Source organism: Billgrantia aerodenitrificans, from assembly GCF_021404405.1.
GTDB lineage: Bacteria > Pseudomonadota > Gammaproteobacteria > Pseudomonadales > Halomonadaceae > Halomonas > Halomonas aerodenitrificans.
In genome coordinates, this window is record NZ_JABFTV010000015.1 from 1 (window position 1) to 57,671 (window position 57,671).

Annotated in this window: 49 protein-coding genes (1 of these 49 running past the window's edge); 25 read left to right on the top strand and 24 right to left on the bottom strand. The window is 65.2% G+C overall.

Annotated features, from left to right (window positions below):
* Positions 1-398 precede the first annotated feature (398 nt).
* Genes HOP59_RS21640 through HOP59_RS21655 form a run of 4 tightly spaced genes read right to left on the bottom strand, consistent with a single transcriptional unit; the run spans position 399 to position 6,161 of the window.
* The gene (locus HOP59_RS21640) at positions 399-3,278 is read right to left on the bottom strand and encodes an FAD-binding and (Fe-S)-binding domain-containing protein (RefSeq protein ID WP_010626451.1); all 2,880 of its coding nucleotides are present in this window, start codon (positions 3,276-3,278) and stop codon (positions 399-401) included.
* On the bottom strand, positions 3,275-3,943 hold the full coding sequence (locus HOP59_RS21645) for a LutC/YkgG family protein (protein ID WP_010626450.1): 669 nt from the start codon (positions 3,941-3,943) through the stop codon (positions 3,275-3,277). Before HOP59_RS21645 ends, HOP59_RS21640 begins: the two co-directional genes overlap by 4 nt.
* Positions 3,940-5,409, bottom strand: coding sequence for a LutB/LldF family L-lactate oxidation iron-sulfur protein (locus HOP59_RS21650; protein WP_234255560.1), 1,470 nt, complete (start codon positions 5,407-5,409; stop codon positions 3,940-3,942). The genes HOP59_RS21645 and HOP59_RS21650 overlap by 4 nt, the downstream gene beginning before the upstream one ends.
* Positions 5,406-6,161, bottom strand: a complete 756-nt coding sequence (locus HOP59_RS21655) for a (Fe-S)-binding protein (protein ID WP_234255561.1) — start codon at positions 6,159-6,161, stop codon at positions 5,406-5,408. Before HOP59_RS21655 ends, HOP59_RS21650 begins: the two co-directional genes overlap by 4 nt.
* 310 nt (positions 6,162-6,471) lie before the next feature.
* On the opposite strand from HOP59_RS21655, the gene HOP59_RS21660 reads away from it, so the two are divergent.
* From HOP59_RS21660 to HOP59_RS21670, 3 genes are read left to right on the top strand one after another with little or no spacing between them, the layout of a single operon-like run.
* Complete coding sequence (locus HOP59_RS21660; RefSeq protein WP_234255562.1) at positions 6,472-7,239, top strand: GntR family transcriptional regulator; 768 nt, start codon at positions 6,472-6,474, stop codon at positions 7,237-7,239.
* 17 nt (positions 7,240-7,256) lie between these two features.
* Positions 7,257-9,173 carry a sensor histidine kinase gene (locus HOP59_RS21665; RefSeq protein ID WP_234255563.1) on the top strand — a complete coding sequence of 639 codons (1,917 nt, stop codon included), beginning with the start codon at positions 7,257-7,259 and terminating at the stop codon, positions 9,171-9,173.
* Positions 9,166-10,548, top strand: a complete 1,383-nt coding sequence (locus HOP59_RS21670; RefSeq protein ID WP_103970248.1) for a sigma-54-dependent transcriptional regulator — start codon at positions 9,166-9,168, stop codon at positions 10,546-10,548. The genes HOP59_RS21665 and HOP59_RS21670 overlap by 8 nt, the downstream gene beginning before the upstream one ends.
* Here HOP59_RS21670 and HOP59_RS21675 read toward each other — a convergent pair.
* From HOP59_RS21675 to HOP59_RS21690, 4 genes are all read right to left on the bottom strand, one after another.
* Positions 10,524-11,195 (bottom strand): metal-dependent hydrolase, encoded by a 672-nt coding sequence (locus HOP59_RS21675; protein WP_234251798.1) that lies wholly within the window; start codon positions 11,193-11,195, stop codon positions 10,524-10,526. The genes HOP59_RS21670 and HOP59_RS21675 overlap by 25 nt on opposite strands.
* Before the next feature lie 88 nt (positions 11,196-11,283).
* Entirely contained in the window at positions 11,284-11,874 is a 591-nt protein-coding gene (locus HOP59_RS21680; protein WP_234255564.1) for a LysE family translocator, read from the bottom strand.
* Positions 11,871-12,431, bottom strand: a complete 561-nt coding sequence (locus HOP59_RS21685) for a gamma carbonic anhydrase family protein (protein ID WP_234255565.1) — start codon at positions 12,429-12,431, stop codon at positions 11,871-11,873. The genes HOP59_RS21680 and HOP59_RS21685 overlap by 4 nt, the downstream gene beginning before the upstream one ends.
* Before the next feature lie 42 nt (positions 12,432-12,473).
* On the bottom strand, positions 12,474-13,814 hold the full coding sequence (locus tag HOP59_RS21690) for a sodium-dependent transporter (protein WP_010626441.1): 1,341 nt from the start codon (positions 13,812-13,814) through the stop codon (positions 12,474-12,476).
* A gap of 157 nt (positions 13,815-13,971) precedes the next feature.
* On the opposite strand from HOP59_RS21690, the gene prlC reads away from it, so the two are divergent.
* The 6 genes from prlC (at position 13,972) to HOP59_RS21720 (ending at position 22,652) form a co-directional block, all read left to right on the top strand.
* Positions 13,972-16,023, top strand: a complete 2,052-nt coding sequence (prlC, locus tag HOP59_RS21695) for an oligopeptidase A (protein ID WP_010626440.1) — start codon at positions 13,972-13,974, stop codon at positions 16,021-16,023.
* Between the two features lie 75 nt (positions 16,024-16,098).
* Positions 16,099-16,344: a YheV family putative zinc ribbon protein gene (locus tag HOP59_RS21700; protein ID WP_010626439.1), complete on the top strand. Its 246-nt coding sequence runs from the start codon at positions 16,099-16,101 to the stop codon at positions 16,342-16,344.
* Positions 16,345-16,346: 2 nt separating this feature from the next.
* A complete protein-coding gene (locus HOP59_RS21705) occupies positions 16,347-18,098 on the top strand; it encodes a Na/Pi cotransporter family protein (protein ID WP_234255566.1) in 1,752 nt (583 codons plus the stop codon).
* A 198-nt stretch (positions 18,099-18,296) separates the two neighbouring features.
* On the top strand, positions 18,297-19,280 hold the full coding sequence (locus HOP59_RS21710) for a TAXI family TRAP transporter solute-binding subunit (protein WP_010626437.1): 984 nt from the start codon (positions 18,297-18,299) through the stop codon (positions 19,278-19,280).
* Positions 19,281-19,366: 86 nt separating this feature from the next.
* Entirely contained in the window at positions 19,367-21,529 is a 2,163-nt protein-coding gene (locus HOP59_RS21715) for a TRAP transporter permease (RefSeq protein WP_010626436.1), read from the top strand.
* Positions 21,530-21,605: 76 nt separating this feature from the next.
* Complete coding sequence (locus HOP59_RS21720) at positions 21,606-22,652, top strand: TAXI family TRAP transporter solute-binding subunit (RefSeq protein WP_234255567.1); 1,047 nt, start codon at positions 21,606-21,608, stop codon at positions 22,650-22,652.
* Between the two features lie 151 nt (positions 22,653-22,803).
* On the opposite strand, the gene sodC is transcribed toward HOP59_RS21720, so the two are convergent.
* Positions 22,804-23,346 (bottom strand): superoxide dismutase family protein, encoded by a 543-nt coding sequence (gene sodC / locus HOP59_RS21725; protein WP_010626434.1) that lies wholly within the window; start codon positions 23,344-23,346, stop codon positions 22,804-22,806.
* 82 nt (positions 23,347-23,428) lie between these two features.
* Positions 23,429-24,265, bottom strand: coding sequence for a methylenetetrahydrofolate reductase [NAD(P)H] (gene metF, locus HOP59_RS21730; protein ID WP_010626433.1), 837 nt, complete (start codon positions 24,263-24,265; stop codon positions 23,429-23,431).
* 307 nt (positions 24,266-24,572) lie between these two features.
* On the opposite strand from metF, the gene HOP59_RS21735 reads away from it, so the two are divergent.
* The 5 genes from HOP59_RS21735 (at position 24,573) to HOP59_RS21755 (ending at position 27,225) form a co-directional block, all read left to right on the top strand.
* Positions 24,573-24,884 (top strand): hypothetical protein, encoded by a 312-nt coding sequence (locus HOP59_RS21735; protein WP_010626432.1) that lies wholly within the window; start codon positions 24,573-24,575, stop codon positions 24,882-24,884.
* Between the two features lie 56 nt (positions 24,885-24,940).
* On the top strand, positions 24,941-25,309 hold the full coding sequence (locus tag HOP59_RS21740; RefSeq protein WP_010626431.1) for a hypothetical protein: 369 nt from the start codon (positions 24,941-24,943) through the stop codon (positions 25,307-25,309).
* A 92-nt stretch (positions 25,310-25,401) separates the two neighbouring features.
* Positions 25,402-26,331 carry an AEC family transporter gene (locus HOP59_RS21745; protein ID WP_234255568.1) on the top strand — a complete coding sequence of 310 codons (930 nt, stop codon included), beginning with the start codon at positions 25,402-25,404 and terminating at the stop codon, positions 26,329-26,331.
* 69 nt (positions 26,332-26,400) lie between these two features.
* Entirely contained in the window at positions 26,401-26,751 is a 351-nt protein-coding gene (locus HOP59_RS21750; protein ID WP_010626429.1) for a DUF6152 family protein, read from the top strand.
* Positions 26,752-26,760: 9 nt separating this feature from the next.
* Positions 26,761-27,225, top strand: a complete 465-nt coding sequence (locus tag HOP59_RS21755) for a hypothetical protein (protein ID WP_234255569.1) — start codon at positions 26,761-26,763, stop codon at positions 27,223-27,225.
* A gap of 88 nt (positions 27,226-27,313) precedes the next feature.
* On the opposite strand, the gene ahcY is transcribed toward HOP59_RS21755, so the two are convergent.
* From ahcY to metK, 7 genes are all read right to left on the bottom strand, one after another.
* Positions 27,314-28,723, bottom strand: a complete 1,410-nt coding sequence (gene ahcY / locus HOP59_RS21760; RefSeq protein ID WP_234255570.1) for an adenosylhomocysteinase — start codon at positions 28,721-28,723, stop codon at positions 27,314-27,316.
* A gap of 203 nt (positions 28,724-28,926) precedes the next feature.
* Positions 28,927-30,525, bottom strand: coding sequence for an SLC13 family permease (locus HOP59_RS21765; protein ID WP_234255571.1), 1,599 nt, complete (start codon positions 30,523-30,525; stop codon positions 28,927-28,929).
* 103 nt (positions 30,526-30,628) lie between these two features.
* Entirely contained in the window at positions 30,629-32,737 is a 2,109-nt protein-coding gene (gene lpdA / locus HOP59_RS21770) for a dihydrolipoyl dehydrogenase (protein WP_422676970.1), read from the bottom strand.
* 12 nt (positions 32,738-32,749) lie between these two features.
* Positions 32,750-34,066 (bottom strand): dihydrolipoyllysine-residue acetyltransferase, encoded by a 1,317-nt coding sequence (gene aceF, locus HOP59_RS21780; RefSeq protein WP_234255572.1) that lies wholly within the window; start codon positions 34,064-34,066, stop codon positions 32,750-32,752.
* Between the two features lie 17 nt (positions 34,067-34,083).
* The gene (aceE, locus tag HOP59_RS21785; RefSeq protein ID WP_234255573.1) at positions 34,084-36,753 is read right to left on the bottom strand and encodes a pyruvate dehydrogenase (acetyl-transferring), homodimeric type; all 2,670 of its coding nucleotides are present in this window, start codon (positions 36,751-36,753) and stop codon (positions 34,084-34,086) included.
* A gap of 52 nt (positions 36,754-36,805) precedes the next feature.
* Positions 36,806-39,076 (bottom strand): phosphate acyltransferase, encoded by a 2,271-nt coding sequence (locus tag HOP59_RS23635; protein WP_010626422.1) that lies wholly within the window; start codon positions 39,074-39,076, stop codon positions 36,806-36,808.
* Positions 39,077-39,623: 547 nt separating this feature from the next.
* Positions 39,624-40,844 carry a methionine adenosyltransferase gene (gene metK, locus HOP59_RS21795; RefSeq protein WP_010626421.1) on the bottom strand — a complete coding sequence of 407 codons (1,221 nt, stop codon included), beginning with the start codon at positions 40,842-40,844 and terminating at the stop codon, positions 39,624-39,626.
* Between the two features lie 352 nt (positions 40,845-41,196).
* On the opposite strand from metK, the gene tkt reads away from it, so the two are divergent.
* Positions 41,197-43,188 carry a transketolase gene (tkt, locus tag HOP59_RS21800; RefSeq protein WP_010626420.1) on the top strand — a complete coding sequence of 664 codons (1,992 nt, stop codon included), beginning with the start codon at positions 41,197-41,199 and terminating at the stop codon, positions 43,186-43,188.
* A gap of 117 nt (positions 43,189-43,305) precedes the next feature.
* Here tkt and HOP59_RS21805 read toward each other — a convergent pair whose 3' ends face one another.
* The 3 genes from HOP59_RS21805 to HOP59_RS21815 form a co-directional block, all read right to left on the bottom strand.
* Positions 43,306-44,358 (bottom strand): class I fructose-bisphosphate aldolase, encoded by a 1,053-nt coding sequence (locus tag HOP59_RS21805; RefSeq protein WP_010626419.1) that lies wholly within the window; start codon positions 44,356-44,358, stop codon positions 43,306-43,308.
* A 114-nt stretch (positions 44,359-44,472) separates the two neighbouring features.
* On the bottom strand, positions 44,473-44,862 hold the full coding sequence (locus tag HOP59_RS21810) for an Hsp20/alpha crystallin family protein (RefSeq protein ID WP_010626418.1): 390 nt from the start codon (positions 44,860-44,862) through the stop codon (positions 44,473-44,475).
* 51 nt (positions 44,863-44,913) lie between these two features.
* On the bottom strand, positions 44,914-45,372 hold the full coding sequence (locus HOP59_RS21815; RefSeq protein ID WP_010626417.1) for an Hsp20/alpha crystallin family protein: 459 nt from the start codon (positions 45,370-45,372) through the stop codon (positions 44,914-44,916).
* A gap of 242 nt (positions 45,373-45,614) precedes the next feature.
* Between HOP59_RS21815 and HOP59_RS21820 the strand changes: the two genes are divergently transcribed.
* The 6 genes from HOP59_RS21820 (at position 45,615) to HOP59_RS21845 (ending at position 51,645) form a co-directional block, all read left to right on the top strand.
* Entirely contained in the window at positions 45,615-46,655 is a 1,041-nt protein-coding gene (locus HOP59_RS21820) for a type I glyceraldehyde-3-phosphate dehydrogenase (RefSeq protein WP_010626416.1), read from the top strand.
* 42 nt (positions 46,656-46,697) lie between these two features.
* A complete protein-coding gene (locus HOP59_RS21825; protein WP_010626415.1) occupies positions 46,698-47,861 on the top strand; it encodes a phosphoglycerate kinase in 1,164 nt (387 codons plus the stop codon).
* 76 nt (positions 47,862-47,937) lie between these two features.
* A complete protein-coding gene (gene fba, locus HOP59_RS21830) occupies positions 47,938-49,002 on the top strand; it encodes a class II fructose-bisphosphate aldolase (RefSeq protein ID WP_010626414.1) in 1,065 nt (354 codons plus the stop codon).
* 182 nt (positions 49,003-49,184) lie between these two features.
* The gene (locus tag HOP59_RS21835) at positions 49,185-49,541 is read left to right on the top strand and encodes a hypothetical protein (protein WP_234255574.1); all 357 of its coding nucleotides are present in this window, start codon (positions 49,185-49,187) and stop codon (positions 49,539-49,541) included.
* 61 nt (positions 49,542-49,602) lie between these two features.
* Positions 49,603-50,178 (top strand): COG4315 family predicted lipoprotein, encoded by a 576-nt coding sequence (locus tag HOP59_RS21840; protein ID WP_234255575.1) that lies wholly within the window; start codon positions 49,603-49,605, stop codon positions 50,176-50,178.
* Between the two features lie 81 nt (positions 50,179-50,259).
* On the top strand, positions 50,260-51,645 hold the full coding sequence (locus tag HOP59_RS21845) for an SLC13 family permease (protein ID WP_010626411.1): 1,386 nt from the start codon (positions 50,260-50,262) through the stop codon (positions 51,643-51,645).
* 76 nt (positions 51,646-51,721) lie between these two features.
* Here HOP59_RS21845 and HOP59_RS21850 read toward each other — a convergent pair whose 3' ends face one another.
* Positions 51,722-52,045, bottom strand: coding sequence for a hypothetical protein (locus tag HOP59_RS21850; protein ID WP_010626410.1), 324 nt, complete (start codon positions 52,043-52,045; stop codon positions 51,722-51,724).
* 422 nt (positions 52,046-52,467) lie between these two features.
* Entirely contained in the window at positions 52,468-52,869 is a 402-nt protein-coding gene (locus HOP59_RS21855) for a hypothetical protein (protein WP_234255576.1), read from the bottom strand.
* Between the two features lie 475 nt (positions 52,870-53,344).
* Between HOP59_RS21855 and HOP59_RS21860 the strand changes: the two genes are divergently transcribed.
* From HOP59_RS21860 to HOP59_RS21870, 3 genes are all read left to right on the top strand, one after another.
* Complete coding sequence (locus HOP59_RS21860) at positions 53,345-54,043, top strand: HAD family hydrolase (protein WP_234255577.1); 699 nt, start codon at positions 53,345-53,347, stop codon at positions 54,041-54,043.
* Positions 54,044-54,166: 123 nt separating this feature from the next.
* Positions 54,167-54,541, top strand: coding sequence for a translation initiation factor Sui1 (locus tag HOP59_RS21865; RefSeq protein WP_010626407.1), 375 nt, complete (start codon positions 54,167-54,169; stop codon positions 54,539-54,541).
* Between the two features lie 13 nt (positions 54,542-54,554).
* On the top strand, positions 54,555-54,965 hold the full coding sequence (locus HOP59_RS21870) for a YbaY family lipoprotein (RefSeq protein WP_010626406.1): 411 nt from the start codon (positions 54,555-54,557) through the stop codon (positions 54,963-54,965).
* On the opposite strand, the gene HOP59_RS21875 is transcribed toward HOP59_RS21870, so the two are convergent.
* The gene (locus HOP59_RS21875; protein ID WP_234255578.1) at positions 54,937-55,809 is read right to left on the bottom strand and encodes an NAD-dependent protein deacetylase; all 873 of its coding nucleotides are present in this window, start codon (positions 55,807-55,809) and stop codon (positions 54,937-54,939) included. The two genes, HOP59_RS21870 and HOP59_RS21875, sit on opposite strands and share 29 nt — an antisense overlap.
* Before the next feature lie 178 nt (positions 55,810-55,987).
* Here HOP59_RS21875 and HOP59_RS21880 point away from each other — a divergent pair, with 178 nt between their 5' ends.
* Positions 55,988-56,902, top strand: coding sequence for a nuclease-related domain-containing protein (locus HOP59_RS21880; RefSeq protein ID WP_010626404.1), 915 nt, complete (start codon positions 55,988-55,990; stop codon positions 56,900-56,902).
* Between the two features lie 40 nt (positions 56,903-56,942).
* On the opposite strand, the gene HOP59_RS21885 is transcribed toward HOP59_RS21880, so the two are convergent.
* Positions 56,943-57,671: the 3' portion of a deoxyguanosinetriphosphate triphosphohydrolase gene (locus tag HOP59_RS21885; protein WP_234255579.1), read on the bottom strand. 609 nt of this gene lie beyond the right edge of the window; only the last 729 of its 1,338 coding nucleotides appear in the window; the start codon falls outside the window, past its right edge; the stop codon is at positions 56,943-56,945.

Sequence of the window (57,671 nt, forward strand, 5' to 3'; positions counted from 1 at the left end):
TATTCTACTGAAGCGCCGGAGTTTGTCAACTCTCTTCGAGGCCGTCACCGAGGTGACCCTGACATCGAAGACCGGCCTGAGCCGGCGACCGCAAGCCCGCTTCCGGACTTGCTTTCGAGTGAGGCGCATTCTACCGAATCCGCTGTGGGCGTCAAGTGCGAATTTTGCGAAGCGAATCGGAAAACTCAAACAACGACAACCACTTACCACTCTCCCCACCGCCTGCAACGTTGCTCGTCACCGGCAGCGGATGCGTACTTTACGGTTTTCCCCCGAGCCCCGCAAGAGCCGGCTGTAAAAATATTTCAGGATGATGGCGAAGCGATGACATGACGCGGGCGAGCGAACTATCCACAGCCGCTCGCGGGCGAGGGCTGTGGATGGTTCGTGTGGACGGCTCAGGCCGTCTCGACCGCTTCTCTGCGCTCGCGGCTGGCCCGGTCGAGCAAGGACAGGATCGAACGATACGGGATGCCACCATGCAGCGACAGGCCGATCTCGCAGGTGCGCGAGTTGGAGTAACCCGCATCGCACTCCCCTACCTGCTCGGCAAGGCCCTTCAGGGCCGAGGCGTTGAGCTCCGGCGTGACAAGCCCCTTGTCCCCGGCAAAACCGCAACAGGTGATCTCGGCTGGTACTACCACTTCACGAGCACAGGCTCGCGCCAAGGTCACCATGCGCTCGCCCAGGCCCATATGAGTGCTCGAACAGGTCACGTGCACAGCTACACGCTCGTCGAGCTGAGTGACGTCGAGGCGTGGCAGCAGATGATCATGGGCAAAAGCCACCGGCTCTTGTACCGTCAAGCGCTCGTCCAGCCGCCCCTGCATATGCAGCACGCAGGGGCTGGTGTCGCTGAGGATCGGGTAGCGGCCATTTTGGCTGGCCATTAGCAGCTCGCGGTTGAGCTCGCGCGCCTTGTGCGTCGCCTCCTCGAACTGGCCCTTGGACTGAAATGCCATGCCACAGCAGAGATGCCCCGGCATCTCCGGCACGATCACCTCGAAGCCGGCCTTCTCCAGCAGCGAGAGGGTGATCTCCATGATCGAACGACCGCCGTCGCCATGGCCGGCGCCGAAGACACGGGTGGCGCAGGAAGGGAAGTAGACCACCTTGTCACGCACGCTATCGGCCGCGGGTTTGCGCTTGAGCACGCGAACCGGGGCCGCCTTGGGCAGGGTGGGTATCCACTGGGGTACCTTGCCGCCGCTGGCTCGGGTGATGGTGCCACTCACCTTGGAGAGACCCTTCTCGCCCAGCACGGCGCGCCCGGCACCAGCAAGGTTCAGCATGCCCCGTGCCAGCCGCGTGGTGCCGGAGAAATGGCGCCCCACCCGGCGCGCCATATTGGCATGCGGCGCCAACCGCTCGCGGCGCATCTCGCGAATCAGCTCGCCGGTGTTGATACCCACTGGGCACTGGGTGGCGCACAGGCCGTCGACGGCGCAGGTTTCGTCACCGGCGTAGCGGTAGTCATTGCGCAACCGCTCGAGCCGCTCGGCCTCTTCGCCGTCGAGGTTTTCGCCCAGCGCTTCGAGCCTGGCCATTTCACGGGCGGCGACGATGCGCTGCCGCGGTGTGAGCGTGAGATCCCGCGAGGGGCAGACATGCTCGCAGAAGCCACATTCGATGCACTTGTCGACGATGGGGTCGGCTGCCGGCAATGGCTTGAGATTCTCCAGGTGCAGAGTCGGATTGCGACTCAGGATGACATCGGGGTTGAGCAGGTTTTCCGGGTCGAACAGCGCCTTGATCTGCCACATCAGCGCGTAGGCCTCGGGGCCCCACTCCAGCTCGACGTAGGGCGCCATGTTGCGCCCGGTACCGTGCTCGGCCTTGAGCGAACCGCCGTACTCGACGCCGACCAGCTGTGCCACCTCGTCCATCAGCGCCTGATAGCGCTCCACCTCGCCGGGCTTCTCGAAGCCTTGAGGGAAGACGAAGTGCAGGTTGCCCTCCAGGGCGTGGCCGAACAGGATCGCCTCGGGATAGCCGTGGCGCTGGAAGGCCTCGGTGAGTGCCAGCACGCCCTCGTCGAGACGCTCGATGGGGAAGGCGACGTCCTCGATGATCACAGTAGTACCGGTGTCGCGCACCGCACCTACGGCGGGAAAGAGCCCCTTGCGGATCTTCCAGTAGAGCTCGTAGAGGCTCTTCTCTTGCGTGAAGGTGACCGGCTCCAGGGTGTGGATGCCCTCGAAGATGGCCTGCACCGCCTCGAGCCGTGCCTGAAGCTCCGCTTCGTCGTTGCCGCGCACGTCGATCAGCAGCGCCGCAGCCCCTTCGGGCAGATGCTTGAGCCCCTCGGGCATGCCCGGCTTGTTCTCCACCGAGCGCAGCGCAGCGCGATCCATCAGCTCCACCGCCGAGACCGGGGCCGGCTTGAGCGCGATGGTGGCGCGGCAGGTAGTGGCCATGTCGGGCAGGAAGACCAGCGCCGCGGCCTTGTGGGGCTCGTCAATGACGGTGTCGTAGGTGATCGTGCTGATGAAGCCGAGCGTGCCCTCGGAACCGATCATCAGGTGCTTGAGGATCTCGATGCCGTCGTCGAAGTCGACCAGGCTGTTGAGCGCGTAGCCAGTTGTGTTCTTGAGCCGGTACTTGTGGCGGATCTTTTCGGCCAGCGCCGCGTTGGCCCGGGTCTCGGCGGAGAGCCGCTCGAGCCCCTCGACGAGTTCGGCATGGCTGCGCCGGAACGCCTCGCGGCTGGCCGGGTCGGCGGTGTCCAGGCGGGTGCCGTCAGCCAGGATCACGCGCATGTCACGCACCGTGCGGTAGCTGTTCTGCGCCGTGCCGCAGCACATGCCCGAGGCATTGTTGGCGGCGATCCCGCCCACCATGCAGCTGTTGATGGAGGCCGGGTCGGGGCCGATCTTGCGCCCGAAGGGAGTCAGCAGTTGGTTGGCCCGGGCGCCGATGACACCGGGCTGCAGGCGGATGGCCCGGCCATTGTCGAGTATCTCGTGGCCGCGCCAGCCCTCGCGCAGTTGGATCAGCACCGAGTCGGTGACAGCCTGGCCCGAGAGCGAGGTGCCGGCGGCGCGGAAGGTGACCGGAAGCTCGCGCTGGCGGCAACCGGCGAGCACCGCCATCAGCTCATCCTCATCGGCGGGACGCACCACCAGCTTGGGAATGAGCCGGTAGAAGCTGGCGTCGGTGCCGTAGGTCAGGGTGCGCAGCGGATCGTCGATCAGCCGCTCGGCGGGCATGATCGCGAGCAGCTCCTGCTTGAGCGCCTGCCAGGCATCAGCAGCAGGCGCCTTCGTCGCGTCGTTCATGGGCGCTCCTCGGCGTGGCGCAGCAGCACCACCAACTCCCGCGGGCCGTGGACGCCATAGGCCAGGGTCTGTTCGATGTCGGCGGTCTTGCTCGGCCCCGAGATCAGCAACGCATTGGTAGGCATGTCGCCGGCCCAACCGTGGGCTTCGACCACGTCGAAGAAGGTATCTTCGATGGTGTCGGCATCGAGCACGGCGATGTGGATCGGCGGCACCAGGCTCAGCAGACGCGGCTCGTCGGGGGTCGGCCACAGCCATAGGCTGCCGGTCTCGGCGATGGCCCCGCGAGTGGAGGTCAGGCCGGCATCGGTGTCGTGGAACTGCTCGTGCCGCCAGGACTCGATATCGCGGTCGGCGTCGATCAGGGTGACTTCGCCTTCGGCCAGGGCGGCTCGCGCCTCGGTGGCGACGGGGTGCTCACGCCCCAGGGCCAGACGGCGAATGCCCTTGGCCGCGAGCACCTCGGCCAATGCAGCGGTCCAGCCACTACGGGACGTGTGGATCACCTCGCCATGCACCGAGGTGATCCAACGCTCGAAGCGGGCCAACCGCTCCTCTCGGCTCCAGCCGCGTCCGGTGACCACGGCGAAATCGCTCTGCGGCGCCGTCAGCGGGCCGTCGGTACGCTCACGCAGGCGTTTGAGAATGTTGTCGCGGGCACTCATGAACGCTTCTCCCCATCCTCATCGGCTTTTCCTGCCTGATGGCGCTTGGCCTTGTGCTGTTTAACCAAGGCATGCAGTGACTCCTTGGCCGGCTTGGGCGCGGTGCGGTATTCCGTCCACGGCCCCAGCTTCGAGGGCATCAGTGCCTGCAGCTTACCGGCAATGGCCGTACTGCTGCGCCAGGCGCCGGGGTGAGTGGCCAGCCATTGAAAGCCCTTCCACGCCGCCACTTCTTTCTTCGTCCGCTTGACGCCGGCACCGGGCACGTTGCCGCGCCCCTCACCCACCGCCTCGCGACGCAGGCGCACCAGCAGGTCGGGAATCGGAATCTTGACCGGACACACCTCGCCACAGGCGCCGCACAGGCTCGACGCGGTGGGCAGGTCCTTGGTCGCCTCCAGGCCCATCATGTGTGGCATCAGAATGCTGCCGATGGGGCCGGGATAGGTGGTGCCGTAGGTATGCCCGCCGACCCGGGTGTATACGGGGCAGTGGTTCATGCAGGCACCGCAGCGAATGCAGCGCAGGGTGTCGAGCAGCTCGTCGTCCTGATAGATGCTGGAGCGACCGCTGTCGACAAGCACCAGATGGACTTCATTCGGCCCATCGTGCTCGCCGGGCTTGCGCGGCGAGCTGATCATGTTGAAGTAGGTGGTGACGTGCTGACCGGTGGCCGAACGGGTCAGCAGCGCATAGAGCGGCGGCACGTCGCGCAGGTGCTCGACCACCTTCTCGATACCGGTCACGGCGATGTGCACCGGCGGCACGGCGGTGGTCATGCGGCCGTTGCCCTCGTTCTCCACCAGGCACAGGGTGCCGGTCTCGGCCACGGCAAAGTTGACCCCCGAGACGCCCACGTCAGCAGCCATGAAGCGCTCGCGCAGTTGAGCCCGCGCGGCGGCGGTCATGTAGTCGACGTCACGGGTGCGCTCGGTGCCGGTCTTGGCATGCATGATGTCGGAGATCTCATCGGTATTGAGATGGATCGCCGGCATGATGATGTGTGAAGGCGTCTGCTCGTTGAGCTGCACCAGGTATTCGCCGAGATCGGACTCCAGCGCCTCGATGCCCGCCTCCTCCAGGTGGGCATTGAGGTGCATCTCCTCGGAGACCATCGACTTGCCCTTGATCACCGCCTTCGCCCCGTGGCGCTGGCAGATCTCGCGGATGATGCGACACGCCTCGTCGCCGTTCTCGGCCCAGTGCACCTGAATGCCGTTGGCCTGACAGTTGGCCTCGAGCCGTTCGAGCAGGTCGGGCAGCTTGGCCAATGCACGCAGGCGGATGTTGGCGCCGAGTTCGCGCAGGGTCTCGAGATCCCAGTCGCTGAAGACGTCGCGGCGCTTGGACATCAGGCCATCCATCGCCTTGCGAAAGTTGGCGCGTATCTGAGGATTGCCCAGGGCATCGTGGGCCTGGCGATGGAACTCGCGGGGAGTGAACGTCTGTACTTCGGAAGCGCTCATGAGGTCCTCCGCCACAGGTAGCTGGCGATGTGCTCACCGGAAACCGCCTTGCCCTGATGCTCGAAGCGCCCGGCAATATTCATCAGGCAACCGCAGTCCGAGGTAATGAAGCGCTTCGCCCCGGTCGCCTCGATGGCCTGGGTCTTGTCTTCCACCATGGCCGCGGAGACCTCCGGGTGGCGCACGGCGAAGGTACCGCCAAAACCGCAGCACTCGGTGGCACGAGCCTGCTCCACCAGTTCGACCTGCCCCATGCGGGCGAGCAGCGCGGGCCCGGTTTCCCCCAGCCCCATCTCGCGCCGGGCGCTACACGAGGTATGCATGGCCACTTTTTCCGGCTGCCCGCGATCCTCGAGCCTGAGCTGACACACATGCAGCAGGAACTCGGTGAGCTCATAGATGCGCCCAGCCACCTCGTTGGCCCGAGCCTCGTGCTCGGTGCCAGCGAAGAGCTGCGGATAGTGGGTGCGCATCATGCCTCCACAGGAGCCCGAGGGAATGACGATCGGCCAGGGCTCGGGAAAGAGATCGAGCTGTGCCGTCGCCACCGCACGCGCCTCTTCGTGATAACCGGAAGTGTAGGCCGGCTGGCCGCAGCAGGTCTGCGCCTGGGGGTAAACCACCTCGACCCCTTCACGCTCGAGCAGACGGATACCGTCCATTCCTGCTTCGGGGTAAAAGAGGTCGATCAAGCAGGTGCCGAAGAAGTAGACCTTCTCCGGCTTGGGTGGGTACAGCTTGACTGGCGTCATGAGGCTCCCTCACTGTCGGCCTGTGGGCAGTGGCGGTCTTGCGGATTGTTGGAATCACGCCAAGAAAAATTGGTAAAACCAATTTACCTGACTGAGGTCGTTGAACCTTAGGGGGCACTACTGACAGTGTCAACGACGAGGCCTTCCTTAATCGCTTTACTGGCATAGACTTTGGTCTACAACACAACTAAAGAACTGTCGATGTCAGTGGACCTTTTGCGCAAAGTGCAAAAGCGGATTGCAAGACAGCGAGATTAGCGCCAATATTGGTAAGACCAATTAAAGCCGAAAGGCTCCAGGATAGCCTCGCATGACCTACCACAACGTACGCCAACCACGACTGGCAGATGTCATCACCGAACGGCTCGAAGCGATGATACTCGAAGGCAGCCTCAAGCCCGGCCAGCGCCTGCCCCCCGAGCGGGAACTGGCCGAGCGTTTTGGCGTCTCGCGTCCTTCGCTGCGCGAGGCGATTCAGAAGCTGGCCACCCGAGGATTGCTGACCAGCCGTCAGGGCGGCGGTACCTTCGTGACGCGCGAGCTCAACAGCGGTTACAGCGACCCATTGCTGGACATGCTGGCCAGGCATCAGGAGTTTCACCTCGATCTGCTCGAGTTCCGCGACGCCATGGAAGGCATTTCGGCTTACTATGCGGCGCTGCGCTCCACCCCGGCCGACCGCGCCATGCTGATCAAGCGCTTCGAGGAGCTGGAGGCATGCTTTGCCGGCCGCGACCCCGAACTCGAGGCCAAGGCAGATGCCGCCTTCCACCTGGCCATTGCCGAGGCGGCGCATAACGTGCTGCTGCTGCACACCATTCGTGGCATCTTCCACCTGCTGGAAAAGAGCATCGTAGACAATCTGGCCCACCTATTCGAGAAGCCCCAGTCGCGTCCCATGCTGATGAAGCAGCACCGCGCCCTGCTCGACGCCATTCTCGAAGGCCGTGCCGAGGACGCCCGAGCGCGCTCCCACGAACACCTCGTCTTCGTCGAGGAGGAGCTACTGGAAATGGAGCGTGCCGAAACCCGCGCCCAGCGGGCTCTGCGACGCGCCCAGGCACTACCGGAAGTCTAGCTGCAGGTAATGATCGAGTGAAAGGTCCCCATCGACCACCCCGCCTGTCGGTACCGCTACGCCGGCTGCTGCTGTTGCTGCTGCCGCTCGGACTCGTGCTGGTCACCTGGCAGGCCTCCCAGGTAGCGCGCGAACAGGCCCTGCAGACCCTGGTACGGGAAGCCGAGAACGAACTGCGCCTCTCGGCCGCCGGGCTGGAGGGGCATCTGACCCGCCATGACTACCTTCCGCAGCTGCTCTCCTCACGCGAGATGATCAAGCGCTTTCTCAGCGGACACGGCGAGCAGAACCCGATGCCGCTCAACCGGCTGCTCGACCAGTTCCGCGCCATTGCCAACGTCTCCGACGTCTACCTGCTCGATCGTCATGGCACGACGCTGGCCGCCAGCAATTGGCATATGGAGAACACCTTCATAGGCCACAACTACTCCTTTCGCAGCTATTACACCGACGCGATAGAGGGCGGTCGCGGCCGCTTCTTCGGTCTGGGCACCCAGTCACTCGAGCGCGGCTACTACTTCTCCGCTCCCGTCTGGCTGGACGAAACGACCCCGGACGCGCGTCCGGATGGCGTCATGGTCATCAAGGTCCTGCTCGATGAAGTCGAGGAGAGCTGGGCTGAGCAGGATGCCGAACTGCTGGTCACCGATCAGGACAACATCATCTTCATGGCCAGCCGTCCCGAGCTTCGCATGGCGGCGCTGCTGCCCCTCACGGAAACAGAGCGTCAGAACTTGCTGGCTGCCCGACGCTACGCCGACGAACCCCTGTCGCCCTCGGGCATCGATGTCTACGAGCAGCGTCCCGATGGCAGCCGACTGGTGAGATTCGACACCGGCCCGCTGGCGGAAGAGAGCTACCTGGGGCTGTCCCGCCACTTGGAAGCCTATGACTGGGACATGCATATCCTCAAGCCCCTGGGCAGCGTCTATCAGGCGCAGTGGCTTGCCGCCGCACTGGCTGGCGGCCTGTATGGCGTCGTGGTGCTGGCAGGCGGCATAGGCTGGCAGCGCTGGCGCCTGCGCCGTGAGCGCGAACTATTTGCCGAGCGTGAACGCCGCACCCTGGCCCAGGCGCGCGACGAGCTGGAGCGCAACGTCGAGCTGCGCACCCACGATCTGATGGAAACCAACCGGCTGCTTTCGGACGAGATCGAAGAGCGGCGTCGCGCCGAGGAGAATCTGCGCCAGACCCGCGACGAGCTGATCCAGGCCGCCAAGCTCGCCGTGCTGGGCCAGCTGGCGGCCGGTATCAATCATGAGCTCAACCAGCCGCTGGCCGCCATTCGCGCCTATGCCGAGAATGCCCGTACCTTTCTCGAACGCCAGCGGTTGGAGGCTGCCGACGCCAATCTGGCCCAGGTCGTCGAGCTGACCGAGCGCATGGCGGAAATCAGCGCCCAGCTGCGCCAGTTCTCACGCAAGAGCAGCAGCTCGCTGACAGCGGTCTCGGTTCAGGCCTGCTTCCGGTATGCCCTGCGGCTCTATCAGAATCGACTGCACGACGTCGAGGTCGTGCGGGATTGGGGTGATGAGGTTTGGGTCCATGCCGATCTGGTGCGTCTCGAACAGGTGCTGGTCAACCTGATCGGCAATGCGCTCCAGGCGATGGCGGAAACGCCCGAGCCCACTCTCATTCTCAGCGTCGAGGTCGAAGACGAGCGGGTATTCATCGGCGTCAGCGATTCGGGCCCCGGCATTCCCGAAGCACACCTGGCACGGATCTTCGAGCCCTTCTTCACTACCAAGTCGCCGGGCAGCGGGCTGGGGCTGGGACTTTCCATATCGGCGCGTATCATCAGGGATCTGGGCGGCAACATCGATGCCAGCAACGTACCTGGCGCCGGGGCACGCTTCACCATTACCCTGCCCCGAATGGAGAAACCCGACGACGCTCAGCCATCGCCAATCCAGGAGCAGCAATCCCATGCATGACCCGGCGCCCATCCCGGTACTGATCATCGATGACGAACCCCACCTGCGCATCACCGCCGGCCAGACCCTGGAACTGGCCGGCTACCAGCCACAGCCCTACGCCAGCGCCGAGAGCGCCCTGAAAACACTCACTCCCGACTTTCCCGGTGTGATCGTCAGCGACATCCGCATGCCAGGCATGGATGGCATGGCGCTGCTGCGCGAGGTACGGCTACGCGACCCGGACCTGCCGGTCATCCTGATCACCGGCCATGGCGACATCTCCACCGCCGTGGAAGCCATGCGCGAGGGCGCCTGGGACTTTCTGGAGAAGCCGTTTGCCGGCGAGCGGCTGGTCGAGATGGTACGCCGCGGCATCGACAAGCGTCGCCTGAGCCTGGAAAACCGCCAGCTCAAGGCCGAGCTGGAAGCCCAACAGGCTGCGCCTGGGCCGCGCCTGGTGGGGAGAACGCCGGCGATTCATCGACTCGCCTCCATGGTACAGCGCATTGCTCAGGTGGAGACCGACGTGCTGCTGTTCGGCGAAACGGGTACCGGCAAGGACCTGGTGGCCCGTGCCATCCACGAACGCAGTCCTCGCGGCGGACATCCCTTCGTCGCCATCAACTGCGGCGCCGTGCCCGAAAGCATCATCGAATCGGAGCTGTTCGGTCATGAGAAGGGCGCCTTCACCGGCGCCGTGGAGCGGCGCATCGGCAAGTTCGAGCATGCCAACGGCGGCACGGTCTTTCTCGACGAGATCGAGTCCATGCCGCTGGCACTGCAGGTCAAGCTGCTGCGCGTGCTGCAGGAGCGCTGCATCGAACGCCTCGGTGCCAACGAACACATCCCGCTCGACATTCGCGTCATCGCCGCCACCAAGGTCGACCTCAAGCTCGCCGCCGAGTCCGGTGAGTTCCGCGAGGACCTCTACTACCGTCTCAACGTGGTCACCCTGCCGCTCCCGCCTCTGCGCGAACGGCGCGAGGACATCCCCCTACTCTTCCAGCACTTTGCCGTGGTCGCCTCCAATCGCAGCGGTCTGGAAGCGCCGCCGCTGGGCACCAGCGGCGTCTCGACGCTGATGGCCCACGACTGGCCGGGCAACGTACGCGAACTGCGCAATCTGGCCGAGCGCTATGTGCTGCTCGGCTCGGCCTTCGACTACCGGATCGACATGCTGCTGGAGGGCGTCGAATCGGACGTCGCCGAGCTGGCCCTGCCGCAGCAGGTGGAGCTGTTCGAGAAGAGCCTGATCAGCCAGTCGCTGGTCAGCCATCGCGGCAGGATCACCGAGGTCTGCGAACATCTCGGGCTGCCGCGCAAGACGCTCTACGACAAGCTGCGCAAGTACGGTCTCAAGGCCGAGGACTATCGCCACAAGGCCACGCCCTGAGCCAGCAACTCCAGCAGCGCTGACCAGGCCGGCAGCCATGGCAGCAGCGCCATGCCGGCCATGAGCATGGCCAGCGAGTTGCCCGGAGACTGAATGTCGAGAGGCTTGAGCGCCGTGCCGAAGGAACGCTTGATGCGCGCCCCGGTGAGATCGACGCTGTAGATTTCATCCAGTGCCAGATGGATGACGAAACCGAGGCAGACGGCAACACCGTGCACCCAAGCCAACCGGGCAGGCTGAACGAACAGCTGGTAACTCACCGCTGCCGCCGCCAGCCCGCACAGAGCGGCGGCCAGCAGCGAATGCCAGATGCCCCGGTGCACGGTGAAGCGACTGAATACGCCACCGGCAACGTAGCGCACCGTGAGATAGAGCAGACCGCACACCACCAGCAAGTAGCCCGGGGCCAGATGCCCCTGCAACAGCAGCGCTCCCAGCACCACGCTGGGCACCGCCAGTAGATTGAAGATAAGGCGAATCGCCTTGGAACTGTCGGCATCGATGTCGGGCAGGATGCCCCCGAAGGTCACCAGCCCGAACACGACCCCGCCCTGCCACAGCTCCCACAGCCCTACCTGCCAACCGCCATGGGCCAGTACGGCGCCGCCGGCGGCGGCCACGCCAAGATGGGTGCGGAAATCGGCCATGCCGGGACAAGCCCTCTACTGGATAAAAAGCCAGATTATCGCTTGTCGACGCAACCGAAGACAATGCCCGACAGAGCGCCGGCTTGTCTCAGTGCAGCGTGCTCCATCCCAGAGAGAGGGAGAAACCGGCCAGTACCAGAGCGGCACCGCGCTGAATGACGAAGGGCGATAGCCACCTCAAGCGACCGCCGGCCACGGCAGTGCCGAACGCGATCCAGAGCGCGGCTATCGGTATCAGCAGCAGGCTGAAGAGCAGCGCAGGCAGCACGAATTCGACGGGCCCGCGGAAAGCGCTTTGAGGGAAGATCGCTGCGGCGAACAGCAACGCCTTGGGGTTGAGCAGCGTGGCCAGGAACAGCCCCGAGTGGCTCACCACGACCCTGGCAGCCACCTCCAAGTCAGTGGCACTGCGCCACATGCGCAACGCCAGGTAAGCGATATAGAGCGCACTGGCGATGCGCAGTGTCACCGACAGCCACTCCCACCGCTCCCCCAGGCTGCCCAGCACGCTGCCCCAGAGGGCGATCGCCAACAGGTAGCCGGCCAATTCGGCAGGAATCAGGCTCACCGATGCACGCATGCCGCGCTGACTGCCCGAGGCCGCCAGCAGGGTATTGGTGGGCCCGGGTGTGATCAGCAGGCCGATGACCGCCGCCATGAACCCCAAGGTTTCCGTCATGTGGCAGTCGTTCCTGCTTCAGCCAGGTACTGATCCTTGAGCTTGACGTAGTTGCCGGCGGTATAGGGAAAGAACTGCCGCTCGCTCTCCTTCAGCGGACGCAACGCCTTGGCCGGGTTACCGGCGTAGACATGACCGCTCTCGAGGCGCTTGCCCGGGGTCACCACGGCACCGGCGGCGATGATCACCTCGTCTTCGACCACGGCGCCGTCCATCACGATGGCCCCCATGCCCACCAGGATGCGATTGCCCAGCGTGCAGCCGTGCAGGATCGCCTTGTGACCGATGGTGACGTCGTCGCCGATGGTGAGCGGGAATCCGCCCGGGTTGAAATCGCTGGCGTGGGTGATGTGCAGCACGCTGCCATCCTGCACGCTGGTACGCGCGCCGATGCGAATACGGTGCATGTCGCCACGGATCACCGCCATGGGCCACACCGAGCAGTCGTCGCCCAGCACCACGTCACCCAGCACCACGCAGGCCGGATCCACGTAGACCCGCGCGCCCAGAGTGGGGCGCTTGCCCTGCCAGCTGCGCAGGGGATCGTTGACGCTCATGCAAACCTCCAGCCCGGCTTATGCGCCGGTCACATCGAATGGTTACAGCAGCCCGGCCGCCAGTACCACGACCGTCAGGGGAATCGAGATCCAGCGTAACACCGTTAGCCACAATACAAAGCTGGGCGCAGTCACACCAAGCGCCGCCTGTGCATCGCCTCGCGGCATCACCCAGGCGGCAAAGATGGCGATCAGCAGCCCACCCACCGGCAGGAAGATCTCGGTGGGAATGGTGGTCATCAGGTCGAAGGCGTTCATCCCGAACAGCGGCCGCCATTCGGCCAGGGCGGAGAACGACAGCACCGACAGCAGACCAAGCAGCCACACGGCGATGCCGACCGCCGCAGTGGCCTTGCCACGACCGAACCCCAGCCCCTGCAGCGTGGCCACCATCGGCTCGGCCAGATTGATCGACGAGGTCCAGGTCGCCAGCAACAGCAGCAGGAAGAACACGCTGAGCCACAGCGCCCCCCAGGGCAGCTCGGCAAAGGCAATAGGCAGGGTGACGAACATCAGGCCGGGCCCCTCGCCGGGGTCCAATCCCTGAGAGAATACCACCGAGAAGATGGCGATACCGGCCAGCAGCGCCACGCTCACGTCCAGCACCGCCACGGCAGCGGCGGCGCGCGGTAGGCTCTGGCGCTCCGGCATGTAGGCGCCATATGCCATCAGCGCGCAGGCCCCCACCGCCAGGGTGAAGAAGGCATGACCCATGGCATGCAGCACCACCAGTGGTGTGATAGCCGAGAAGTCCGGCATGAACAGCCATGCCAGCGCCGGGCCGAAACCGTCGGTGGTGGCGGCATAGAGCGCCAACAGCACCAGCAGCAGATACAGCAGCGGCATCAGCAGGTTGTTGAGCCGCTCCAGCCCCTTGGCCACGCCGGCCGCCACCACGGTCATGGTCATGAACAGGAACAGCGTGTGATTGAAGGTCATGCGCAGCGGGTCGGCGAGGAAGGCCTCGAAGCCGGCGCCGACCTCGGCCGCACTCAGCCCCACGAAACCGCCGTTCACCGCAGTGACGAAGAACTCGATGGACCAGCCCGACACCACCGAGTAGAACGACAGGATGCAAAAGACGGTAAAGGCACCGAACAACCCCAGCAGCCGCCAGTGAGGGCTGGCTCCGGCCTGCCCGGCCAGATAACCCAGCGCCTGCATCGGCGCGCGCCGGCCGGCCCGGCCGATCATGATCTCGGCCATCATCACGGGTAACCCCAGCAGCAGCACGAAGGCGATGTAGAGCACCAGGAAGGCAGCCCCACCGTTTTCGCCGGTGATGTAGGGAAAACGCCAGATGTTGCCCAGGCCCACGGCTGCGCCGGTCACCGCCAGGATGAAGGCGCGCCGCGTGCTCCAGCGCTCCAGGGTTGCATTCATGCCGTTGCCTCGACTTTCGTGGAGGCGCAAGCCTATCAGGCCGACACTCCGCGACCAATCCCCGGCGGGATTGAAACCCGTGACACCTGGCCGCATCTAATCGCTATTCTGCTCCCATATCCACTACGCTCTCATATCCACTACGCCCGAGGTGCGCATGTCCCACAACCCCCTGCTTGAATCCCACGAGCTGCCCCCTTTCGCCGAGATCAAGCCGGAGCACGTGGTACCGGCCATCGACAAGCTGCTGGCCGACAGTCGCGCCGACATCGAGGCGCTGGTCGAACGCGCCGAGCAGGAGACGCCCAGTTGGGACAGCCTGGCCGCACCGCTCGAGGCACTCAACGACCGGCTGTCGCGGGCCTGGTCGCCGGTAAAGCACCTCAACGGCACCATGAACTCGCCGGCCCTGCGCGAGGCCCATCAGGCCTGTCTGGGCAAGCTTTCGGATTACAGCACCTGGCTGGGCCAGCACGAGGGGCTGTTCCGTGCCTGGCAGGCCCTCAAGGAGGGGCCCGCCTGGGCCGAGCTGGACGAGGCGCAGCGCCGCAGCGTCGACAATGCCCTGCGCGACTTCCGCCTTGCCGGTGTCGATCTGCCGCCGGCCCAGCAGCAGCGCTACGGCAAAATCACATCGCGCCTGTCGGAGCTTTCCAACACTTTCTCCAACCAGCTGCTCGACGCCACTCAGGCCTGGCACAAGGACATCGACGATGCAGCCAGGCTGGTCGGCCTGCCCGAGAGCGGCCTGGCGACGCTTGCCGCCAACGCCGAGGCCAAGGGGGCGAAGGGCTATCGCATCACCCTCGACTTTCCAAGCTTCTATCCGGTGCTGACCTTCGCCGACGACCGCGAGCTGCGCCGTGAGGTGTACACCGCCTTCGTTACCCGCGCTTCGGACCAGGGCCCCAACGCCGGCGAGTACGACAACGCCCCGATCATCGAGGAGACGCTGCGCCTGCGCCGTGAACTGGCCGAGCTGCTGGGTTTCGCCAGCTACGCCGACTATTCGCTGGCCACCAAGATGGCCGAATCGCCACGCCAGGTGCTCGATTTCCTGGAGGATCTGGCCCGCCGAGCGGTGCCCCAGGCACGGGAGGAGTTCGCCGAACTCGAAGCCTACGCCCGCGATACCCTGGGCCTGACCGAGCTCGCTCCCTGGGACATCGGCTACGTCAGCGAGAAGCTGCGCGAAGCGCGCCATGCCATCTCCCAGGAGCAGCTGCGCCCCTACTTTCCCGCCCCCCGGGTCGTGGATGGGCTGTTCCAGGTGGTGGAACGGCTCTACGGCGTCACCGTCGAGGAAGACTTGCAAGCCCCCCGCTACCACCCCGAGGTGCACTATTTCCGCATTCTCGAGCAGGGCGAGCCGATTGCCGGCTTCTATCTCGACCTCTACGCCCGCGAGGGCAAGCGCGGCGGCGCCTGGATGGACGAGTGCCGGGTGCGCCGCTGCCGGGAAGATGGCGGACTGCAACTGCCCGTCGCCTACCTGACCTGCAACTTCACCCGCCCGGTGGGCGACCGGCCGGCCCTGCTCACCCATGACGAGGTCACCACCCTGTTCCATGAATTCGGCCATGGCCTCCACCACATGCTGACCCGGCAGACGGTGGCCGACGTTTCCGGCATCAACGGCGTGGCGTGGGATGCGGTGGAACTGCCCAGCCAGTTCATGGAGAACTACTGCTGGGAACGTGAAGGGCTCGATCTGATTGCCGGTCATGTCGACAGCGGCGAGGCACTGCCCGCCGAACTGCTGGAGCGCCTGCAGGCGGCCAAGAACTTCCAGTCGGCGATGGGTCTGGTGCGCCAGCTCGAATTCTCGCTGTTCGATCTGCGCCTCCATCATGAGCTGACCGCCCCTACGGCAGCCGAGGTGCAGGCGCTGCTCGACGAAGTGCGCAACGCCGTGTCGGTTGTGCCCAAGGCCGACTTCAACCGCTTCCAGAACGGCTTCAGCCATATCTTCGCCGGCGGCTATGCGGCGGGATACTACAGCTACAAATGGGCCGAAGTGCTCTCTGCCGACGCCTGGAGCGCCTTCGAGGAGGCCGGCATCTTCGATGCCGAGACCGGCCAGCGCTTCCGCAGCGAAATCCTCGAACAGGGTGGCGCTCGCGACGCCGCGGCGCTGTTCCGCGCCTTCCGCGGTCGCGAGCCCAGCGTCGAGCCACTGCTGCGTCACAGCGGCATTCGCGCCGCCTGACAGCGCAGGCACGGCACGCTATCGTAGCCACACCGCCGCCGGCGCTGCCGGCGGCTCTTTGCTCATGGAGGCAACATGGCCGTTCAGAAACGCTTCATCGCCGGCGCCGTCTGCCCCCGCTGTGCCGAGATGGACAAGATCCGCACCTGGGAGCAGAGCGGCGTGCGCTATCGCGACTGCGTCAACTGCGATTTCTTCGAACAGGCGCCCATCGAAGAAGAGACGGCGGCCGAGCTCGAGACCCGCGTCAATCGCGAGCGTGAGGAGCAGCGCCGCAATACCATCCAGACGGTGAGAATTCTCGACCCCGGGAGACGTTGAGCGTGGCGGAGGCGACCGACGCCGCCGGGTCGCGGTCGAGCAGTCGGCGACGCCTGGAGTTGCTCGGTCTGGCAGCCGCCGGCGCGCTGCTGCTGTCACGCCCCGACCTCGCCACGCTGGCCGCCGGTCTGGGGCTGTTCCTGTGGGGCATGAGCCTTCTGGAAGAGGCCATCAAATGGCTCTCCGGTGGCACTCTCGACCGCTGGCTGTACGCCGCCACGCGCCACCCCGGGCGTGCCATTGGCGTCGGCGCCCTGGCCACCGCCCTGGTCCAGTCCAGTTCGCTCATCACCCTGCTGGCGATGTCCTTCGTCAGCGCCGGCCTGGTCGCCCTGCCCGGCGCCATCGCTCTGCTGTTCGGCGCCAACCTCGGAACGACCACCGGGGCCTGGCTGATCGCCACGTTCGGCCTGCGCTTCGACCTGGCCCACTATGCCATGCCGCTGCTCGCCCTCGGCCTGCTCGGCCGTTACCGCCTCAGCGGCCCGCTGGCCGGTATCGCCGGGTTGCTGCTGGGCATCGGCCTGCTGTTCCTCGGTATCGACTTCATGAAGCTCGGCTTCGAGGCCTGGCAGGATGGCCTGCGGCTGGACGGCCTGGCCGGCGACCGGCTGTGGCACTGGCCGCTGTTCGTGGCAATCGGCATCGTCGCCACCGTGGTCATGCAGTCGAGCCATGCGACGCTGCTGCTCACCCTGACGGCCCTGGCCTCGGGGCAACTGCCCTACCTGCCGGCACTGGCCATCGCCATCGGCGCCAACATCGGTACCACGGTCACCGCCGTGCTGGGCGCGCTTTCCGCCGGCGTCGCGGCACGCCGTCTGGCCGGTGCGCATGTAATCTTCAATCTGGTCACCGCCGCGGTCGCCCTGGTGCTGCTGGTACCACTGGCCTGGCTGGTGGATGTCCTTGCCGAACTGGTGGGACTGGCGGAAACGGCCTGGCCGCTCAAGCTGGCCCTGTTCCACACTCTATTCAACCTGCTCGGCATCGTGCTGATGCTGCCCTGGATCCCGCAGTTGGCCAGCCTGCTCGAGCGCCGTTTTCCCGAGCCCGCCCGACTGCCGCCGTCGCAGGCACGCTACCTCGACAGCTCCGCCCTCAATCATGCGGATACCGCCGCTGCCGCCATGGAGCAGGAGTGTCGGCGCCTCGACCGGCGTGCCTACCATCTGCTGTGCAGCGCCATCCTGCTGCCCAGTGCCGAGGTGATCGGCCACCCACCGCAGCGCCAAGCGGTGGCGGCCCGCATCGACCCCGACGCCTGGCCAGGCATCGATGCCCGCTATCAGGAGCGAATCAAACCGCTGCTCACCGAGATTCTGGAATTCCAGGCACGCCTCGACGTACCGCTGACAGACGCTCAGCAGGCGAGGCTGGACGAGCTGCAGGAACGTTCGCTGCGCATGGTGGAAGCAGTACGCCTCGGCGAGGTGCTGCAGCGTAGCCTTCTGCGCCATGCCGCGCCGGCCAGCCCGCTGCGTGAAGCCCACGACGATCTGCGCCTGGCCATTGCCACCGGCCTCAACCGGCTCGCCGAGGAGAAGGAGGCCGCCACCATCGCCGCGCCCGTCGAAGAAGTGCGCCGTCACTGGCAGCATGAGCTGGCCAAGCGGTTGCGGGAACATCGCCTCGATCCATGGCTCGCCTCGTCGTTGATGAACGACCTGCACCAGGCTGGCCGACTGATCGCAACGCTCACCGAAACGTTCTGCGCCACCCAGCGTGCGGATATCCACACACATATTACGTAACTAGTGCGAAATCCCAGCCAGATCTCATTTTCTCCATCTCGACTTTCGTCGAATGCAAAAAAAGTAATGTCTTGTTTTTACAAGCACTACCCCTGCATGGCGCAGCAATTGCCTATACTCATGTGCGTTACAACGTATTTCATAAGGACCCACTTCAGGTGGGCTCCAATAACGACAAAGGCAAATCGGAGTACTCCAATGCGCTATACCGCCTCCAAACTGATCGCCACCTCCGTGCTCGGTGCGGCTCTGGTCGCCGCCGGCGCCCAGGCCGACGACCGCAGCGACTGGCCCCGTAGCCTGACCGTGGGCACCGCCAGCCAGGGTGGCACCTACTACATCTACGGCTCCGGCTGGGCCAACATGGTCGGCGACGCCCTTGGCGTTTCCTTCGGCGCCGAAGTGACCGGCGGCCCCGTACAGAACGCCACTCTGGTACAAATGGGTGAGCACGACTTCGGCATGGTGACCATGGGTCCGGCCTACGAGGCGTGGACCGGCAACAGCGAACTTGCCCCGGGCGTCGAGCACACCGACATTCGCGCCGTATTCCCGATGTACCAGACCACCCTGCAGATCGTTGCCATGTCCGGCTCGGGCATCAGCTCCGTTGCCGACCTGGACGGCAAGACCGTGGGCGTCGGCCCGGCGGGCGGTACTTCGGACATGTACTATCCGCAGCTGTTCGAGAAGCTCGGCCTCAACGTCAGCACCCGCAACGGCGGTGCTGCCGACCAGGCAGGCCAGTTGCAGGACGGCCTGATCGACGCCTTCGCCTTCGCCGCGGGCGTGCCGATCTCAGCCTTCAACCAGCTCGAAGCCCAAGCCAACGTCAACATCTTCTCCTTCTCCGAGGAAGAGATGGAGCAGTTCCTGGGCGACTTCCCTGAGCTGAGCCCGGCCAGCATCCCGGCTTCCGTCTACAACAGCCTGGACGAAGACCTGCCGGCCGTTTCGATCTGGAACTTCGCCATCACCCATAAGGACATGCCGGAATCTCTGGTCTATGAAGTGACCAAGACCGTGATGGAAAACAACGACCGCATGGTCCAGATCCATGGTGCCGCCAGCGAGACGGTGGCCGAGAACTTCGAGTTCAACACCTTCCTGCCCTGGCATCCGGGTGCCGTACGCTGGTTCGAAGAGAACGGCTACGAGATCCCGGAGGATCTGCGCGGTTGATCTATACGCGCATCGACGCCGGCCTTCGGGCCGGCGTCAACGCCTTAGCCCTCTAAGGCAACTGTAACCCCTCAAGGCATCCCGGCATGACCCACGAAACCCAACCCGAACAAGCCGCCTCGAAGATCGGCACCGAAGGTGTCTCCGACATCCCGATCGCCCATAACGAGCGCGTGCTTTCCGGCCTGCTCGGCCAGACGGTATTTGCCGCCTGTGTCCTCTTTACGGCCATGCATCTCTATGCACTCAACGTCTCACCCATCGAGACCTGGGCGTTTCGCATCATTCACGTGGCCGGTGGCCTGGCCGTAGGCTTCGCCATCACCGCCGCCTATACTCTGGACCGCAGCCCGGGCGAAAGGCACATAGCCAAGGTCGAGTGGTTAGCCATGATTCCGGCCATAGCCGCCATCGTCTATGCCGCCTTCGCCATCGGTTATGCCTGGTTCATCCGGGAAACCCAGGGCACGCCCCCTGCCGGCTGGGTGCTGGTGCACATGAGCTGGGCACTGACGATCGCCACCGGCATCGCCATGATCAGCAGCTGGATCTGGCGCAGCTCGAGCCGCTCCGTCCATTGGGCCGACGCCGTCCTGATCGTCGCTTCGATCATCGTCGCCGCCTACCTGCTGTTCGTGCTGCAGCGCTGGCGCATGGCCGCCGGCACACCGTTTGCCGGACAGACCGAGTTCCTCGTCTCGGCCGTCGGGGTGGCCCTGATCATGGAACTCACCCGCCGCGTAGCGGGGCTGGCGCTGATCCTCATCACCGCCGTGTTCCTGGTCTATGCCTTTGCCGGCCCTTACTTGCCCGGCCTGCTGGAACACCGCGGCTACTCGCCGCAGCGCTTCTTCACCTATCTGTATACCGACAACGGTATCCTCGGCGCGACCACCGCGGTCTCGTCCACCTACATCATTCTGTTCATCACCTTCGCCGCCTTCCTGCAGGCCTCCCGCGTGGGTGACTATTTCGTCAACTTCGCCTTCGCCGCCGCCGGTCGCGCGCGTGGCGGCCCGGCCAAGGTGGCAGTATTCGCTTCCGGCCTGATGGGCATGATCAACGGCACCTCTGCCGGCAACGTCGTGGCGACCGGCTCGCTGACCATTCCGCTGATGAAGAAGGTGGGCTACCACCCGCGCAGCGCTGGCGGCATCGAAGCCGCAGCTTCCACCGGTGGCCAGATCGTACCGCCGATCATGGGCGCGGGCGCCTTCATCATGGCCGAGATCACCGGTATCCCCTATACCGAAATCGCCATTGCCGCACTGATTCCGGCCGCCCTGTACTTCCTCTCCATCTACCTGATGGTGGACCTGGAAGCCCGCCGCGGCGGCATGCAGGGTCTGCCCAAGGACCAACTGCCGGTATTCCGCAAGATGGTCAAACAGGTCTACCTGTTCCTGCCCATCATCATCCTGATCGGCACCCTGTTCATGGGCTACTCGGTGATTCGTGCCGGTACCCTGGCGATGGTCAGCGCCGCCGTGGTGTCCTGGTTCACGCCCCACTGGATGGGCCCCAAGGCGCTGCTCAACGCCCTCTCGCTGGGCGCGCGCATGGCCATTCCGCTGATCGCGGTGTGTGCCTGTGCCGGTATCATCGTCGGCGTCATCGCCCTGACCGGCGTCGGTGCCCGCTTCGCCTCCATGCTGCTGGGGATCGCCGATGCCAGCCATCTGCTGGCACTGTTCTTCGCCATGTGCATCTCGATCCTGCTCGGCATGGGCATGCCCACCACGGCGGCCTACGCGGTAGCCGCTTCGGTGGTGGCGCCGGGCCTGCAGCAGATCGGCATTCCGCCGCTGGTGGCGCACTTCTTCGTGTTCTACTACGCGGTACTCTCGGCCATCACCCCGCCGGTGGCACTGGCCGGTTATGCCGCCGCCGCCATCTCGGGAACCGATCCGCTGAAGACGGCCGTGACCTCCTTCAAGTTCGGTCTGGCCGCATTCATCGTGCCCTTCATGTTCTTCTACAGCCCGGCGCTGCTGATGGACGGCACCTGGATGCAGATCCTGCGCGTGGCCCTCACCGCGGGTGTGGGGATCTACCTGCTGGCCGCCTCGGTGCAGGGCTGGTTCCTCAACGGTGGCGTCAACTTCGTGCAGCGCGTGATGCTGCTGGCCGCCGCGCTGTCGATGATCGCCGGTGGCTGGATGACCGACCTGCTCGGCGTCGGCATCGGCGGGCTGGTGTTCATGTGGCAGGCTGCCGCATTGAAGGCCAAGCCCAAGGCCCTGACCTGATCCGAGATCGGGCGCAAGCCAAGGTGGCCTCGGCCACCTTGGCTTCACCGCCCACCTCACCGACAGGAGACACACCATGAGCACTGGACGGTTCCCAACGCTGTATCCGTTAGCCGCTGCCTGCGCCCTGCTGTTCGCGAGCGCCCCCACCCTAGCCGATGAGCGGGCCGATTGGCCGGAAGAAGTCCTGTTGGGCACCGCCTCCCTCGGTGGCACCTATCAGGTTTATGGCGACGGTCTGGTGACCCGCCTCATCGACGAACTCGGCATTGACGCCGTTTCCCAAGCGACCGGCGGGCCCTATCACAACATGACGCTGGTCCATACCGGCGAGTCGGAACTGGGCTTGGTCACCTTGGGTCCGGCCCGCGAACTCTGGGACGGAGAGGCCGAATTCGCCCCCGGCGAGGAGATGCGCGATGTGCGCGCGCTCTTCCCCATGTACCAGACCCCCTTCCACGTGGTGACGCTGGCCGGCTCGGGCATCGAGAGCATCGCCGACCTGAGCGGCAAGCGGGTCGGGGTCGGCCCCATGGGCGGTACCTGCGCCGCCTACTGGCCGCAGTTTCTGGAAGCGCTGGGCGTCGAGGACGTGCATCTGCAGTATGCCGACGCCAACCATCTGGCCGACTACCTGACCTCTCGGCTGAGTGACGCCTTCGCCTTCTGCGCCGGCCTGCCGATCAGAGCCTTCGAGCGTCTCGAGCGGCGTCGTGACGTGCACATGTTCGGCCTGACGGAGCAAGAGCAGAGCACCCTGCTGGACGCCTTCCCGGTGTCGGCCTTCGAGATTCCCGCCGATACCTATGCCTCGATGGATGCCCCCCACGCTTCGGTGTCGTTCTGGAATTTCGCCATCGGCCACAAGGACCTGCCGGAAAGCTTCGTCTACGAATTGATGAAGCTGGTGCTGGACCACCCCGACGCCATGATGGAGATCCACCCCGCCGCCATCGAAACCCGGGCGGAGCACCTCGACAAGAATGGCGTGATCTGGTTCCACCCCGGGGCGGTACGCTACTACGAGGAGCAAGGCCTCGAAGTGCCGGTCGAAATGCTGCCACCCGAAATGCGCCCGGACGAGGATGCAGACGACGAAGACGCCAGCGACACGGACGACTGACGCCATACCTCCTGACACCCAATCTCACTGACACCCAATGAAGCGGCCCCGCCAGATGGCGGGGCCGAGTCGTTCAAGGGCCGAGTCGTTCAAGGGCCGAGTCGTTCAAGAGCTATGTCATTTAAGGGCTAGGAAGCGCAAGCGATAGCGCTCAGGACTCGACCACGCCACAGGCCATACGACCACCGCCGCCGCCATCCTCCGGCTCGTCGGAGTAGGTGTCGCCGCCTTCGTGGATCATCAGGCTGCGACCCTGCACGTCATCGACGGTGAGCCGCGGCGCCAGCACCGGCAGGTTCGCCTCGCCGTCTTCGTTGACGATCAGCACCGGCAGGTCGCCCAGATGACCGTCACCATAGGGCCCCTGGTGGCTATCGGTCTCCTCGGGATCGTAGTGGCCTCCCGCCTCGCCGGCGGCCGCCATGTTCCCGTCCTCGTCTTCACCCGGCTCGCAGCTGGGATTCTCGTGGACGTGGAAACCGTACACGCCGGGCGGCATCTCGCGCAGGTCGGGGGTTAGCAACAAGCCGTGGTCGGTATCTTCGAGCGTGATGGTGCCGATGGAATCCTCGACGCCATCGGCACTCACCCAATTGATCTCGACTTCGTGGCCTTCCTGGGCCTGGGCTTGTCCCATTCCCGCAGCTAGCATCAGGGAGGCGAAAGCGACTCCCGAAAGGTTGGCATGGCGCATCTAGCGACCTCCTGTTCCTGATTCCATGGACATGCAGGAAACAGGCTAGTCGCAGATGCGCCCAAGCGCCAAAGCGATGGACTCAGCCCAGGTTGTCGAGGATGCGCAGGCAGGGCTCCGCCTGGTTGAGGGTGTAGAAGTGCAGGCCGGGCGCACCGCCGTCGAGCAGGCGCTGACAAAGCCGCGACACCACCTCGGTGCCGAAGGCCGCGATGGCCTCGCTGTCGTCACCGTAGGCCTCGAGCTGCTTGCGGATCCAGCGTGGAATCTCGGCGCCGCAGGCATCGGAGAAACGGGCCAGCTTGGTGTAATTGGTGATTGGCATGATGCCGGGCACGATCGGCGCCTCGACGCCCAGCGCCTGGGCGCGCTCGACGAAGTGGAAGTAAGCCTCGGCGGTGAAGAAGTATTGGGTGATGGCGAGATTGGCCCCCGCTTTCACCTTGCGCGCGAAGTTCTCCAAGTCGCGCTCGAAGCTCGGCGCCTGCGGGTGGGATTCCGGATAGGCCGCCACGGCGATCTCGAAGTGGTCGCCGGTTTCCTCGCGGATGAACTCCACCAGCTCGTTGGCATAGCGCAGCTCACCGATGCCGCCCATGCCCGAGGGCAGATCGCCACGCAGTGCCACCAGGCTGTCGATGCCCTCTTCGCGGTACTGAGCGAGCAGGTCACGCAACTGGGCCTTCTCGCTGCCGATGCAGGAAAGGTGCGGCGCGGTGGTGATGCCGGACTCACGCACGCTTCTCACGGTGTTGAGCGTGCGTCCCTGGGTCGAACCGCCGGCGCCATAGGTGACCGAGAAGAAGCGCGGGTCCCGCTCGGCCAGAGCGTCACGCACCCCGATCAGCTTCTCGCGTCCCGCCTCGGTGTTGGGGGGAAAGAACTCGAAACTGATGCCTAACGGATATGAGCTGCTCATGAAAATCTCTCTGGTTTGCCGGGAGCGATGCGAATTCCTGCATTCTGCCGTTCGGCCGGACGCCTGACCAATGAAAAGTTCCACGCTGCCACATGAGCTTTCGTCATATAGAGCCGGACGATTATAACCGTTCGGTCTGAATTGAGGCAGGTGGCAGACGGGCCTCGGCTGCAAAAGCTCAAACTTCGCTAACAAATCTTCGCTCATGTCACGTTGACCCACGCTCGCGAGACAACGACGCTGGGATAAGAGAAAAGGCGACCGGCCCGGTACGGACACCGGGTTACTTACCAATGAGGAGAACCCCATGACACAGGAACTGATCACCGGTACCGCCGTCTTCGACGACGAGGGCAAGCAGGTCGGCAAGGTGGCGGATACCAGTGACGTGGACAAGGTCGGCATCATCACCGAGACGGGCAGCCGCTTCTGGGTACCAAGCGCACTGCTCACCCATCGCGACCAGCGCTGGATGCTGGAGCCTGGCTATACCGAGATATCGCCGGCTGAGGCGAAAACGCAGCAGGCGGAGCGCGAGCTGGACGAGGCCAACGCCGAGACCTTCCCGGCCAGCGATCCCCCCTCCTTCACCATGGGTGACGAAGGCAAGGGCGGCTGAACAGACGCCAACGGTGAAGGCCAGGGATGCACGGAGCGCAAAGCAGGAGGTTGAACATGGAGAGATCACGCCAAGAGCGCAATGGCGGGCAAAGCACGCAGATGAGCGAAAAAGAGCGTGAGTCGTTGCGCGAGGGGGCTCGGCGGCTGACTGAGCGCGACGCTCCCGCCGACCATAAGCCCGACGAACACAGCCCCAACGACAGCGCCGGTCACAAAGGCGGGCGCTCACCCGCCCAGGACGACGTTTACCGTCCTGATGCCAACGTCGACGACCAGAAGCACAGCGGCAAGAAGCCCGGTATCGATACGCGGCGCGAGACGACCCCAGTAGGCGGCACCCAGGTCGTGCGCGACAAAACCTCGCACAAGGAGAACATCGACGACCAGGCCGAGCGGGCCAGGTCGAGCCGGCGCAACGGCTGATTTCGCCACCGCTGAGCGGGTCGATCATGCATGGCTGACAGCCGTCTCGCCGACAGGCATCATATCGGCTTTCGGCGATGGAATGGCGAGCGATGATCGACCCCAGTGCCCTGCTGGGCCCCCTCTGGACCCTTCTGGCCTTCGTCGGCCTCGGCTGGCTGGCGGCACGGCGGCTGGCCATCGATCCACGCCCCATCGCCACGCTGCTGATCTACCTGATCGCGCCGGTCACCTTCTTTCGCGGCCTGCTGCTGGGCGGCCCCACGCCCCACTATCTGCTGCTGACCCTAGCGCTGTTCCTGCTGGCAAGCCTGGTCGCCGCTGCCATCAACCCGCTGGCCAAGCGCTTCCTGTCACCCCAGGAGGGCGCGGTGCTGGCATTCTCCTCCGGCACCGGCAACACCGGCTATTTCGGCCTGCCCATCGCCATGATCCTGCTCCCTCCGGAAGGCGTGACGCTGTACCTGTTCTGTCTGCTCGGCGTGACACTCTACGAGTTCACGGTGGGTTTCTACCTCAGCGCCCGCGGCCAGTTTTCGGTGCGCCAGAGCCTGATCAAGATCGTACGTCTACCACTGATCTATGCCTTTCTCGCCGCGCTGCTGGTGAGCGGGCTCGGCTTGACGCTGCCGGCCGCGCTGATCGACAGCCTGGCGGTGTTTCCCTCCACCTACACCTTGCTTGGCATGATGATCATCGGCATGACCCTGGGCCGAGTCACGATTCGCGAGATCGACCTGCGTTTCATGACCGGCTGCGTGGCGATCCGCTACCTGCTGTGGCCCTGGCTGATGCTGGCGGTGGTGGTGCTGCTGCAGACGCTGATGACGCTGCCCGACGAGCTAGCCCTGGCGCTTCTGCTGATCGGCGTGGTGCCGATGGCGGCCAACGTGGTGGTGGTCGCCATGGAGCTCGGTATCAAGCCGGAAAAGGGCGCCCTGGCGGTGCTGGCCACCACTCTGGCCGCCCCGCTGCTGATTCCGCTCTACCTGCCGCTGTTGATGCGCCTGGCCGGCCTGTAGAACGATTGGCCTTGAAGCCCGGCCCGGTAGAGCTAGCCTGAAGCAAGACATCCTCGGAAGGAGGCCATCATGCATCGTCATGCATATTGGGCGCTCGCCATCGTCATGCTGCTGTTCCTCGCCCCCGCCCAGGCCCACCACGGCTGGGTCGGCGGCGAGACCATCGAGATAGAAGGCACCATCACCCAGGTGCGGCTGGGCAATCCCCACGGCGAAGTGCAACTCGACGTGGATGGCGAAACTTGGACGGTCGAGGTCGGCCAGCCCTGGCGCAACGAACGCGCCGGGTTGGAAGAAGGCGACCTCGCCGAAGGCGTGGAGCTGCGCGTCTCGGGCGAACATGCCCGTGAACGTGTGCTCAAGGCTGAGCAGCTGTGGATCGGCGAGGAGCACTACGTGCTCTATCCCGGGCGAATCTGACTTGGCGACGTGGAAGCCCTGCTGACATCGCTCGCCGATACTGCCCTGGCCGAGTGGGTGCGGCTCTCACGCTGGGGCTATGCGGCGATCAATGCCCTGCACGTGCTGGGCATCGCCCTGCTGATCGGCGCCATCATTGCCCTTGACCTGCGCCTGCTGGGTTGGCGCAAACGCTTGCCACTGCAAGAGCTGGGCCGGCTGCTGCAGCCGGTGGCCGTCGCTGGGCTGCTGCTGGCAATGGCCACCGGGGCGCTGCTGTTTCTCGCCGACCCCAGCGGCTATGCCGCCATGCCCCTGTTTCGCCTCAAGCTGGCATTGATCGCACTGGCCATCGCCAACGCCCTGCTGCTCAACCTGGGGCCGGGGCTGGCACATGCCACGCCCCGGCGCCTGCTCGTGGCCGGCATTCTGTCTCTGCTGCTGTGGCCAGCCGTGTTGCTGACGGGCCGCATGCTTGCCTTCGTCGATGGCTGACCAATGGAAACGCCGCCCGCAGGCGGCGCTTACTTCACCATTACTTGGCTTTCCGTTACTTCGCTTTTCCGTCGTCGCGCGATACGGCTCAATAGCGATAGGCGTCCGGCTTGTACGGTCCCGCCACCGGCACCCCGGTGTACTTGGCCTGCTGCTCGGTCATCTGCGTGAGCACCCCGCCGAAGCCCTCGACCATGTAGCGGGCCACCTCCTCGTCGAGATGGCGCGGCAGCACGGTGACGGCCAGGCCGCCCTCCTTCTCGGCCGGCGGCAGGTCGGCGAAGCGCTGCTGATAGAGGTGGATCTGCGCCAGCACCTGGTTGGCGAAGGAGCCGTCCATCACCCGCGAGGGGTGCCCGGTGGCGTTGCCCAGATTGACCAGGCGCCCTTCGGAGAGCAGCAGCAGGTAGTCGCTGCTGGCGGGGTCGAAGTGGCCCGGCGTGCTGTCTCGATAGACCTTGTGCACCTGCGGCTTGACCTCCTCCCAGTGCCAGTGGCGGCGCATGTAGGCGGTATCGATCTCGTTGTCGAAGTGGCCGATGTTGCACACCACCGCGCCGGGCTTGAGCGCCTCGAGCATGCCGGCGTCGCAGGCCTCGATGTTGCCGGTGGCGGTGACCACCAGGTCGATGCGCGAGAGCAACTGGCGATCCACGCTCTGCTTGCCGCGATTGATGCCGTCGACATAGGGCGAGACCACTTCATAGCCGTCCATGCACGCCTGCATGGCACAGATCGGGTCGATCTCGGCGATCTTGACGATCATGCCCTCCTGGCGCAGTGAGGCCGCCGAGCCCTTGCCCACGTCGCCGTAGCCCACCACCAGCGCCTGCTTGCCCGCCAGCAGGTGGTCGAGGCCGCGCTTGATGGCGTCGTTGAGCGAGTGGCGACAGCCGTACTTGTTGTCGTTCTTCGACTTGGTCACGGCGTCGTTGACGTTGATCGCTGGCACCTTGAGCGTGCGGTCGCGCAGCATCTCCTGCAGGCGATGCACGCCGGTGGTGGTCTCCTCGGAGATCCCGTGGATGGCATCGAGCAGCTCGGGGCGTTTGTCGTGCAGCAGCGCGGTGAGGTCGCCGCCGTCGTCGAGCACCATGTTGGGGGTCCAGCCGTCGGGCCCTTCCACGGTCTGCTCGATGCACCACCAGAACTCCTCCTCCGTCTCACCCTTCCAGGCGAACACCGGAATGCCGGCGGCGGCGATGGCGGCGGCGGCGTGATCCTGGGTCGAGAAGATGTTGCACGACGACCAGCGCACCGACGCCCCCAGGTCGATCAGGGTTTCGATCAGTACCGCGGTCTGGATGGTCATGTGAATGCAGCCGGCGATGCGCGCCCCGGCCAGCGGCCGTTCGTTGCGATACTTGGCGCGAATCTTCATCAGCGCCGGCATCTCGGTCTCGGCGATGCGGATCTCGCGCCGTCCCCAGTCGGCCAGGCTGATATCGGCGACCTTGAAGTCCTGCGCGGTCGCGGCGGAAACGGCGGGCTGGTTCATGCGTCACCTCTCTCGAGCGGAAAACGGTGCCCCTCACTATAGGCAGGGAACGCCGGCAGCGACAATCAACGCTCGCCTTCCCCTCGCTCATCGATACACTCGAACGGCACCGGAGGCGCCGCACGAAGCGGGGTGGCGGTCCGCTGGAGCCCAACCCGGCAAGAGCCCGGCAAGAGCCCGTCACGGTGCCACCCCAACGGGGATCAGAACTGCAGGCCCAGCGCAAAGCCGCCAAGCAGATAGCAGAACAGCGTGATCAACACGATCCCGACGATGTTGAGGACGACCCCACCCCGGGCCATCTGACCGATGCTGACCGCGCCGGTGCCGAACACGATAGCATTGGGTGGCGTGCCGACCGGCAGCATGAAGGCGCAGGTCGCGGCGAAGGCCGCCGGGATCAGCAGCGTCATCGAGTCGGTGCCGATGCCCACCGCCACACCGCCGAGCACGGGGATGAAGGTCGCGGCCGTGGCCGTGTTGCTGGTCACTTCCGTGAGGAACAGCACGATGGTGGCCACGGCAGCCACCAGCAGCAGGATTGGCAGCACCCCAAGTCCGGTGATCTGCTGACCGAACCAGCTGTCCAGGCCGGTGCCTGCCACGGCGCCGGCGAGGCTCAGGCCACCACCGAACAGCAGCAGCACCCCCCAGGGCAGCCCATCCTCGGCATCCTTCCAGTTCAGCACCATCTCGTTGCGACCTCGCGCCGGCAGCACGAACAGCGCAATCCCGGCGGCAACGGCGATGGCGGTATCGTCGAGATTACCCAGCGGCCCCAGCCACTGCCCCACCCCCGGGATGTTGCCGAGAACACCGGGCACCACCCACAGGAACGCCGCCGAGCCGAACACCAGCAGTACCATCTTCTCGCCCTGGGTGAGCGAACCGAGCTTGCGGACCTCCCCTTCGATCATCTCCTGGCCGCCGGGAATCTCCTCGACCTTGAACGGGTAGAGTACTCGGGTCATCAGTACCCAGCCCACCAGGATGAAGGTGAAGGCCAGCGGCACGCCGAGCATCATCCAGTCGAGAAAACCGATGTTGCGGCCCAGCTCGTCGGCGGCGTAGCCAGCGACGATGGCGTTGGGCGGGCTGCCGAGCAGGGTGCCGAGACCGCCCATGCTGGCCGACCAGGCGATGGCCAGCAGCAGGCAGAGGCCGAAGCGCTTGATGTTCTCGTCGGCGATGAAGTCGACGTGGCCGGCCCGGTGATGATCGTGGCCGGCGGTGACCGTCTCGGTGGATTCACCGCTGCGTTCCGCCACCAGGGCCAGCACGGAGAGCCCGATCGGCAGCATCATCAGGGTCGTCGCGGTATTCGAGACCCACATCGACAGGAATCCCGTGGCCAGCATCATGCCGAGCACGATCCGATGCGGCGAGACCCCGACCCGGGCCAGGGTCAGCAGCGCGATGCGCCGGTGCAGGTTCCACTTCTCCATGGCGATGGCGATCAGGAAGCCACCGAGGAACAGAAACACGATGGAGCTGGCATAGGGCGCCGTGGCCTGGGCCACGGTACGCTCCGTCAGCATCGGGATCAGCACGATCGGCAGCAGGGCGGTGGCCGAGAGCGGGATAGCCTCGGTCATCCACCATACCGCCATCAGGGCGCCGATCGTCGCCACCCAGCGTGCATCCGGCGACAGCCCTTCGGCCTGGCCCATGGCAAGCCAGACGATCAGTGCCACCAGCAACCCGAAGGCACGCAGCCCCCATATCAGTCTGGCGGAACGCCCGCCGGCCTCTTCGCCTCCCGGCGCCTCGCCCTGTGTCTGCTCGTGGGGTTGCTTGTCCATTTGTCGGTCTCTCCATTACTTGCTTTACAGTCCTGGTCAGCGAGCGGCGGCCTGCCGGACCTCCATATGATGGCTCCGACAGCAGCCGCCCGCTGGCGTTCGTCTATCGCTTCTTCTGCGGTGGCAGATCGGTACACACCCCCTCGAACAGTTCGGCGGCCATACCGACCGACTCACCCAGGGTCGGGTGAGGATGGATGGTCTTGCCGATGTCGACCGGGTCGCAGCCCATCTCGATGGCCAGGCACAGCTCGCTGATCAGATCCCCCGCCTGGGTACCGACGATGGCGCCGCCGATGATGCGATGGGTCTCCTCGTCGAAGATCAGCTTGGTGAACCCTTCGTCACGACCGTTGGCGATGGCCCGACCGGAGGCGGCCCAGGGGAAGACCGCCTTGCCGTACTTGATGCCCTCGGCCTTGCACTCGGCCTCGGTCTTGCCGGCCCAGGCGACTTCCGGGTCGGTGTAGGCCACCGAGGGTATCTGCCGGGCATCGAAGAAGCTCTTGTGGCCGGCAGCGGCCTCCGCCGCGACATGCGCCTCGTGCACCGCCTTGTGAGCCAGCATCGGCTGACCGACGATGTCGCCGATGGCGAAGATGTGCCCGACGTTGGTCCGCATCTGTTTGTCGGTGGCGATGAAACCACGTTCGTCGACCGCCACGCCAGCGTTCTCGGCACCGATCTTGTGGCCGTTGGGGCTGCGACCGACCGCTTGCAGAATCATGTCGTACAGCTGCGGTTCGGCGGGAGCGCCCTCGCCCTCGAAGCTGACCTTGAGGCCGTTCTTCTGCGCCTTCACCGCGGTGGTTCGGGTCTTGAGCATCACCTTGTCGAAGCGCGGCTGATTGACCTTCTCCCACACCTTGACCAGGTCGCGGTCGGCGCCGGCCATCAGCCCGTCGAGCATCTCGACCACGTCGATGCGCGTGCCCAGGGTGGAGTAGACCGTAGCCATCTCCAGGCCGATGATGCCGCCGCCGATGACCAGCATGCGCTTGGGAATGGTGGTCAGCTTCAGCGCCCCGGTGGAGTCGACCACCCGGGAGTCGTCGGGGATGAAAGGCAGTTTCACCGACTGCGAACCGGCGGCGATGATGCACTTGCCGAACTTGATCACCTGCTTGGCGCCGGTCGGCTCCTGGCCGTCGCCGCCGGTCAGGGCGACTTCCAGGTGATGCGGGTCGAGGAAGGTCCCGACCCCGCGCACGACCTCGACCTTGCGCGCCTTGGCCATGCCGGCCAGTCCCCCGGTGAGCTTGCCGACGACCTTCTCCTTCCAGCCGCGCAGCTTGTCGAGATCGATCTTCGGCTTGCCGAAGGCGATACCATGATCGGCCATGGCGTTGGCCGCATCGGTGACCGCCGCCACATGCAGCAGCGCCTTGGAGGGGATACAGCCGACGTTCAGACACACCCCGCCGAGGCTGCCATAGCGTTCCACCAGCACGGTCTTCATTCCCAGATCGGCGGCCCGGAAGGCGGCCGAGTAGCCGCCCGGCCCGGCACCGAGCACCAGCATCTCGCACTCGAGATCGGCGCCGCCGGCATAGCTGGCCGCCGTGGGGGCGGGCACGGCCGCCGGCGGCTCCGCTGCCTGTGCGGCCGCAGGTGTGGCTGCGTGGGCCGCCCCTTCCGCCTCCAGCATCAGGATCGGCGTGCCTTGCGAAACCCTGTCGCCCACCGCCACCAGCACCTCGGCGACCCTGCCGGCCTTGGGCGCTGGCACGTCCATGGAGGCCTTGTCGGACTCCAGGGTGATCAGCGAATCCTCGGCGCGGATCGTATCGCCGGGGCGTACCAGCACCTCGATCACCGGGACGTCATCGAAATCGCCGATGTCCGGCACCCGCACCTCTTCCAGCCCGCCGCCGCCATAACCACCGCCGGCATCGCCGGGCGCCGGTGAACCGACCCCTTGCTCATGCACTACCGGCTGCGGTTCGCGGTCCATCACCCGGGAGCCCGTCTCGGCCGGCTCCAGCATCAGGATGAGCGAGCCCTCGGAGACCGTGTCGCCCTCCTTGACCTTGAGCGCTGCGACCGTACCCGACACCGGGGAGGGCACGTCCATGGAGGCCTTGTCGGTCTCCAGGGTGATCAGCGGGGTTTCGATGTCGATGGCATCGCCCGGCTTGACCAGCACCTCGATGATCTCGACGTCCTTGAAATCGCCGATATCGGGCACCTTGACTTCGATTGCATTGGCCATGTCGTCGACTCCTCACATGATGATGCGCCGCATGTCGGCGAGCAGGTTGGCGAAATGGACGTTGAAGCGGGCCGCGGCGGCGCCGTCGATCACCCGGTGATCCCAGGAGAGCGACAGCGGCAGCATGTAGCGCCACTCCGAGTGCTTGCCGTCCGGCGAGACCTGCTTCCAGAAGGAGCGACACACGCCCATGATGGCCACCTCGGGGGCGTTGATGATGGGCGTGAAATAGAGCCCGCCGATGCCGCCGAGGGAGGAGATGGTGAAACAGCCGCCCTGCATCTGATCGGGCTTGAGCTTGCCGTCGCGGGCCAGCTTGGCCAGCGCCCCCATTTCCTGGGCGATCTCGACCACGCCCTTCTTGTCCGCGTCACGGATCACCGGCACCACCAGGCCGTTGGGCGTATCGGCGGCGAAGCCGATATGGTAGTAGCGCTTGAGGATCAGCTGGTCGCCGTCCAGCGAGGCATTGAACTCGGGGAACTGCTTCAAGGTGGCGACCGCGGCCTTGATCATGAACGCCAGCATGCTGACCTTGGCGCCCGACTTCTCGTTGTCCTTGTTGAACTGCACCCGGAAGGCTTCAAGTTCGGTGATATCGGCCTCGTCGTGGTTGGTGACATGGGGAATCTGCACCCAGTTGCGGTGCAGGTTGGCGCCGGAGATCTTCTTGATACGCGACAGCGGCTGGGTCTCCACCGGGCCGAACTTGCTGAAGTCCACCTGGGGCCAGGGCAGCAGATCCAGCCCCCCGCCGCCGGCTGGAGCGCCGGTTGAAGTGCTAGCCGCCGCCGAGGCACCGCCCCCAGAGAAGTTGTGGACAGCGAAGTTGCGGATGTCCTCCTGAGTCACCCTCCCCTTGAGGCCGGTCGCCGGCACGCGGGTCAGGTCCACCTCCAGCTCGCGTGCCAGGCGGCGCGCAGAGGGGCTGGCGTGGACCCTGCTGAAATCCGCGATCGGACCGCTCGGCGCTGCGGTAGCGGTCGCCGTAGATGAAGCAGCCGGAGCAGCGGCCGCTGCCGCTGGCTGCCCTTCGCTGCCGCCGGGCGCCGCTGGCTTTTCATCCGCCCCGCTCGGTGCCGCCGCCCCCGCTTCGCTCTCCAGCAGCAGCACCAGGCTGCCCTCGGAGACCGTGTCGCCGAGCTTGACCTTGAGCTCCTTGACCGTGCCCGCCGCTGGTGCCGGCACGTCCATCGAAGCCTTGTCCGATTCCACGGTGATCAGCGGGTCCTCGACCTGGATCATGTCGCCGGCCTGGACGTGGATTTCGATGATCGGGACATCGGTGTAATCGCCGATGTCCGGTACCTTGATCTCTTGAATGGCCACTGTTGTTCTCCTTCGGCTCAGGCGTACAGGGGGTTGGGCTTTTCGGGGTCGATGCCGTACTTGGCGATGGCATCGCGCACCTTGGCGCTCTTGAGCTTGCCCTCGTCGACCAGGGCCTGCAGCGCGGTCAGGACGACGTAGTGCCGATCCACCTCGAAATGGCGGCGCAGCGCCTCGCGGCTGTCGGAACGACCGAAGCCGTCGGTACCCAGCACCTCGTAGCGCCGCGGCACGAAAGGCCGGATCTGTTCGGCGAACATGCGGATGTAGTCGGTCGAGGCGATCACCGGCCCTTCGGTGCCTTCCAGGCACTGCTCGACATAGCTCTTGCGCGGTGTCTCGCCTGGGTGCAGCCGGTTCCAGCGCTTGACCGCATGGCCGTCGCGGGCCAGCTCGTTGAAGCTCGGGCAGCTCCAGACGTCGGCCGCTACGCCCCAGTCGTCGCGCAGCAGCTCCACCGCGGCAATCACCTCGTTGAGGATGCTGCCGCAGCCCAGCAGCTGCACCCGCGGCGCCTTGGCCTTGCCCTCGGCCTGGCTGAACCGGTACATGCCCTTGATGATGCCCTCTTCGGCGCCTTCGGGCAGAGCCGGATGGTGGTAGTTCTCGTTCATAGTGGTGATGTAGTAGAAGACGTCCTGCTGCTCTTCGTACATGCGCTTGAGGCCATCGCGCACGATCACCGCCACTTCGTAGTGGAAGGTCGGGTCATAGGCCATGCAATTGGGGATGAACTGGGCGAACAGCTGGCTGTGGCCGTCCTGGTGCTGCAGCCCCTCGCCGTTCAGGGTGGTGCGCCCCGAGGTGCCGCCGATCAGGAACCCCCGCGCCAGCATGTCGCCGGCCGCCCAGGCCAGGTCGCCGACGCGCTGGAAGCCGAACATGGAGTAGTAGATGTAGAACGGGATCATGGTGACCCCGTGGTTGCTGTACGAGGTGGCGGCGGCGATCCACGACGACATGGCCCCGTCCTCGTTGATGCCCTCCTGCAGGATCTGCCCCTTCTGGTCCTCGCGGTAAGGCATGATCTCCTCGGCGTCCATGGGCACGTATTTCTGCCCTTCCGGCGCGTAGATGCCGATCTGCCGGAACATGCCTTCCATGCCGAAGGTGCGCGACTCGTCGGCAACGATCGGGGTCAACCGCGGCCCCAGGGTCTTGTCCCGGGCCAGGGAGACCATGATGCGCACCATGGCCATGGTGGTGGACATGGTGCGCTCGCCGGTGTCCGCCAGCACCTGCTTGAACATCTCCAGAGGCGGCGCCTCGAGCCGGTCGCCGTTGCGCTGACGCTGGGGCAGGTAGCCTCCCAGGGCCTGGCGCTGAGCGTGCAGGAACTGCATCTCGGCGCTCTCTTCCGGCGGCTTGATGAAGGCTGCCGCGGTGACCTGTTCGTCGCTGAAGGGCAGATCGAAGCGCTTCTGGAAGTAGCGCAGGTTGTCCTCACCCAGCTTCTTCTTCTGGTGGGTGATGTTCTGGCCCTCGCCGCCCTCGCCCATACCGTAGCCCTTGACGGTCTTCATCAGCAGCACCGAGGGCTTGTCCTTGGTGTTGACCGCGGCGTGATAGGCGGCGTAGACCTTCTGCGGGTCGTGGCCGCCGCGGATCAGCTTGTAGTAGATGTCGTCGTCCGACAGGTGGGCGACCATCTCCTTGAGCTCCGGGTACTTGCCGAAGAAGTGCTCGCGGATGTAGCCGCCGCCCTTGACCTTGAAGTTCTGGTACTCGCCGTCGACGCACTCCTCCATGCGCTTGCGCAGCAGGCCCTGGGTGTCCTTGGCCAGCAGCTCGTCCCAGCCCGAGCCCCACAGGCACTTGATGACGTTCCAGCCCGCCCCGCGGAAGTTGCCCTCCAGCTCCTGGACGATCTTGCCGTTGCCCCGCACTGGACCGTCCAGGCGCTGCAGGTTGCAGTTGATCACGAAGATCAGATTGTCCAGCTTCTCGCGGCTGGCCAGGGCGATGGCCCCCTGGGACTGGGGCTCGTCCATCTCGCCGTCGCCGAGGAAGGCCCACACCTTGCGCCCCTCGGTGTCGGCCAGCCCGCGGTTCTGGAGATACTTCATGAAGCGGGCCTGATAGATGGCCATGATCGGCCCCAGTCCCATGGAGACGGTGGAAACCTGCCAGAAGTCCGGCATCAGGTAAGGATGGGGGTAGGAGGAGATTCCCTTGCCGTCCACCTCCAGGCGGAAGTTCTCCAGCTGCTCCTCGGAGAGCCGCCCTTCCAGGAACGCCCGCGCATAGATGCCCGGAGCGCAATGGCCCTGCACGTAGATGATGTCACCGCCGTGGCCGTCGCTGGGGGCCTGCCAGAAATGGTTGAAACCCACCTCGTACATCACTGCCGAAGACTGGTAGCTGGCGATATGCCCGCCGGGTTCGGCGGGTTTCTTGTTGGCGCGTACGACCATGGCCATGGCGTTCCAGCGCAGATAGGCGATCAGCCGCTGCAGCAGGGCCGCGTCGCCGGGCAGCTTGGCCTCCTTGTGGGGCGGGATGGTGTTCACATAGGGCGTGCGGGTGGTGTCCGGCGCCTCGGCCCCGGTGCGGTAGGCCTCCTCCACCGCCTTGTGCAGCAGGTAGGTGGCCCGCTCGGGGCCCACCCGTTCCACCACCACGTCGACGGCTTCCTGCCACTCCCGGGTTTCCTGGGGATCGAAGTCGTTGTAATCATCGAAAGCCATGGGGCGTCTCCCTTGATCGTTGGCTCGGGCTTGTTGTTGTTGGTGTTCGCTGTCAGCGATGGGTCTGCGCCTCGACCACGGCGAAAGCGCTCATGTTGGCGATGCCCCTTGCGGTCACCGTGCGGTTGAGCACATGCACCGGCTTGGCGGCCCCCAGCAGGATGGGCCCCACCGGCACGCCGTTGCCCAGCACCTTCAGCGCGGTGAAGGCGATGTTTGCCGCGTCCAGGTTGGGCATGATCAGCAGGTTGGCCTCACCCTCGAGCAGCGAATCGGGCAGGATGCGTCCGCGTACGCCCATGGAGAGCGCCGAGTCGGCCTGCATCTCGCCATCCACCACCAGCTCCGGATCGCGTTCGCGGATCAGCGCCAGCGCTTCACGCATCTTCACCGCGCTGGCGAAGTCGGAGCTGCCGAAGTTGGAGTGGGAGACCAGGGCGGCCCGGGGGGTGATGCCGAAACGTCGCACCTGCTCCGCGGCCAGCAGGGTGATCTCGGCGATCTGGCTGGCGTCGGGGTCGTAGTTGACGAAGGGGTCGGCAATGAACAGCGTGGCCCGCTCGAGGATCAGCAGCTGCAGGGCGGCAGGCGTGCTGACGCCCTCGCGCAGGCCGATGACGTCCAGCACCAGATCCAGGTGCTCGTGGTAGGTGCCCACGGGGCCGGCGATCACGGCATCCACCTCGCCCCGGCGCAGCAGCAGCGAGGCCAGGATGGTGGAGCGGCTGCGCACGCGCTTCTCGGCGGCCTCGGGATGCACGCCACGCCGTCCCATCAGCTGGTGGTACTCGCTGGCCAGGGTGGAGCAGTCGGGATAGTCCCGCGCGTCGATCAGCTCGAAATCGACGCCGGCCCTCACCGGCAGGCCCAGCTCTTCGATGCGCGCCTCGATGACCTTACGGCGGCCGATCAGCACGGGCTTGGCATAGTGCTGGCTGACGCAGACCTCCATGGCACGCAGGACGCGCTCGTCCTCGCCTTCGGCGTAGAGCAGGCGCAGCGGGTTCTGCCGAGCCCGCTCGAACACCGGCTCCATCACGTTGCCGGAGCGGTATACCAGCCGCGACAACGAGCGGGCATAGGCCTTCAGGTCGGCGATGGGTCGGGTGGCTACACCGCTGTCCATGGCGGCCTTGGCCACTGCCGGCGGGATGGTGTCGATCAGACGCGGGTCGAAGGGTTTGGGCAGGATGTAGTCCGGGCCAAAGGTCAACGCCTGGCCGCCATAGGCCACCGCCACCGTTTCCGGCACCGTGGTGGTCGCCATGTCGGCGATGGCCTTGACGGTGGCCAGCTTCATCTCCTCGTTGATCGTGGTGGCGCCGCAGTCCAGCGCTCCGCGGAAGATGAACGGGAAGCACAGCACGTTGTTGACCTGGTTGGGGTAGTCCGAGCGCCCGGTGGCGATCACCGCATCCGGGCGTATCGCCTTGGCCTCTTCCGGCATGATCTCCGGGATGGGATTGGCCATGGCCAGGATCAGCGGGCGGTCGGCCATGGTGGCCACCATCTCCGGCTTGAGCGCGCCCCCGGCCGAGAGACCGAAGAACACGTCGGCCCCCTCGATGGCATCGGCCAGAGTGCGGGCCTCGGTGGCCACCGCGTAACGCGCCTTGTAGGGATCCATGTCGTCGGTGCGCTCGGTGTGGACCACGCCGCTGCGGTCGCAGACCAGGATGTTCTCCGGGCGTACCCCCAGGGAGACCGCCAGGTCCAGACAGGCCAGGGCCGCAGAGCCCGCGCCGTTGCACACCAGGCGGATATCCCCGAGCTCCTTGCCCACCACCCGCAGGCCGTTGAGCAGGGCGGCCCCCGCCACGATGGCGGTACCGTGCTGGTCGTCGTGAAAGACCGGGATCTTCATCCGCTCGCGCAGACGACGCTCGATCTCGAAGCACTCCGGTGCCTTGATGTCCTCCAGGTTGATGCCGCCGAAGGTCGCCTCCAGGCCGGCGATGATCTCGATCAGCTTGTCCGGGTCGCGCTCCTCAATCTCGATATCGAACACGTCCACGTCAGCGAACTTCTTGAACAGTACGGCCTTGCCTTCCATGACCGGCTTGGAGGCCAGAGCGCCGATGGCCCCCAGCCCCAGAACCGCCGTGCCATTGCTGACCACGGCTACTAGGTTGCCGCGGGCGGTGTACTCGGCGGCCTGGAGAGGGTCGCGCTCTATCTCCTCGCAGGCTGCGGCCACACCGGGAGAATAGGCCAGGGACAGATCCCGCTGGCTGGCCATCGGCTTGGTCGCCTGGATCGCCAGCTTGCCGGGGCGGGGAAACCGATGGTATTGCAAGGCGCTGTCGCGCAAATCGTCTGCCATGTGCTTCGCCTCTTCTCGCTTCACACTTCGCGGCGATAGAGGAGTCGATGATCGCGTTGCCGATCGCCTTCTCGAACTGTTGCCAGGCCGGTTCCGCTGGCCACACCACAATTCCCTCTACGCCGCACTCAGCTCGTCATGTCGTGCCCACTTGTCATTGTAGGAGCCGCGCGTCTCATGGGGCGCAGTCTGCATTCAGCAACCAATGCGCCTAAATGAGTGAAAGAAAAGGCTTTCAATCGCTTAGCGAACCGCTATGCGACTTTGGTCGCAGCAACGACGACTCAGGTTTGACTGGATATGTGCACAATCGGCGAATTCGGCATACGAAGTTCCGCACAGCAACGCAAGCGACTGCCTTGCCTACGAATTATCCTCGCGAAAGGAACCGGCAGCGGTAGCAGGCGCACCATGCCTCGTGCGCATTCCCGCACAGGCAGCCTGCGCCCCGGCCCCTTGTGCCCCCGTCCCTCGTGTTCCCCACCATAGCAGCAGGCCCCGCACGGCGAAGCCGGCGGGGCCTGTCATTTCGAGCTTGGGCGAGTGCTTACAAACCGGCGGCCTGACGCAGTGCCGCGGCACGATCGGTGCGCTCCCAGGGGAAGGCGGTGAAGGTCTCGGTGTGCTCCTGGCCCTTGGTGTCCTTCCAGTGGTAGCTGGTCTCGAAGGGCTCGCGACCGAAGTGGCCGTAGGCCGCGGTGAGCTGATACATCGGGTGCAGCAGATCGAGCATGCGGGTGATGGCAAAGGGGCGCAGATCGAAGTGCTCGCGCGTCAGCTCGATGATGCGCGCCTCGTCCACCTTGGCCGTGCCGAAAGTGTTGATCGACACCGAGGTGGGCTCGGCTACGCCGATGGCGTAGGAGACCTGGATCTCACAGCGGTCGGCGAGCCCGGCGGCAACGATGTTCTTGGCCACGTAGCGCCCGGCGTAGGCGGCGCTGCGGTCGACCTTGGAGGGGTCCTTCCCGGAGAAGGCACCGCCGCCGTGGCGCGCCATGCCGCCGTAGGTATCGACGATGATCTTGCGCCCGGTGAGGCCACAGTCGCCTACCGGGCCGCCGATGACGAACTTGCCGGTAGGGTTGATGTGGTACTTGGTCGACTCGGTCAGCCACTCCGCCGGGATCACCTCCTCGATGATCTCGCGCTTGACCATGCGCCGCAGCTCCTCCTGATCGATCTCCGGCGCGTGCTGGGTCGAGAGCACCACCGCCTCGACCCCGCAGGGCATTCCCGCCTCATCGTAGCGGAAGGTGACCTGGCTCTTGGCATCCGGGCGCAGCCAAGGCAGCAGGCCGTGCTTGCGCAGCTCGGCCTGACGTTCCACCAGGCGATGGGCGTAGTGGATCGGCGCCGGCATGTAGGTGTCGGTCTCGTTGGTGGCGTAGCCGAACATCAGGCCCTGATCGCCCGCCCCCTGATCCTCCGGCTTGCTGCGATCCACGCCCTGGGCGATGTCCACGCTCTGCTTGCCGATCAGGTTGAGCACGCCGCAGGTCTCACCGTCGAAACCGACCTCGGAGGAGGTATAGCCGATCTCGATGATCACCTTGCGCACCAGCTCTTCCAGGTCGACCCAGGCCGAGGTGGTGATCTCGCCGGCGACGATGGCCACCCCGGTCTTGACCAGCGTCTCGCAGGCCACCCGGGCATGCTTGTCGCGGGCAATGATGGCGTCCAGCACCGCATCGGAGATCTGATCGGCGATCTTGTCCGGATGTCCCTCGGAGACGGATTCGGAGGTGAACAGGGAATATTCGCTCATGCGTGTCGACCCTTCTATGTATCGGCAAGCTTTAATATCGATAAGCTTTAGTATGGCAAGCGCTAGTATCGGCAAGGCGCGGCGGTGCGTCGAAGCAGGGTGACGACACCTCATGCTGCATGATGCCTGGCTTCCTGCCTGGCGAGCCTGCAGCGCTGTGAGCACCCGAGTTTACATGCTGCCACCCGGGCTGGCACCCGTCATTTGATGACCGGCGGCAAGTCGGCGACAATAGGCGGCCGAATTCGACCGCGCCGTGCCTTCCTGCGGCGCCCAGCCAGAACGCTATCGGCAGGCCCGGCAGGCCGCCGTTGACTTGCCCCATTCTGCCGCAGGCGAGGAGCTTACCCAAATGCCATCCCGTTTCGAACTGGCCAACGCCATTCGCGCCCTGTCCATGGATGCCGTCCAGAAGGCGAAATCCGGCCATCCCGGCGCGCCCATGGGCATGGCCGACATCGCCGAAGTGCTGTGGAACGACTACCTCAAGCACAACCCCGACGACCCGAAATGGCCCGACCGCGACCGCTTCGTGCTCTCCAACGGTCACGGCTCGATGCTGCTCTACTCGCTGCTGCACCTGACCGGCTACGATCTGGAGCTCGAGCAGCTGCGCAACTTCCGCCAGCTGCACTCCAAGACCGCCGGCCACCCCGAGTTCGGCTACGCCCCGGGCGTGGAGACCACCACCGGCCCGCTGGGCCAGGGCCTGGCCAATGCCGTGGGCATGGCCATCGCCGAGAAGACCCTGGCTGCACAGTTCAACCGCCCCGGCCACACCATCGTCGACCACCAGACCTACTGTTTCGCCGGTGACGGCTGCATGATGGAAGGCATCTCCCACGAGGTCTGCTCGCTGGCCGGCACCCTGGGCCTGGGCAAGCTCACGGTGTTCTACGATGACAACGGCATCTCCATCGACGGCGAGGTCGAGGGCTGGTTCACCGACGACACCGCCAAGCGCTTCGAGGCCTACGGCTGGCACGTGGTGCCCAACGTCGACGGTCACAATCCCGAAGAGATCAAGGCCGCCATCGAACTGGCCCGCAGCCACGAGGAGAAGCCGAGCCTGATCATCTGCAAGACGGTGATCGGCTTCGGCGCGCCCAACAAGCAGGGCAAGGAGGAGTGCCACGGCGCTCCGCTGGGCGACGAGGAAGTGGCCGCCGCGCGCAAGCAGCTCGACTGGCCCCATGCGCCGTTCCACATTCCCGAGCCCGTCTATCAGGGCTGGGACGCCCGCGAGCGCGGCAAGTCGCAGCAGGAAGACTGGCAGACCCGCTTCGCCCGCTACCGTGACGAGCACCCCGAGCTGGCCAAGGAGTTCAGCCGTCGCAACCAGTGCAAGCTGCCGACGGAGATCACCAGCGAAGCCTTCATCGAGAAGATGCAGCAGAAGGGCGAGACCATCGCCACGCGCAAGGCCTCGCTGTTGTGCCTCAACGAGCTCGGCCCGCAACTGCCCGAACTGCTCGGCGGCAGCGCCGACCTGGCGCCTTCCAATCTGACCTTCTGGAGCGGCGCCAAGCCGATCTCCCGCGAGAACCCGGGCGGCAACTACCTGCACTACGGTGTACGCGAGTTCGGCATGGGCGCGATCATGAACGGCATCGTGTTGCACGGTGGCTTCATCCCCTACGGCGCTACCTTCCTGATCTTCATGGAGTACATGCGCAACTCGGTGCGCATGGCGGCGCTGATGGGCAAGCGCGCCATCTACGTCTTCACCCACGACTCCATCGGCCTGGGCGAGGATGGCCCCACCCACCAGCCGATCGAGCAGCTGACCAGCCTGCGCAGCACGCCCAATCTGAGCACCTGGCGCCCCTGCGACGCGGTGGAGACTGCCGCCGCCTGGGACGCCGCGATCAAGCGCAACTCCGGTCCCACCGCGCTGGTGCTGTCGCGCCAGAACCTGCCGCACCAGGAGCGCAGCAAGCAGCAGCTGGCCGAGATCCAGCGCGGCGCTTATGTGCTGAAAGAGAGTCAGGGCGCCCCCGAGCTGATCCTGATCGCCACCGGCTCCGAAGTGGCGCTGGCCATGGCGGCCGCCGCCGAGCTGGAGGGCCAGGGCCGCGCTGTGCGTGTGGTCTCCATGCCCTCGGCCTACCGCTTCGACGGCCAGGACGCCGAGTACCGCGAGAAGGTGCTGCCGCGTGCGGTGACCAAGCGCATCGCCATCGAGGCCGGCCACGCCGACTACTGGTACAAGTATGTGGGCCTCGACGGCCGCGTGATCGGCATGACCACCTACGGCGAGTCCGCCCCGGCGGATGATCTGTTCAAGCACTTCGGCTTCACCAAGGAGAACGTGGTGAATCAGGCCAAGGAACTGCTGGGCTGAGGGCTTGCCCTAGCGGTAGCTAGTAGCATGTCGCTAATAGCATGAAGAAAGGGCATGACCGGCGGTCATGCCCTTTTTGCTTTGGCTGTTTGCCTGAGAGTGCTTGCTTGAGGGTACTCAGGCCACCGTCACGCTCTGGTCGAGATAGACGTCCTGAATGGCGTGCAGCAGCTCGACCCCCTCGCTCATGGGCTTCTGGAACGCCTTGCGTCCGGAGATCAGGCCCATGCCGCCGGCGCGCTTGTTGATCACCGCAGTGCGCACCGCCTCGCCCAGGTCTGAGTGGCCCTTGGAGCCGCCGCCGGAGTTGATCAGCCCGGCACGGCCCATGTAGCAGCAGGCCACCTGATAGCGAGCCAGGTCGATGGGGTGCTCCGAGGTCAGCTCGCTGTAGACCTTGGCGTGAGTGTGGCCGAAGCCGATGTCCTGATAACCGCCGTTGGTCTCGGGCAGCTTCTGCTTGACGATGTCGGCCTTGAGGGTCGCCGCCAGGTGGTTGGCCTGGCCGGTGAGATCCGCCGCCACGTGGTAGTCCTTGCCCTCGTGCTTGAAGCCAGGGTTGCGCAGGTAGGCCCACAGCACCGTGGCCATGCCCAGCTGGTGAGCACGCTCGAAGGCCTCACTGATCTCCATGATCTGGCGACGGCTCTCGGGGGAGCCGAAATAGATGGTCGCCCCTACCGCCACGCAGCCCATGTCGTGGGCCTGCTCCACTTCGGCGAACAGGGTCTGGTCGTACATCGCCGGGTAGCTCAGCGTCTCGTTGTGGTTGAGCTTGAGCATCATCGGAATACGATGGGCGTAGCGCCGCGCCACCGACGAGAGCACGCCCAGGGTGGAGGCCACACCGTTGCAGCCGCCCTCGATGGCCAGCTCGACGATGTTGGCCGGGTCGAAGTAGCGCGGGTTGGGGGCGAACGAGGCGCCCGCCGAGTGCTCGATGCCCTGGTCCACCGGCAGCAGGCTGAGGTAGCCGGTGCCGGCCAGGCGACCGTGGCCGAACATCGCCTGCAGGCTGCGCATCACCGCCGGGCTGCGGTCGCTGTCGGCGACGACCCGGCTGACGAAATCCGGCCCCGGCAAGTGCAACTGTTCGCGGGGAAAGCCACGGCAACGGTGATCCAGCAGGTATTCGGCGTCGTCACCCAGCAGTTGGGTAATGTCGGTCATGTCTTCCTCTCCATGGTGTCGTGAATCGCTATTCCCAGCGTAGTGAAAACCGTACCGAGCGTTGCCCCTGCTTGCAAACGGAAGCGCCCTTTCACAAGGAAAGGGCGCTTCGCATCATGCAGCCTGTATCTCTATGCGTCGGCTCCTGTGCCTCTCCTTCCTCGGCAATCGCAGATGGAGCACGCCGTTTTCCAGGCGCGCCTCAATGGCAGCGGTATCGATCTCGTGGCTGAGCGTGAAGCGCCGCTCGTAGCGCTGCGCCTGAGCTTCGGCATAAGTGGCCGACAGGCCCTCGGGCATGTCGATGCGAATCTCGCCTTCGATGCTGAGCAGATTGCCATCGACCTCCACGTTCAGCCCCTCGGGAGTGACCCCTGGCATGTCGGCAACCACGAACAGCGCATCGTTCTCCTCATAGATATCCACGGGTGGCCGCATTGCCCGGCTACGCCGCTCGCGCGCCGGCACACTGGCCTGCGCCTCATGACGAGTGACTTCATTCATGTTCATCACCTCCAATGCACTGACTTGACGCAATCGTGACATCGAAGCGACTCATGCCGCCTGGACATCGATGCGACGCGGCTTGAGCTCCTCTCGCTTGGGCAGATGGATCTCGAACACCCCGTCATGACAGCGCGCCTCGGCACGCTCCACGTCGATGCCGTCGGGCAGGCTGATGGAGCGCACGAATTCGCCGTCGAAGCGCTCACGACGGAAGCAAGGCCGCTTGCGATCGCCCGCTTTCTCTCCCGGCAGGGCATCGCGCCGCCCGCGCAGGGTCAGCACGTTATCCTGCACGCTGATGTCGAGATCCTCCCGGGCCAGGCCGGCGGCGAGCACGTACACGCGAACGGCATCGTCGGTGCGTCCGACGTTGATCATCGGGAAGCTGCCGCGGGGCACCGAGCGGATGTCCGCGGCACCCTCCTGGAAGATCTCATCGAGCCACGGGCGGAACCAGTCGAGGCCCGAGCCGATGCCATTATCGAAACGCTTGAGATCTCCGAACATATCGAACACCTCCTACGCTTGGCAGATCGTTGACAGGTAAGGTCATCTAGACACGACACATAGGCCGAAACCTGCTGTGCCGTATCGTTTCAATAGGGTCTCGGCGCCCTTTTTCAAGAGCTGCGACAGGCCTGATCTGGCCAAGCGGAGCCAGCGACGGGAGCGCGGATCACAAGGGGAAAAAAATGCCCAGATGCGCTAGAATCGCCGCTTTCCGTCGGCAAGAGCGAGTTCCCCGCCCCATGGCCCAGCGCATCGCCATCAATGGTTACGGTCGTATCGGTCAGTGCGTGCTGCGCGCGCTGCTGGAGCGGCAGTTGAACCGGCCCGACGCCCAGGCGCTGGAAGTGGTGGCGATCAACGAGCTCTCCGACCTGGACACCATCGCCTACCTGACCCGCTACGACACCACCCACGGTCGCTTCCCGGGGCAGGTGACGACCGCCGGGGATCGCATGATCGTCGACGGCTCGTCCATCACGATTCTCACCGAGCCGGAGCCAAGCCGCCTGCCCTGGGCAGAACTCGGCATCGACCTGGTACTGGAGTGCTCCGGCAGCTTCAAGGATCGCGCCACCGCCGAGGCGCATCTTGCCGCCGGGGCCGGACGGCTGCTGTTCTCCCAGCCCGCCGAGAGCGACGTCGACGCCACCATCGTCTGCGGTATCAACGACGGCGAACTGGCCGCCGAGCACCGCATCGTCTCGGCCGCCTCGTGCACCACCAACTGCCTGGTGCCGGTGCTCACGGTACTCGACCGGGCGCTGGGCATCGAGCACGGCGTTACCACCACCGTGCACTCGGCGATGAACGACCAGCCGGTGATCGACGCCTACCACCAGACCGACCTGCGCCTGACGCGCTCGGCGATGCACTCCATCGTGCCCGTCGACACCAGCCTGGCCCGCGGCATCAACCGCCTGATGCCGCACCTGGCCGGACGCTTCGAATGTCTGCACATGCGCGTGCCGACGATCAACGTCTCGGCCATGGACCTGTCGCTCTGCGTACGCCGCGACACCACCGCCGCCGAGGTCAACGCCCTGCTGCGCGAGGCCAGCGACGGCCCCCTGGCCGGCCTGCTCGGCTACACCGAGGAGCCCATGGCCTCGATCGACTTCAACCACGACCCCCGCTCGGGTATCGTTGACGCCACTCAAACCCGGGTGGCGGGCAAACGCCTGATCAAGCTGCTGTGCTGGTTCGACAACGAGTGGGGCTTCGCCAACCGCATGCTCGACGTCGCCCAGCGCCTGGCGGTGCTACCCGCGGCGAGCCGCTGACCCGGCTTCGGTTTCCCTCAATCAAGGAAAGGAAGACGCCCGATGAACGTGCTCAAGATGACCGACCTGGCATTGCAAGGTAAGCGAGTACTGATCCGCGAGGACCTGAACGTACCCGTCAAGCACGGCAAGGTGACCAGCGACGCCCGTCTGCGGGCCAGCCTGCCGACCATCAAGGCAGCCGCGGAAGCCGGCGCCAAGGTCATGCTGATGAGCCACCTGGGGCGCCCCACCGAAGGCGAACCGGCCGCGGAGTTCTCGCTGGCGCCGGTGGCCGAGCGCCTCGGCGAACTGCTCGGACGCCCGGTGCGGCTGGTCGAGGACTATCTCGACACCGCCCAGGATCTGGCCGAAGGCGAAGTGGTGTTGCTCGAGAACGTACGCTTCAACGAGGGCGAGAAGAAGGACGACGAGACTCTCGCCCAGCAGTATGCCGCCCTGTGCGACATCTACGTGATGGACGCCTTCGGCACCGCCCACCGCGCCCAGGCCTCCACTCACGGCGTGGCACGCTTCGCCCCGCAGGCCTGCGCCGGACCGCTGCTGGCCGCGGAGCTCGATGCCCTGGAGAAGGCGCTGGCCACGCCCAAGCGCCCCATGGTCGCCATCGTAGGCGGCTCCAAGGTCTCGACCAAGCTCGAGGTGCTCAACGCCCTCTCCGCCAAGTGCGACCAGCTCATCGTCGGCGGCGGCATCGCCAACACCTTCATCGCCGCGGCCGGCCACAACGTGGGCAAGTCGCTGTATGAAGCCGACCTGGTCGCCCAGGCCAAGGCCCTGATGGCCAAAGTCGAGATCCCGCTGCCCACCGATGTGGTAGTGGCCACCGAGTTCTCCGAATCGGCCGAAGCCGTGGTCAAGCCGGTCGATCAGGTAAGCGACGACGAGATGATCCTCGACATCGGCCCCGACACCGCGGGCCGACTGGCCGGCCTGCTCAAGGACGCCGGCACCATCCTTTGGAACGGCCCGGTAGGCGTGTTCGAGATCGACCAGTTCGGCAAGGGCACCGAGGCGCTGTCGCGCGCCATCGCCGAGAGCAACGGCTTCTCCATCGCCGGCGGCGGCGACACCCTGGCCGCCATCGACAAGTACGACATCGCGCAGCAGGTCTCCTACATCTCCACCGGCGGCGGTGCCTTCCTCGAGTACGTCGAGGGCAAGGTGCTGCCGGCGGTGAAGGCGCTGGAAGACGCTGCACACTGACCCGACCCGCCGCCGTCCGGCCATGCCGGGCGGCAGCCCTAGTCCCCAGACAGATCGAAACAGAACAGGTGAGATCATGGCACTGATCAGCATGCGCCAGATGCTGGACCACGCCGCCGAGCGCGGTTACGGCATTCCGGCATTCAACGTCAACAACCTCGAGCAGATGCGCGCCATCATGGAAGCGGCCGACGCCACCGACTCCCCGGTGATCGTCCAGGCCTCTGCCGGTGCGCGCAAGTACGCTGGCGCGCCCTTCCTTCGCCATCTCATCCTGGCCGCGGTGGAGGAGTTCCCCCACATCCCGGTGGTGATGCACCAGGACCACGGCACCTCGCCGGCGGTGTGTCAGCGCTCGATCCAGCTCGGCTTCTCCTCGGTGATGATGGACGGCTCGCTGGGCGAGGACGGCAAGACCCCGATGGACTACGACTACAACGTCGACGTCACCCGTCGCACCGTTGAGATGGCCCACGCCTGCGGCGTCTCGGTGGAGGGCGAGCTGGGCTGTCTGGGCAGCCTGGAGACCGGCATGGCCGGCGAAGAGGACGGCATCGGCGCCGAGGGCGTGCTCTCCCACGACCAGCTGCTGACCGACCCGGAAGAGGCCGCCGCGTTCGTCAAGGCGACCCAGGTCGACGCCCTGGCCATCGCCATCGGCACCAGCCACGGTGCCTACAAGTTCACCAAGCCGCCCACCGGCGACACGCTGTCGATCCAGCGCATCAAGGAGATCCACGCGCGCATCCCCGATACCCATCTGGTGATGCACGGCTCCTCCTCGGTGCCCCAGGAGTGGCTCGCCGTGATCAACGAGTTCGGCGGCGAGATCCCCGAGACCTACGGCGTGCCGGTTGAGGAGATCGTCGAAGGCATCAAGTACGGCGTGCGCAAGGTCAACATCGACACCGACCTGCGTCTGGCATCCACCGGCGCGGTGCGTCGCTTCCTGGCCAAGCACCCGGGCGAGTTCGACCCGCGCAAGTATCTCAAGGAGACCGTCACGGCCATGCGCGACATCTGCATCGCCCGCTACGAGGCCTTCGGCACCGCCGGCAATGCCAGCCGCATCAAGCCGATCAGCCTCGAAGCGATGTACGAGCGCTACGCCCGCGGCGAGCTGGACCCGAAGGTGAAGTGATCCCGCAGCATTCGACAACGACAGGCGGCCCCGGTGGGCCGCCTTTTTCATTCGCCCTCGCTGACATTCCCTCGCGTGGCCGCTTTGCCTACCGCACAACCCAGGTTATTGCAGCGCAACAATGTTCGGGCGCATAGTCGCGAGAGTAGTCGCGAGAGTTACCCCGCACAAGGAGGCCTGGTATGAAGACGATGACGCCCTATTCGCTGGTTCCGCTCAACCCCGCCGCCATGATGGACGTATGGAAGCTTGGCATCATGGTATTCGAACTCTGGTCGACGTCACTCTCCACCATCACCATGCGCCATGGACTGTGGCAGACCCAGTCTCCCACCAGCGCCCGCATGCTCAGAGAGAATCAGCGCATGGTGACCGAAAAGCTCGAGGCCGGCCTGGAGACCGGTTTCGAGATACAGAAAGCCATGCTGCAGATGGCCTTTGGCCAGAGCAATCCCTGGTGGCACACCGGTCGACGCACCATGGCGCCTTACCACCGCCGCAGCAGTGCCAATTCGCGGCGGCTCGCCAAGCGACGCTGACCTTGCATGGCGGCCCAGGGCCTACCTACAGTGAAGAGGCAGTTGCCAAGGAGAGGTCGACATGAAGTCACGCACGCTGACCGGAGGCATCCTGGCCGCAATGCTCGTCACCACCTCGGCGCTCGCGGCACCGGAGAGCGCCGACACCGACGACCCAGCCCAGGTAGAAGGCATGCATCCGGAGGAATCGGAGCAGCAGCTCGATGCAAGACCCAACCCCATCGATCAGGCCAGGGTGGAAGTCAGCGAGCAGGAGCCCTTCGGCCGCTATCTGACTAACCAGAACGGCAAGAGCCTCTACATGTTCGAGCAGGATGAGCAAGACGGCGAGTACTCCACCTGCTACGAGACCTGCGCCATTGCCTGGCCGCCCTACACCACCGAGGAAGCGCCCGCCGCCGGCGAGCATGTCGATGCCGAGCGCCTGGGTACGATCGAACGTGACGACGGCACGCGGCAGGTCACCTACGACGGCTGGCCACTCTATTTCTTCGCCCGTGACGTCTACCCCAGCGATGCACTCGGCCAGGGCATGGATCACATGGGTGGCCGCTGGTACCTGATCGCTCCCGACGGTGAGATCATCGAGGACGAAGGACCGGAGCAGGCCGACCCGGTGGAGCCAAGTAGCCCCTGACCCCACAGACAGGCCGGCGAACATGACCGCTCATTACTTCGCCTGCTAAACTCTCCGGTCTTGTCCGAGACCGGAGTCCGCATGCCTGCCGCCGCCAAGTCCTTGCCTACCCCGCGCCAGTGGATCTCCCTCTTCGCCACGGTCGCGGTGACCCTTTTTCTGCTGCTGAGCCCCGAGCTGCCGCTGCTGGTGAGAGCCGGCGCGGTGATCGGGCTGTGCATCGGGCTGTGGGCGACCGGCTGGCTGCCGCAGTGGCTGACGGCGCTGGTGTTCTTCACTCTGTGTACCGTGGCCGGGGTGGCCTCGGCGGACATCGTCTTCGCCGGCTTCGGCTCGGCGGCGACCTGGCTGGTGTTCTCCGGGCTGATCATCGGGGCGGCGATTCAGTACACGGGGCTCGGCAATACGCTTGCCCGGGGCGTCGGCCCCTGGCTGGAGGGTTCCTATCGGCGCGCGCTGATCGGGGTGATTCTGCTGGGTCTGGCGATGGCCTTCTTCATGCCATCCGGCATGGGGCGCATCCTGCTGATGGTGCCGATACTTACCACCCTGGCCGACCATCTGGGCTACGAACCCGGCGACAAGGGCCGCACCGGGCTGATTCTCGGCGGCATGATGGGCACCTTCCTGCCCACCTACGCCATCCTGCCCGCCAACGTGCCCAACAACGTGCTGATGGGTGCCGCCGAGGCGGTACTGGGCACGCCGCCCAACTACAGCGAGTACCTGCTGCTGCACTTCCCGGTGCTGGGACTGCTCAAGACGCTGCTGCTGATCGCGGTGATGCTGTGGCTCTACCCGGCACACGCGCCCAGGCACAGCGACTCGGTTACCGAGAGGCCCCGTCTCTCACGCCCCGAACTCGGCCTGGCAGCGCTGCTCTCGGTGGCAGTGCTGCTGTGGATGAGCGATGCCTGGCACGGTATCTCCCCGGCCTGGATCGGCATGCTGGTGGCACTGGTCTGCTTGTTTCCCGGCAGCCGCCTGATGGGCGCCAACCCCCTGCAGTCGATCAGCTTCGACTCGTTTCTCTACGTCGCCGGCATCGTCAGCCTCGGTGCCTTGGCCTTCCACAGCGGCCTGGGGGAGCGAGTGGCAGGCAGCCTGCTCTCGGTGCTGCCGCTGCGCGAGGCCACCGATGCCGCTGCCTTCGGCATGCTCTCGGGGCTTGCCATGGTACTTGGCACGCTGGTCACGCTACCGGGTATCCCCGCCATCCTGACCCCCATGGCACCGGGGCTCGCCACCATCACCGGCTGGACGCCCGAAGCCGTCTACATGACTCAAGTGGTGGGGTTCTCCACGGTGCTGCTGCCCTATCAGGCGCCGCCCTTGATCGTCGGCATCCTGGCGGCACGCATCTCCCTGCGCGAGACCGCCAGGCTGTGCCTGATCACGGCCCTGCTCAGCGTGCTGTTGCTGTGGCCGCTGAACTATCTCTGGTGGGAGTGGCTCGGCTGGATCTGAGCCGTTTTTGCGGCAGAAACGAGTCGCCCCCGGCCTTGGCCGGGGGCGACAAGAGGGGAACTACCCGCTCAGGCGATTACCAATCCTGGTCATCGTCCTCATCGGTTTCCCACTCTTCCTCTTCATCTTCGGTTTCCCACTCGTCATCAGCGGTTTCCCACTCTTCCTCTTCGTTCTCCTCTTCCCACTCGTCAGCGTCCCACTCTTCCTCCTCGTTCTCGTACTCAATGCCATCGATCACGGGAGCCTGGCCGCTGGTTTCCGGAGCGGTCTCTTCAGGGAAGGTATCCTGGCCCTCTTGCTCTTCTTCATCAAAACCGGCCATGGCCAGCGGGCTGGCACTCAGGCCAAAAGTAATACCGACGATACCGAGCTTCTTGAGGAATTCCTTGGACATCATGTTCGTACCTCCAGCGAAGTTTGAACTGCTTTCCTGAATGATTCGAAACCCCTGTGACAGTGATTCCGATCGGCCCTTTGTATAAAGCGAGATGCAGGCCAACCTGCCAAATATCAATAAAAGCACATTAAAAACAGTAACTTATAGTTATACCAAGCACATCAATGGGATCGTGAAGAAACCGAGACAGTGGAGAAATATGGCACATGGGCACAAAATGACCGTGTCAGGGCCACTTAGCCTATGCTCACGAACAGTTCAGAATAACGCCTCATTAACATTGCACCCGGCGATATAATCGGACATAAACAAAACCGCCCCCGGCAGTGCCGGGGGCGGTTCCGAGGAGGTTGAATGTTTCAACCTTCAGATGACGTCGCCATCTTCCTTGACAGCGACTGCCCATCCCTGGGCATCAGGCCTTACCAATCCTGGTCGTCATCATCCTCTTCCCATTCTTCCTCTTCGTTCTCTTCTTCCCATTCATCATCGGCGTCGAAGCCGTCGTCACCGTTGAAGCCAGTGTCGCCTTCGGCACCGGCGCCTACACCGGTATCTGCACCAGTTTCCCCGGCCCCGACACCAGCGCCTGCATCTGTGCCAGCACCGGCCCCAGCTTCGCCTTCACCAGCGCCCATGTCTGTGCCCATGTCAGCACCTGCACCAGCGCCTGCACCGGCATCCTCACCCGGTACGGTCTCCTGCGGCACTGCACCCTGGTCGTCCTCTTCGTCATGGAAATCAGCAAAGGCCAGCGGGCTGGCGCTCAGGCCAACAGTGATACCGACAATGCCGAGTTTCTTGAGAAATTCCTTGGACATCATGTTCGCACCTCCAAAGGAGTTGAACGTGAGTTTTCCTATCGAAGCCGAGGCTTCACGTCATACCGGGGAGCTAGCGTTGCTCGTTTGGCTGTGTCCCACCGGCATGTCCTGCTCACCCTGGAAGCTGCATGCATCGGGCCAAGCTGCGCCAAAAAAAGTAAAAATATCTTTAAATACAAAAATATAAATCAATTCAAGAAGACCAGAACGACAGCTGAAAAGCGCCCCAGATGTGGTGCGTTATGACACATGGGTCTGTTCTAGGCAGGCACACTCCCAGCAGGCAAAGGCCCCGCTAACTGGCGCATTGCAGGCTGCGACGCGATGTTACTCAGGGACTTGAATATGGCGTGCTTTAGCGCAATACTTAGGAAACAGCGTTCGCAAACATGCGGCGGCCTAAATTTCAAGCCCTGCATGCCGATACAAGAGGTATCCAAGCTCGACAGTCACGAGACTGCGAAGGACGTTCGGTATGATTCGCCCCTTTTGCCTGCTCTTCGATTGTGATGGCACGCTGGTCGACAGCGAGCCCCTGCTGGCCGCCGAGATGGCGACCAGCCTGACCCGGTTGGGGCTGCCCTTCCAGGCCAGCGACTACATCGGCGAATTTCGTGGCAGCCGCTTCCGTAACATCGTGGCGGCGCTCGAGGAGCGTTACGGCAGCGTCGACCCTTTGCATCTAGCCGAGACCGAGACCGAGATGCGCAGCAATCTCAATCGGCGCCTCGAAACCGAACTCACCGCCATCACCGGGGCTCGCGAAGCTCTCATGGCCTTGATCGACTACCCCTGCGGCGTGGTCTCCAACGGGCCCGAGAACAAGATCCGTACCTCCTTGAATGCCATCGGCTTCGGCGACTTTTTCGGCGCGCATCTCTTCAGCGCGTATAGCGCCAACTGCTGGAAACCCGACCCCCGTCTCTATCTTCATGCCGCCGCGGCCATGGGCTTCGATGCCGAAGACTGCATTGCCATCGACGATGCCCTGGTCGGCGTCAAGGCCGCGCTCGATGCCGGCATGACGGTGGTTCACTTGAATCGCTTTCCTGATGCCGAGGAAACCCCCGAAGGCGCCATCATGATCAGCAGCATGTATCAGCTGCCCACCGTGATCGAGAATCTGGCCCACACCCGGGCTCTGGCGAGCCGGCAGCTCGCCTACGCCCGCTGATCCGCCAACGGCACTTGCGAGACATGACGCCACCAAGGCGGCCACCCTGACCGTAGGCAGACCCTTCCCAGGGACGTTATCATCGCCTCTCCACCCATGCTGCCCAAAATGTCAGGAGCTCTCATGGCTTCACTGCAGGACCAGCTGCGCGGCCTGGTCTACTCCACCGAGCACGGCGACATGTGCCCCGGCTGTCGCCAGCCCCAGGCCGACTGTCGCTGCAGCGAGCTTGCCGAGCAGGAGCGTCTCGCAGCGCTGGACGGTGTCGTTCGCATTCGCCGCGAAACCAGCGGTCGCAAGGGCAAGGGAGTCACCACCATCAGCGGTATTCCGCTGCCCGCCGACGAGCTCAAGGCGCTGGCCAAGACACTCAAGAAGCGCTGCGGAACCGGCGGCTCGCTACAGGACGGCATCATCGAGATCCAGGGCGATCACCGCGAGCTGTTGAAGGCCGAGCTCGAGCGCCAGGGCTTTACCGTCAAGCTTGCCGGTGGCTGAACGAGGAGAGGACATGGCTGTTGCACGAAATTCCCTGCTGAGCGCTGTGCGCCATCACCGTATCGGCATCGCTGCGCTGACGCTGCTGATGCTGGCGGGCTGCGCCGGTACTCCCGAGTTCGCCGACCTGGACGTTCAGGTCGAGCCGCCAGGCGGCGTGGAGCTTGCCCAGGATGCCGAGCTGCGCGTCTGGCTGAGCGATGCCGGAGGAACCCTGGCGGAAACGCGGGCGACGCCAAGCGGGGCCGGCCCGTGGCCTGCGGCGCTGCGCTTCGACCGGCGCACTCTAGAGGCCGCCAGCGCGCCGCGACTGGCCGCCGAGCTGCGCCAGCAGGGTCGCATCACTCACATCACGCCGGAACCGGCGGAGATGCCGGCTGGCGGCCGAGGCCCGGTCAGCCTGCCGCTCGAGCCACGCCCGTAAACGCGAGCGCGGCGGCTTCGAGCACCTGCCCGATCGGCGCCTCTAGCTTGAGCGCATAAAGCGCATCGGCGCGGGTGCGCCCGCGGTTGAGGCAGGCGATCGGCAGGCCGGCCTCGCTGGCCTGCCGGGCGAAGCGATAGCCGGAATAGACCATCAACGACGAGCCCACCACCAGCAGGGCTTCGGCTCCCTCGACTAGTGCTCGGGCCCGCTCGACGCGCTCTCTGGGCACGCTGTCGCCGAAGAACACCACGTCGGGCTTCCAGATCCCTACCCCGCAACGCGAGCAGCCGGGCACCTCGAAGGTGGAGAAATCGGTTTCGAGTGCGGCATCGCCATCGGGACGCACTTCGGCCTCGTGCTCGAGCCATTCGGGATTGCGCTCGGCGAGTTCGGCATGCAGGTCATGGCGCATGCGCAGTGCCCCGCAGTCCATGCAGCGTACCTGTTCGGCGCGTCCATGCAGATCGATGACGTTGCGCGAACCGGCCTTCTGATGCAGTCCATCGACGTTCTGGGTGATGACGCCACTCACCACGCCGGCCTGCTCCAGGTATGCCAGGGCCCGATGGGCAGCGCCGGGGCGAGCGCCATGCAGGGTGCGAAAGCCCACCAGCGCACGCGCCCAATAGCGCTGCCTGGCGGCCGCACTGCCCATGAATTGCTGATGTTGCATGGGCGGCGCGCACTTCCACGCGCCGGTTTCATCCCTGTAGGCGGGAATGCCGCTGTCGGTGCTGACCCCGGCACCGGTGAGCACCGCCAGGCTGGAATAACGCACCAGAAACTCGCGCAGGCGTTCGACCGCTTCTGTCCCGGCTGGCTGTCGTGTATCGTTCATCATCTATCCGTCATGCTGCGGCGCATACGCCTCTGTACCGAAGACCCAGTACCGAAGACAAGTACTGACGACATGGTACTGAAGACACGGTACTGAAGACACGGTACTGAAGATGGCTCCGGGCGCCTCAGGTTGTCTAGAATGTCACGCTCACGTGACTCCCACCGGCAAGGACGAACCCATGGCCTGGCTGGAATACCTGCTGCCACTCATCTTCCTCTTTCCGCTCGGGGCCATGGCCGTCATCGTCATCGCCTTGCGCAACCTGCACGATGCCCGGGTTCGTTCGCCGTTCAACGCACGTCCCCTGAGAGAGCCCGGCCAGGCCCTGCGCAATCGGCTCGACCGTGCCTTTGCCACGCTGTTTCTCAACGGCGCCCTGGGGCCCATCCTGACCCTGGCGCCACTGGTCTACGGCATGGGCCGCATGCTCTTCGCCAGTCGTCAGAACTGGGTCGAATGGGCGCTGTACGGTGCGCTGAGCACGGTGCTGGTGCTGGTCTACTGCTTCCTGCTGATTCGCGACTTCCAGCACATCCGGCGCATCAAGCTGGGGCTGGCCTGCGACCTGGCCGTGGGTCAGGAACTGGAGCGCATGGTAAGTCCCGAGGCGCATCCCTACTTCGTCTTCCACGACGTGCCCACGGATACCGACATCATCGACCACGTGGCCATCACCCCTCACGGCGTCTTCGTGGTCGAGACTCGCGCCCGCACGCGGCCGTTCACCGCGGACGGACGCGAGATCAACGTCGTCACCGTCGAACCGGAGCGGCTGCGCTTCCCGGGCTGGAGCGAGCATCGACCCATCCTCAAGACACTACGCGCCTCCCACTGGCTGGCCGGCTGGCTGGAGCAGCGCTGCGGCCAGCCGGTACCGGTCATGGGCGTGCTCACCCTACCCGGCTGGGACATCACCTGCGCCGGCACCCCAGAGGGGCTGATGGTCGTCAGCGGTGAGTCGCTCTCCCAGCAGCTCAGCGAGCGGCGCCTCGGCGAGCTCGACGGCGAACTGCACGACAGGGTGATCGAGGCCCTGATCGAGCGTGCCGCCGAGCTGGACCGTAACCCGGGGCTGAGCGAACCCTCGATCTGAGTTTTTTCACCTTTCACCTTCCACTCTTTCACCCCACGGTTCAGTCTCCCCTGAGCCGTCCGCCCATCTCCTGGGCCAGGTCGACGGCGTAGTGGTCGGTCATGCCGCCGATGAAGTCGAGCATGCGCCGGTAGCTGTCGTACAGCGGCCAGGAAGGACGCGGGGTGTTCTCGCCGATCAGCGCCAGCACCCGCTGATGCTTGAAGCTCGATTGTCCGCTGAAGTGCAGCTCATGGGCGGCGCCGATGAAGGCCTCGAGCAGGATGCCCAAGGTAGTGTAGGCGCCGATCTCCAGCTTGGCCTTGCGCTCGTTCTGGAAGATGCGCTCACGAGCCAGCTGCTTGGCCGCGGCCACGCCCCAGCCCAGGTCGGGGTGGCAGAGTTCGAGCAGGTCACTTTCGAGCGTGCCGTTGAGCAAGGCGTTCTCGTGTTCGACGAAGACGGCGCCCACGTCGTTGACCGCCCGCTCCATGGCAGCACCGCGCAGCGCCGCGATGCGCCGCCGCTGGGAGACGCCGTCGCGGGCCATGCGGGCGTAGTCCGACGGCGCATCGCCGGCGATCTGCAGCAGCACCTCGGCGACCTCCTCGAAGCGCAGGATGCCCATCTCCAGACCGTCTTCGAGATCGAGCAGCGCATAGCAGATATCGTCGGCCGCTTCGACGAGCCAGGCCAGTGGATGGCGGCACCAGCGCCCTTCACCGCGGGGCAGCAGACCCAGACAGCGGGTCACGTCCTTGAGCAGTGGGCGCTCCGACTGGTAGCAGCC

Coding starts and splice junctions, on each gene's coding strand:
- aceE (WP_234255573.1), bottom strand. CDS start 36,753: ATGGCTTTCGATGATTACAACGACTTCGATCCCCAGGAAACCCGGGAG.
- HOP59_RS21815 (WP_010626417.1), bottom strand. CDS start 45,372: ATGTTCGGAGATCTCAAGCGTTTCGATAATGGCATCGGCTCGGGCCTC.
- HOP59_RS21825 (WP_010626415.1), top strand. CDS start 46,698: ATGAACGTGCTCAAGATGACCGACCTGGCATTGCAAGGTAAGCGAGTA.
- HOP59_RS21740 (WP_010626431.1), top strand. CDS start 24,941: ATGGAGAGATCACGCCAAGAGCGCAATGGCGGGCAAAGCACGCAGATG.
- HOP59_RS21765 (WP_234255571.1), bottom strand. CDS start 30,525: ATGGACAAGCAACCCCACGAGCAGACACAGGGCGAGGCGCCGGGAGGC.
- HOP59_RS21880 (WP_010626404.1), top strand. CDS start 55,988: ATGGCCTGGCTGGAATACCTGCTGCCACTCATCTTCCTCTTTCCGCTC.
- HOP59_RS21700 (WP_010626439.1), top strand. CDS start 16,099: ATGGCCGTTCAGAAACGCTTCATCGCCGGCGCCGTCTGCCCCCGCTGT.
- HOP59_RS21820 (WP_010626416.1), top strand. CDS start 45,615: ATGGCCCAGCGCATCGCCATCAATGGTTACGGTCGTATCGGTCAGTGC.
- fba (WP_010626414.1), top strand. CDS start 47,938: ATGGCACTGATCAGCATGCGCCAGATGCTGGACCACGCCGCCGAGCGC.
- HOP59_RS21810 (WP_010626418.1), bottom strand. CDS start 44,862: ATGAATGAAGTCACTCGTCATGAGGCGCAGGCCAGTGTGCCGGCGCGC.
- HOP59_RS21650 (WP_234255560.1), bottom strand. CDS start 5,409: ATGAGCGCTTCCGAAGTACAGACGTTCACTCCCCGCGAGTTCCATCGC.
- HOP59_RS21715 (WP_010626436.1), top strand. CDS start 19,367: ATGACCCACGAAACCCAACCCGAACAAGCCGCCTCGAAGATCGGCACC.
- HOP59_RS21690 (WP_010626441.1), bottom strand. CDS start 13,814: ATGAATGCAACCCTGGAGCGCTGGAGCACGCGGCGCGCCTTCATCCTG.
- HOP59_RS21645 (WP_010626450.1), bottom strand. CDS start 3,943: ATGAGTGCCCGCGACAACATTCTCAAACGCCTGCGTGAGCGTACCGAC.
- lpdA (WP_422676970.1), bottom strand. CDS start 32,737: ATGGCCAATGCAATCGAAGTCAAGGTGCCCGATATCGGCGATTTCAAG.
- metK (WP_010626421.1), bottom strand. CDS start 40,844: ATGAGCGAATATTCCCTGTTCACCTCCGAATCCGTCTCCGAGGGACAT.
- HOP59_RS21850 (WP_010626410.1), bottom strand. CDS start 52,045: ATGATGTCCAAGGAATTCCTCAAGAAGCTCGGTATCGTCGGTATTACT.
- HOP59_RS21860 (WP_234255577.1), top strand. CDS start 53,345: ATGATTCGCCCCTTTTGCCTGCTCTTCGATTGTGATGGCACGCTGGTC.
- HOP59_RS21720 (WP_234255567.1), top strand. CDS start 21,606: ATGAGCACTGGACGGTTCCCAACGCTGTATCCGTTAGCCGCTGCCTGC.
- HOP59_RS21805 (WP_010626419.1), bottom strand. CDS start 44,358: ATGACCGACATTACCCAACTGCTGGGTGACGACGCCGAATACCTGCTG.
- HOP59_RS21750 (WP_010626429.1), top strand. CDS start 26,401: ATGCATCGTCATGCATATTGGGCGCTCGCCATCGTCATGCTGCTGTTC.
- tkt (WP_010626420.1), top strand. CDS start 41,197: ATGCCATCCCGTTTCGAACTGGCCAACGCCATTCGCGCCCTGTCCATG.
- HOP59_RS21660 (WP_234255562.1), top strand. CDS start 6,472: ATGACCTACCACAACGTACGCCAACCACGACTGGCAGATGTCATCACC.
- HOP59_RS21675 (WP_234251798.1), bottom strand. CDS start 11,195: ATGGCCGATTTCCGCACCCATCTTGGCGTGGCCGCCGCCGGCGGCGCC.
- HOP59_RS21670 (WP_103970248.1), top strand. CDS start 9,166: ATGCATGACCCGGCGCCCATCCCGGTACTGATCATCGATGACGAACCC.
- sodC (WP_010626434.1), bottom strand. CDS start 23,346: ATGCGCCATGCCAACCTTTCGGGAGTCGCTTTCGCCTCCCTGATGCTA.
- HOP59_RS23635 (WP_010626422.1), bottom strand. CDS start 39,076: ATGGCAGACGATTTGCGCGACAGCGCCTTGCAATACCATCGGTTTCCC.
- HOP59_RS21680 (WP_234255564.1), bottom strand. CDS start 11,874: ATGACGGAAACCTTGGGGTTCATGGCGGCGGTCATCGGCCTGCTGATC.
- HOP59_RS21875 (WP_234255578.1), bottom strand. CDS start 55,809: ATGATGAACGATACACGACAGCCAGCCGGGACAGAAGCGGTCGAACGC.
- HOP59_RS21745 (WP_234255568.1), top strand. CDS start 25,402: ATGATCGACCCCAGTGCCCTGCTGGGCCCCCTCTGGACCCTTCTGGCC.
- prlC (WP_010626440.1), top strand. CDS start 13,972: ATGTCCCACAACCCCCTGCTTGAATCCCACGAGCTGCCCCCTTTCGCC.
- HOP59_RS21865 (WP_010626407.1), top strand. CDS start 54,167: ATGGCTTCACTGCAGGACCAGCTGCGCGGCCTGGTCTACTCCACCGAG.
- HOP59_RS21655 (WP_234255561.1), bottom strand. CDS start 6,161: ATGACGCCAGTCAAGCTGTACCCACCCAAGCCGGAGAAGGTCTACTTC.
- HOP59_RS21710 (WP_010626437.1), top strand. CDS start 18,297: ATGCGCTATACCGCCTCCAAACTGATCGCCACCTCCGTGCTCGGTGCG.
- HOP59_RS21685 (WP_234255565.1), bottom strand. CDS start 12,431: ATGAGCGTCAACGATCCCCTGCGCAGCTGGCAGGGCAAGCGCCCCACT.
- HOP59_RS21835 (WP_234255574.1), top strand. CDS start 49,185: ATGAAGACGATGACGCCCTATTCGCTGGTTCCGCTCAACCCCGCCGCC.
- HOP59_RS21840 (WP_234255575.1), top strand. CDS start 49,603: ATGAAGTCACGCACGCTGACCGGAGGCATCCTGGCCGCAATGCTCGTC.
- HOP59_RS21855 (WP_234255576.1), bottom strand. CDS start 52,869: ATGATGTCCAAGGAATTTCTCAAGAAACTCGGCATTGTCGGTATCACT.
- HOP59_RS21640 (WP_010626451.1), bottom strand. CDS start 3,278: ATGAACGACGCGACGAAGGCGCCTGCTGCTGATGCCTGGCAGGCGCTC.
- HOP59_RS21735 (WP_010626432.1), top strand. CDS start 24,573: ATGACACAGGAACTGATCACCGGTACCGCCGTCTTCGACGACGAGGGC.
- HOP59_RS21870 (WP_010626406.1), top strand. CDS start 54,555: ATGGCTGTTGCACGAAATTCCCTGCTGAGCGCTGTGCGCCATCACCGT.
- HOP59_RS21845 (WP_010626411.1), top strand. CDS start 50,260: ATGCCTGCCGCCGCCAAGTCCTTGCCTACCCCGCGCCAGTGGATCTCC.
- metF (WP_010626433.1), bottom strand. CDS start 24,265: ATGAGCAGCTCATATCCGTTAGGCATCAGTTTCGAGTTCTTTCCCCCC.
- ahcY (WP_234255570.1), bottom strand. CDS start 28,723: ATGAACCAGCCCGCCGTTTCCGCCGCGACCGCGCAGGACTTCAAGGTC.